Raw genomic sequence first — 57,001 nt, 5'->3', positions numbered from 1 at the left:
TAAAAGGGGTTTGGGTGTGCAGACAAATAAAAAAAGACCTGTCAGACAGGTCTTTAAAATTAGAGAATCGCATTTAACACGAAGTATATAAGAGCTCCTAGAGTTCCTGAAATCGGTAATGTGATGACCCAGGTGACAAGCATACGTTTTGCCGTACCCCAGTTTACCCCTTTGACTCTGTGTGCAGAACCTACACCTAGAATAGAAGATGAGATAACGTGAGTGGTACTAACAGGTAAGTGAATAAACGTCGCACCGAAGATAATAGCTGCACCGGTTAAGTCAGCAGATACTCCGTTTACTGGACGAATTTTCATAATTTTACCGCCGACTGTTTTGATAATCTTCCAGCCGCCAATAGAAGTCCCTAGTCCCATTGCAAGCGCACAAGAGAATTGTACCCAGAAAGGAATGTCGTCTGTTGTATGCAAATTACCTGCAATTAAAGCCATCGTAATAATACCCATTGCTTTTTGCGCATCGTTTGTTCCATGGGTATACGATTGCAGTGCAGCCGTTAAAATTTGAACACGTCGGAATTGTTTATTTGTTTTTGCGAGATTGTTGTTTCTAAATATAATTTTGATAATGGTATACACGATATATCCCAATACGAAAGCTAGGATAGGTGAAAGCAAAAGTGCTTGAATGATTTTAATGAATCCCGAATAGTTTAAAGCGCCAAAACCGGCAGAGGCAATAACAGCTCCTGCAATTGATCCGATTAGTGCATGTGAAGAACTACTCGGAATCCCGTAATACCAAGTAAGCAAGTTCCATGTGATGGCGGCAATTAAAGCAGCCAAGATCACAACAGAGCCGTTTTGAAGTGTAAATGGATCTGCGATATCTTTTGTAATGGATTTTGCCACACCTGTAAATGTCATTGCTCCTAAGAAGTTCATGAACGCTGCCATGATAATCGCATGTCTAGGCTTTAATGCCTTCGTTGAAACTGAAGTCGCAATGGCATTTGCTGTATCGTGGAACCCGTTAATGAAATCAAAAGCAAGTGCACAAATGACAATAAGTATGGTAAGGATGAGTAATGTGTCCATGTTTAACTAACCCCGTTACGCATTCTTCATAATGATTGTTTCTAGATTGTTGGCAACACTTTGACAGGAATCAGCGATTTCTTCAAGTGTTTCGTAAATTTCTTTGTATTGAATCACTTTAATTGGATCTGTTTCTTTTCCAAACAAGTTCTTTAATGATTTACGATGAAGATTGTCACAATTATGTTCAATCTCTTTGATCTTGATTGCGTGCGGATGAATATCTTTCAAGCGATTTTCAGCTAGTAAATCAATTGTGATTAAAATTTCTTTCGCACACTCTCTGATGTAGTGGCTGAATTTGTCGATATGTTCGTCAGAGCTTGTGATTGAGTAAATTTCTAATGTTGCTGAAAAATGCTCAATTCCATCTAAAACATCATCGAGGCTATTCGTCAATTGAAGAATGTCTTCACGTTCAATCGGTGTAATAAAGGCTTTGTTCAGCTCTTTAATCATGGTATGAACATGATTATCACCTTTTGTCTCATATTCCTTCAATGTGTCAGAAAATTCTTTCAGAGTGGTTTGATTTGTTACTTTATAGCTAACAAAATACTCAGCAGTTTCATCTAAATTTTTAGCAATCTCCGTTAACAAGACGGAAAACTTGTCTTTTTTCCTTTTTAACATGTAAAAACCCTCCATTGTATAAATGAGACAATGCACACATCAAATAATTATATATTCTTTTGTCGAAAAAAAACAGGTGTAGTCGAAAATTTCTTCACTTTTTCTATTTGATCTTATTCTGACCTAAAGATGTGATCTCAACACACCTTTTTCGAAAAGGGGAAAAGCAGCAAAAAAAGCGGGCCATTTTTGGCACCGCTTATAGGCTAAGAAGCCGAATGAATCAGCTTAAACCTTTCACAAACAAGAAGCATATCCTCTTTGTAATCTAATCCGTATGATTGGAGTGCTTCTGTGAAAAATTCTTTATGTTCTCTATACCAATAGTCATAAGATAAATCGCCTTCACCTTCTGCTTGTGCAAATGATTCGGGGACTTCATTCATAGGCATGACATCTACTTGTGTGATTTCAATGATGGCTTTTGGCTCTTCCTGGCTGTCCAAAATGACCGCATATTGTCCAGGTTGTGGAAGCGGCTCCTGTTCCTTTTCATAAAACAGGTGTCCAGAACAAGTGGCTGTTTTTTTTCCTTGCTTTACAAGATCAAGCAAATGATCAGGATCTGAGCCGAATGCCCACGCCGAAACAAACGCGTCAGCAGGTGCTTTTTCTGATTTCTCTTTCCAATAGTCTTCCCAAAATAATCTGCTTTTATTGTTCACCGTTTTTCCCCCTCTTTGTTGTATTGATTATACCTTGAAGCCGAATCATTGGAAATACTGTGTCTTTATTCCTAATGATTGGATATGCCATATGTTTTGAAAAACAATGTTCAATTTGGGAAATGTAGGATGATAGGATGAAAATTTTTGAAATTTTAGAATAATCTATTGTATTCTGGTCAAGAAGTCGGTAAGGTCAAAGTAAGAATATGGAAGGGGTGTTGTTCATGAAACGCATTTCTCTAACTGTTTTGTCCATATGTCTGTTTGTTTTCTCGTTTTTTCTGCCAGTCAGCCATGTCAATGCGAACGAATCACATGGGAGTAAAGTAGCTGTTGGGAAAGATGGCATGGTGGCTACTGCTCACCCGCTGGCATCAGAAGTAGGTGCTGATGTATTGAAGAAAGGTGGAAACGCAGTGGATGCTGCTGTTGCCATCCAGTACGCACTGAATGTGACAGAGCCAATGATGTCTGGAATTGGCGGCGGTGGTTTTATGATGGTTTATGATGGAAAGACAAAAGAAACATCTATCATCAATAGTAGAGAAAGAGCACCACAAGGCGCAACACCTGACATGTTTTTAACAGATGAGGGAAAAGTCATCCCATTTGCTGAGCGGTCCACACACGGAAATGCGGTTGGTGTTCCAGGGACAGTAAAAGGCCTCGAGGTAGCATTAGATAAGTGGGGGACCCGTTCGATGAAGGAATTGATTGAGCCTTCCATTCAGCTTGCAGAGGATGGATTTGAAATCGATTCTGTTCTGGCACAAGCCATTGAAGATCATCAAGGAAAGCTGAAAAAAACGGCTGCAGCGCCAATCTTTCTTCCAGATGATCAGCCGCTCAAAGAAGGCGATCTGCTTGTACAGCCAGGTCTTGCAAAAACATTTAAGCTCATTGCGAAAAAAGGAAGCAAAGCATTTTATGAAGGAAAAGTAGCAAAGGCACTTGCAAATACAGTCCAAGATTTTGGCGGAACGATGACAACTGATGACATTGGTCATTATGAGGTCAAGACTGACAAGCCTATCTGGGGAGACTATAAAGGATACCAGCTTGCAAGTATGCCTCCACCAAGCTCGGGCGGAGTGTTCATGCTGCAAATACTCAAAATACTAGATCACTTCAATCTATCTCAATATGACCCCAAATCATTTGAAAAATATCAGCTGCTTGCTGAAACAATGCATCTCTCCTATGCTGACCGTGCTGCATATGCAGGCGACCCCGAATTCGTAGATGTTCCACTACAAGGACTACTAGACGATGATTACATTTCAAAAAGAGCCTCACTCATTCAATTAGATCAAATGAACAAAAACCCGAAAGAAGGAGATCCATGGGCGTATGAGGATGAAAAAAATCCATCCCCAATTGTCCCGCAGCCAGAAGATAAAACCATTGGCGAGACCACTCATTTTACAGTTGCTGATCAGTGGGGAAATGTCGTGTCATTCACAACAACCATTGAACAGTTATTTGGTACAGGAATTCTTGTTCCGGAATACGGCTTTTTCTTAAATAATGAATTAACAGATTTTGACGCAAGACCAGGTGGAGCAAATGAAGTCCAGCCAAATAAACGTCCATTATCCAGTATGACCCCAACCATCATATTCAAAGATAACGAGCCGGTCATGACTGTGGGCTCACCTGGAGGAACGACCATTATTGCTTCTGTTTCACAAACCATTCTGAATTTGCTTGAATACGACATGGAGCTTCAAGATGCGGTGGAAGAGCCGCGGATTTATACAAACAGTACAACTTCTTACCGTTACGAAGTAGGTGTTCCCCTTGATGTGAGAACGAAGCTAAATGATATGGGTCACCGTTTTGGCAGCTCACCTATTGATATAGGAAATGTGCAAGCTTTACTCATTGATCGAAAAGCAGGGACATTTACTGGAGTAGCTGACTCCTCAAGAAATGGAACCGCTGTTGGTGTCAATTTAAAGCTATCTGCCGATTAAGACCATTTCCCGGGAAAAGAAGCGCCCCTTCAAGATGGCGTTTCTTTTTTTGTTTAAATGAAAAAAACAGAGTTGACACCTGTGAATAGTTTGAATAATATATAGACTAACATCAATCATACATAGCTGATCGGACAACCGAAGGCTCTTGGCAATTTGAAGTACAGGACTGTGATGTATTTCAGATGGCTAAGGGTCTTTTTTGCGTATGAAACGGCAAGGTTGGTGTCACTATTATTTGATAACGGGGAGCGGGATAACATGAAAAAGTGGAAATGGGTCTGGGTCGTGACCATCATATTCGTCTTGGCTGTGACGAGTACTGCATGCTCAAACGCAAACGAAGCTTCAAAGCAAAAGGGAAAGGTTGAGCTGTTAAATGTTTCGTATGATCCTACACGTGAATTGTATCAGGAATACAATCAAGCCTTTCAGACGTATTGGAAAGACAAAACTGGTGAGGATGTCACGATCAAGCAGTCTCACGGTGGATCAGGAAAGCAGGGAAGATCGATTATTGATGGACTCGAGGCAGATGTGGCAACACTGGCTTTAGGGTATGACATTGATGCGATTGCAGATCGCGGACTGCTTTCGAAAGATTGGCAAAAAGAATTTCCAAATCAGTCAACACCATATACATCGACCATTGTGTTTCTTGTGAAGAAAGGGAATCCCAAAAATATTAAAGATTGGGATGACTTGATCCGGCCAGGTGTTTCCATCATTACGCCGAATCCGAAAACGTCCGGCGGTGCGAGATGGAATTACTTAGCTGCATGGGCCTATGCAGATAAAACATTTCACGGGAATGAAGAAAAAACAAAGGATTTTGTCAAAAAGCTATATGAACATGTCGAAGTCCTTGATTCAGGTGCACGCGGAGCAACAACGACCTTTGTTGAACGCGGTCTTGGGGATGTGTTAATTGCATGGGAAAATGAAGCCTATTTAACGCAGCACGAACTAGGCAAAGACAAATTTGAGATTGTCACCCCATCGATTAGTATTCTAGCGGAGCCGCCAGTTGCGGTCGTTGATCAAAATGTGAAACGTAAAGGAACAGAGAAAGTGGCGAAGGCTTATTTAGATTATTTATATTCTAAAAAAGGGCAGGAAATTGCCGCGAAAAACTATTATCGCCCTAGAAATCAAGAAGTTTTAAATAAATATAAAGACCAGTTTAAAAAGATTGATATGGTGACGATTGATCAAGCGTTTGGCGGGTGGAGAAAGGCGCAGAAAAGATTTTTTGATGATGGCGGCTTATTTGATCAAATATACAGCGGACAAAAATAGGGGGCGATGTGATGAAGAAAGCACATGCAGCCGCCAATAAAAGAAAACGTATATTGCCTGGATTTGGACTGAGCCTTGGGGTGACGCTCGTTTATGTGAGTGCGATTGTCGTCATTCCTTTATCCATGGTATTTATTTGGACGGCTTCATTAGGAGCAGAGGGGATTTGGAAAGTTTTTACCGATGCAAGAGTATTGAAGTCGCTTCAGCTGACCGTGACGACTTCCTTTACAGCTGCTCTCATCAATGCAGGGTTTGGTGTACTGATTGCCTGGGTTCTCGCCAGGTACACATTCCCTGGAAAGAAAATCTTAGATGCCCTCATTGATTTGCCTTTTGCTCTCCCAACAGCTGTTGCGGGTATTGCCCTGACCACCCTTTATTCTCCTAATGGATGGATTGGTCAATTTCTGCATATCAAGGTGGCGTACACGCCGATTGGGATTATTTTGGCACTGATTTTTATTGGCATTCCATTCGTTATCCGAACCGTTCAGCCTGTCATAGAAGGGCTGCAGCAGGAAGTAGAAGAGGCTGCGGCGATTCTTGGTGCGACAAGGAGACAGACCTTTTTTCACGTACTGCTGCCTGCCTTGTTTCCTGCGGTGATGACTGGATTTTCACTTGCGTTTGCAAGAGCACTAGGTGAATATGGCTCTGTTGTGTTTATTGCTGGAAATATTCCGTTTAAAACAGAAATTACACCGCTGATGATCATGTCCAAACTTGAACAGTATGATTATCATGGTGCCGCAGCAATTGCATGCTTGATGCTGCTTCTTTCGTTTTTCATCCTCTTATTGATTCACGGCATTCAGTGGTATGTTGAGCGGAAAAAACAAGTATACGTGAGGTGAAACCATTGGAGAGAGAGCTTAGTCAACAGCACCATGTTCAGTATAAAAGTCCTGTAACCGAATCTAAAGCGGTGAAAATCCTATTCATTACGGTAGTGTATGCTTTTTTGATTTTATTTTTACTCATACCGCTGATCGCCGTTTTTTCAAAGGCATTTGAGAAAGGGTGGAGTTCATACCTTCTGGCCATCTCACATCCGGATACACTAGCGGCGATCAAATTGACCGTTTTCATTGTCGTCGTCACCTTACCGCTTCAAATGATCTTTGGGGTTAGTGCTGCATGGCTTATCACAAAATTTAACTTCCGCGGAAAACGTTTGTTAACGACTGTGATTGATCTTCCGTTTGCCGTTTCGCCTGTGATTGCTGGACTTGTATTTGTGCTTTTATTTGGTTCAAACGGGCTTTTAGGGCCTTGGCTTATGGCGAATGGATGGAAAGTCATTTATTCTGTACCAGGCATGATCCTAGCCACCATATTCGTTACATTTCCGTTTATTGCTAGAGAGTTAATCCCGTTTATGCAGCATGAAGGCATTCATGAGGAAGAAGCATCGCTCACACTTGGTGCAAACGGATGGAAGACTTTTTTCTTTGTGACACTGCCAAATATCAAATGGGCTCTTTTTTACGGTGTCATTTTAGCCGGGGCAAGAGCGATTGGTGAATTTGGTGCCGTGTCGGTTGTATCAGGTCATATTCGAGGGATGACCAATACGATGCCGCTTCATATCGAAATTTTATACAATGAGTATCAATTTCAAGCCGCTTTTGCTGTGGCGTCTCTCATGGCGTTTGTGGCAGTCATTACTTTAATCATTAAGCAAATCATTCAGCAGAGGGATCACCGGCTTGGCAAGCGGTCAACATAAATGGAGGGATCGGCCTTGGGGATTATAGCAAAACAAATTTCAAAACAATTTGGTCAGACAAAGGTTTTGCAAAACGTGGATTTATCGATAAGAAATGGTGAATTGATTTCTTTATTAGGACCATCTGGTTCTGGGAAAACGACGTTATTAAGAATCATTGCAGGTCTTGATTACGCCAATTACGGGCAGATTTTATTCGGAGATCAGGATTACACACACATTCCAGTACGAAAACGGCAGATCGGTTTTGTGTTTCAGCAATATGCGCTTTTTCGAAATATGACTGTTTTTGATAATGTGGCATACGGGCTGAAAATGAAACCTAGAGGAGAAAGACTGCCTAAAAAAGACATCAAAGAGCGGGTACACGAGCTTTTAGAGGTTGTTCAGCTTACGCAGTATGAGCAGCGGTATCCAGATCAGCTGTCAGGCGGTCAAAAGCAGCGTGTAGCATTGGCGCGCGCACTTGCCGTTCAGCCAAAGGCACTCCTCTTAGATGAACCATTTGGTGCACTTGATACAAAGGTGAGGAAAGAATTAAGGCATTGGCTGAAAAAAGTTCATCGTGACTTTCAAATGACCACCATTTTTGTGACACATGATCAAGAAGAAGCATTCGATATTGCTGATCGTGTCGTAGTGATGAATGAAGGAAGAATCGAAAAAATTGGCACAAAGGAAGAAATGGCAGTACAGACTGACAATCTATTTGTATCTGAATTTTTAGATATAGGAAGCCACATTTAACAAGAAGTATAGAAGGTTAGAAGGAAAAGACGCGGTGATCACTGCGTCTTTTTTTATAAAAATTTCCCTAGGAACATTGACTTATAATTTCGAATATTATAATATCTTTACAAAGGTAACAGTATTGAACATTTTTCAGAACACATAATTGTAAGCGCTTTATAAAAGGTTCTATTCTAAAATGTTCTTTCTTTTTGTTACATGTGTTCATATTTATACCAAATGAAAGGGGTGGTTGTTTGAACAGCTTGTTTGAGTTAGATGAACAACTGATTAAGCTACAGTTCGAAGCATCTTCGAGAGAGGAGGTGACCACATATTTAGCAGGGCGGTTAGAAGCTGGAGGGTACATTAAATCGAGCTTTTTACCAGCAGTGCTTGAAAGAGAAAAAACATATCCTACAGGTCTCCCGCTTGCAACTTTTGGGGTAGCGATTCCGCATACAGATCCTGAGCATGTGAACAAACCGGCGATTAGTGTGGCTACTTTAAAGGAACCTGTCGTGTTTCATAAGATGGGGAGCCCCGATGAAACAGTGCAAGCCCAAATTGTGTTTGTCCTAGCAATCTCTGAGCCTAGCAAACAGCTTGTGATGCTGGAGAAGCTGATGACACTTTTTAGAAAAGAAGAAGTGATGACAAAGCTCTCACACATGACATCTTATGAAGAAGCGGTTGACGTGCTTCAGCAAGAACTAAACCAATAGCTATTCACGAAAATATGTAAGCGCTTTATCTGAAAAATTCAGGAGGTGGATGTATGATCAAGCAAGCCGTCGATTTTATATTAGACCTTGGACCAACTATTATGCTCCCGATTATTATGACGCTTTTCGGTATGATTTTAAGGCAGGGCTTTAAGAAATCCTTCAGGGCCGGTATTACGATCGGAATTGGATTTGTCGGTGTCAATCTTGTCATTAATTTGCTCGTGAGCGGTCTTGGGCCAGCAGCGAAAGCCATGGTTAATTCCCTTGGGCTAAAGCTCGATATTTTGGATGTTGGATGGCCGATTGGAGCTGCCATATCCTTTGGTACACCCGTTGCCCCGCTCATGATTCCTCTTGTGCTTTTATTAAATGTCATCTTATTGTCCGTGAACTTTACGAAAACGCTGAATGTGGATATTTGGAACTTCTGGCATTTGATTTTCGCAGCCTCTGTTACTTACTACGCTTATCATAATATGTTCTTGGCTCTTGCTGTTGGCTTGATCGTTTCTGCGATCACGCTTAAATTGGCCGATTGGACAGCGCCGACAATCGAACACCATTTTGGATTAAAAGGGGTATCGATGGCTCATGCTGAAACGGTCAACTTTGCACCGCTGATGTATGCGTCCAACCGCATCATTGATAAGATCCCTGGTTTAAACAAAATTCATGCTGATCCAGAAACATTGAAGAAACGCTTTGGCATCTTTGGCGAACCGCTTGTGATGGGTCTCATACTTGGTATCATTATTGGTCTTCTTGGCGGCTATGATGCAAAAGGCGTGATGACGCTCGGTATTCAAATGGCGGCAGTTCTTGTCTTAATGCCAAGAATGGTTGCGTTATTAATGGAGGGACTCATTCCAATCTCTGAGGGCGCTCGTTCTTATATTCAAAAGCGTTTCCCAGGAAAAAATGTCTATATTGGTTTAGATACAGCGATTGTTATTGGTCATCCAGCGAATATGGCGGTAGCCCTTTTAATGGTGCCGATTACGATTTTACTCGCTGTTGTTCTGCCTTACAATGGCATGCTCCCGTTTGCTGACTTATCGGTTCTGCCATTTACAGTTGTCTGGGCAGTAGCTGCCGCTCGTGGAAACATTATTCGCGGTCTTATTAACAGTATTTTTACATTAATGATTGTCTTCTTTATCGCAACGAACCTTGCACCGCTTGCGACAACAATGGGGAAAGCAGTCGGCTTTGATTTCCCAGAAGGGGCAAACATGATTTCAGGTATTGATCTTGGTTCTCACGTCATTCCTTGGATCATGGTGAGACTTCTTGATCCGAGCAACCCTTACTTTATTGCAGCGATTATCTGTGCTCTGGCTTATGCGCTTCTATGGTACTGGGTGCGAAATGATATTAAAAAGCAATATGCGAAAGAAATGGGCTTAGATCAGAAAGACCAATAAATGAGCTGGAGGGATTCTAATGGCGAAGAAAATATTAGTATCATGCGGAACGGCAGTTGCAACATCAACGGTTGTGGCTAAAAAGGTAGAAGAGACGTTAAAGGAAAAAGGATATGATGTCGTCGTGGAACAGTGTAAGGCATCTGAAGTCCCGCAAAAAGCGGAAGGCGCCGATTTAATTGTGACGACAACGCCTGTAAGTGATACAAAAGGGACACCTGTGATTCAAACATTATCCTTTTTAACTGGATTTGGTATTGAAGATGATATCGAGAAAATCATCGATCATATCAAGTAGAAGACTATTGCAAGGAGGAGCTTTCGAGCTCCTTCTAGTGATCTGAAAGGAGGAAGTCTCATGCAGCATCATGCTTATAGCCGAACGTCTGCAGTGTTGTCTATTTTTCTTCCGGCTGTGCTCATCTGTCTGTTTTTTCTCTGGTCTCTTTATACGCTATGGTCAGCAGGACCTGAGCCGTTAGCTGTGTTAGGCGTTTATACACTGCCGATTCTCATGCTGTCTAGTATCACAGGACTGAACCAGCCGACAAACGTCATCATTAGTGAAGATCAACTGAAGATAGGGGCTTTTGGCAGATGGCACACGTATGCAGTTTCTGATATTAAAGGAAAGCTATTTTTAAAGCCTTATCCTCATATCGGGAAAGTCTATGTCAGGGTGGGGCCGGCTCGTATATTCGGAGGGCGCTACTGGATATCAAGTGAGATGAGTGAGTACAAGCAGCTTGTTCAAACGTTACGGGATTTTGCGAAGGGTGATGAAAAGGAGGATGCTGCTACATGAAATCAGCTGTCTTTTATTCTTCAGAGGACATTCGGTATGAGGAGCGGAACCGGCCAGTCATCGGTGATGATGATGTTCTGTTAAAGCTGCGAGCCTGCGGCTTATGCGGAACGGATATTTACAAAGCAACGCATGAGACAGTACCTCCTGGGACAGTGCTGGGGCATGAAATCGCTGGTGATATTGTCGAGACTGGCAAGCGCGTGACAAATGTCCAAACGGGAGACAGGGTTTATGTGGCGCACCATGTGCCTTGTTTCACCTGTGACTTTTGTCAAAAGGGATTTTATACGATGTGTCCGCAGTTTACAGCCACAAATGTAGAGCCAGGCGGGTTTTCAGAATATATCCGTGTACCTGCTTTGCATGTCAAGCACACGATGGGCAAGCTCCCAAAAGACGTATCGTATGAGCAAGGGGCGATGGTAGAACCGGTTGCCTGCTGCCTGCACGGGTTTGAACGAGCCCCTGTTCATCCAGGTGATTCCGTCTTGATCCTTGGAGCGGGGCAAATTGGCTGTATTCAATTGCAGCTTGCCAAATATTACTTAGCTGGAAAAGTGATGATAACAGATGTGAATGAGAATAGGCTGCTGCAAGCGAGAAGTTTAGGTGCAGATGCCGCTTTTCATCCAGCCGCTGAGCCAGTGGAAAACCGGGTGATGAAAGAAACAAATGGAAAGGGAGCAGATCTCGTCATTATTTCTGTTGGGAGCAGTGCGCTTTTAAAAGAGGCGTTTCAAGCTGTAGCGCGAGGCGGGACGATTTTGGTGTTTGCCCATTTTCCAAAGGGCGATGTGGCTGTTCCTGCTGAACGATTTTTCAATGATGAAGTGAAGGTAGTAGGAGCCTATTCCTCTCATCCATATCACTATCGTGAAGCCCTTGAGCTTCTGAAAGCAAAAGTGGTCAACACTGAAAAGATGGTGACGCATCGTTATCCGTTAAGCCAGCTGCTTCAGGCGATAGAATGTGCGAGGCATCCTGAGGGTGAGAGCGTTAAAATCATGATGTATCCAGATGAATGAATGTATGAGATTGAAAGAGAAAGAGAAGTTCTTTGGAAAAGGGCTTTGCCTTTCTCTTTTTTTCTGACAAAAGATGAAAACGCTTAAAAATGAGAGAGAAATGCTTGACTTCGATGACACTTAAACGTATGATGATTACAAATGTAACATGTAAGAACAAATGTAAAGGGGAGAGAAGAAATGCAAAAACAAATCACTTTGCCTGAACAAATTAGTCATGAGAAATTAGCAGATTTATATAAACAAATGTGGTTAGTGAGATATTTTGATGAAAAGGTCGATCAATTCTTTGCAAAAGGACTTATCCATGGCACCACTCATTTATGTGTTGGACAGGAAGCATCAGCTGTTGGATCGATTGCTGTATTAAAAGATAAAGATAAGATCGTCAGCACACACAGGGGACACGGGCACTGTATTGCAAAAGGGGCCGAGGTCAATAAAATGATGGCTGAATTGTTTGGACGTGAAACCGGCTATTGTAAAGGAAAAGGCGGCTCCATGCATATCGCGGACTTAGAAAAAGGAAATCTTGGGGCAAATGGAATCGTTGGCGGCGGTATCCCGCTGGCAACAGGTGCAGCGCTCACATCTAAAATGAAGCAGGAAGGCTTTGTTGTTCTTTGTTTCTTCGGAGATGGCGCCACAAATGAAGGCAGCTTCCATGAAGCTTTAAACCTTGCATCCATTTGGGATTTACCGGTTGTGTTTATTTGTGAAAACAACCAGTACGGCATGTCTGGCCCTGTGAAAGAAATGATCAATATTGAAGACATTTCAACAAGAGCAGAAAGCTACGGAATGCCAGGAAAAACGGTTGATGGGAATGACATGGTCGAAATTATGAACACAGTAGATGAAGCAGTCAGCCGTGCGAGAGCGGGAGATGGCCCATCACTTATTGAAATGAAAACGTACCGCTGGAAGGGTCACTCTAAGAGTGATGCGAAAAAATACCGTACACGTGAAGAAGAGACAGAGTGGAGACAAAAAGACGGAATCAAACGCTTTAAGTCTCTCTTGATTGAACTGAATGTTTTGACAGAAGAGCAGGCAGCAAGCTTACAGGAAGAAGCAAAGCAGGAAATTGAAGCGTCTGTAGAATTCGCCAAAAACAGTAAAGAACCGTCAATTGACACACTATTAGAGGATGTATACGCCTAATTAGGAGGGGAATCACGTGACAAAAACAACAGTGAGAGAGATTTCATATTTAGAAGCCGTTCGAGAGGCTATGAGTCAGGAAATGAGAGAAAACCAGGATGTCTTCATTTTAGGTGAAGATATCGGCGTATATGGAGGTGCTTTTGGGGTCACGCGCGGCATGATTGAAGAATTCGGTCCAGAGCGCGTTCGCAATACACCTATCTCAGAGGCTGCCATCGCAGGTGGGGCAGTCGGAGCGGCTTTAACTGGTATGCGTCCGATTTTAGAACTTCAATTCTCTGACTTTATAACAATCGCAATGGATCAGCTTGTGAACCAAGCAGCCAAAACACGATACATGTTTGGCGGAAAAGGAAAGGTGCCGCTTGTCGTGAGAACACCAGCAGGATCAGGAACGGGTGCAGCGGCGCAGCACTCACAAAGCTTAGAAGCGTGGATGGCCCATATTCCAGGACTCAAGGTGGTTCAGCCTTCAACAGCCTATGATGCAAAAGGACTTTTAAAAGCCGCGATGGATGATGACAACCCTGTCATTTTCTACGAGCACAAGCTTCTATATAAAACAATTGGTGAAGTGCCTGAAGAGCAATATTCCATTCCTCTAGGAAAAGCAGATGTGAAAAGAAACGGGAAAGACGTCACGATTGTAGCAACAGCGATTATGGTACACAAAGCGTTAGAAGCGGCGAAGGAACTAGAAGCAGAGGGAATCGATGTTGAAATCATTGACCCAAGAACACTTGTCCCATTAGATGAAGAAACGATTATCGAATCTGTGAAGAAAACAGGTAAATGTATCGTCGTTCATGAAGCCGTAAAACGAGGCGGCTATGGCGGAGAGATTGCAAGTATGATAGCGGAAAGTGAAGCCTTTGACTACTTAGATACTCCAATTAAACGACTTGGCGGTCTTGCGGTCCCAATACCATACAACCCGACGCTGGAAAAAGCGGTCATTCCACAAGTGCCAGATATTATTGAAGCAGCAAAAGAGCTTGTGCGCTCTTAAGTAAAGGGGAGAAGATCATGCCAAAAGAGATATTTATGCCGAAGCTGAGCAGTACGATGGAAGTCGGCACCTTGCTTCAATGGTTTAAAGAAGAAGGAGATTCGGTTGAAATCGGCGAGCCTCTTTTTGAAATTATGACAGACAAGATCAATATTGAGGTGGAAGCCTATGATGATGGTATTTTTCTAAAGAAATATTATGAAGCCGATGATCAAATTCCAGTCAATGCTGTCATTGGATACATCGGAGAAGCAAATGAACAGGTGCCAAGTGAACCGCCAGCACAATCAGATGAAGATTCATCAGGCAGCAGCGAATCGTCTTCATCAGACGCGGGTTCATCCAGTTCTAGTGAAAGTGAAGCCCCAAAAACACCTAATGAAAAAGTACGTGCCACACCTGCTGCGAGAAAAACGGCAAAGGATCATCATGTAGCGATTCATGAGGTATCTGGCACAGGACCTAAAGGCAGAGTTCAAAAACGGGACGTCGAGGCGGCCGTCCACTCTAGTGAGAAAGATCAGCGCGTGTCACCGCTTGCAGAAAAAGTGGCTGCTCGTGAAGGAATCGATTTAGCGAATGTTGCTGGATCTGGTGCACACGGAAAAATTATGAAGAGTGATGTAACGGCAGCAGCTGCACAAACAGCAGAAACTTCTCCAGTGAAAACACAAAAACTAGCTGGCATGAGAAAAGTGATTGCTGATCGTATGTCACAAAGTGCCTTTACAGCACCGCACGTGACATTAACAAGTGAAATCGATATGACAAAAGCGAAAGAAGTACGCAAACAGCTATTGCCAGCGATTGAAAAAGAGACAGGCAACAGACTGTCGTTCACAGAAATTATCATTCATGCGGTCAGCAACGTACTCACGCGCCACCCGCATATTAATATGACGTTTGAACAAAATGAGCTCCATTTCCATGATGATGTGCACATTGGTCTCGCTGTCGCTGTAAAAGATGGCTTAATGGTTCCAGTCATTTCTCATGCGAACCAAAAAGGGTTAAAACAGCTGACAAAAGAGGCGAAAGAAATCGGCCGAAACGCACGTGACCAAAAACTGCTGCCAGACCAGCTGAAAGGGTCCACTTTTACGATTAGTAACTTAGGTATGTATGCCATTGATACCTTTACCCCGATTATTAATCAGCCGGAAGTGGCGATCTTAGGGGTTGGGCGCATTCAAGAAAAACCTGTTGTGGTAGATGGAGAAATTCAGGTGCGGCCGATGATGGGTGTTAGTTTATCGTTTGATCACCGAGTGGTAGATGGCGCACCAGCGGCTGCCTTTTTAACAGACCTTAAAAAAGTGCTTGAACAACCATTTGAATTGCTAATGTAGGAGATGAATCGGATGACAAAAACGTATGATCTGACAGTCATTGGCGGAGGGCCTGGCGGGTATACTGCCGCCCTTCAAGCGGCTGAGCGCGGACAGAAGGTTGCTTTGATTGAAGAGGATTTTCTAGGCGGTACTTGTTTAAATCGGGGCTGTATTCCTTCCAAGACACTGCTTAAACATGCAGAAGTCATTGAATCAATTGAGAAGGCGAAAAGCTGGGGAATTGAAACAGGTGATTTGGTCCTTTCCTTCGATAAAATGAGAAAGCGCAAAGATGACGTCATTGAAAAGCTTAGAGGCGGAATTGCTTTTCTATTAAAGCAAGGAAAGATTGATGTATATAACGGCAGAGGTACAGCTGTTACAAAGCACCGGATTGAGATTGAAAAACAAGATGGTTCAGAATCGATTGAAACGAAAGAGCTCATCATTGCCACTGGATCTTCACCTGCCATTCCGCCAATACCGGGGCTTAAAGACATTCAATTTGACACAAGTGATACGATCTTTGACATCCCTGATATTCCTGCTTCTGTCGTCATCATTGGCGGCGGTGTCATTGGACTTGAGCTGGCTTGTATCTTCCAGAGTCTTCAATCAAAAGTCACGATTATTGAAGCGGCTCCGTCCATTATTCCGCAAGAGGATGAGGAAGCATCTAAGCTGCTAGAAAAAGAATTAAAGAAAAAAGGTATCCATATCGCGAAGAAAACCACTGTGACAGAGGTGACAGAAAGCGAAGGAGTCAAAGCGGTTCATGCAGCAGACGATAAAGGGGAGACGCATATCTTTACGGCTGAAAGACTGCTTGTTTGTGTAGGAAGAAGACCTAGTGTATCTGCTGTCAGCAAGCTTGACCTTCAGCTGGATGGTCCTTTTATCAAGGTGAATGACAAGATGCAGACAAGTGTGGAAGGTGTCTATGCAGTGGGGGATGTCGCTGGCGGTTATCAGCTGGCTCACGCAGCGATGGCAGAAGCCGCTGTTGCGGTCAGTAATATTTGCGGTGTGTCTGAAAAAATGAATGCTGATGTCATGCCTAGATGTATTTATACATTACCAGAGGTAGCAAGTGTCGGTCTGACTGAGAAAGAGGCAAAAGCCAAAGGACTTAACGTGCGTGCAGAACGATTTGATTTAGCGGCAAGCGGTAAAGCACTAGCGGCAGGTGATCAAACAGGCTTCATTAAATTGGTATACGATACAGCCTATGGTGAAGTGATTGGCGCGACGATGGTTGGCCCGCACGTCACAGAGATGATTTCAGAAGCTTCCTCCTTTATGTATTTAGAAGGAACAGCAGAAGAGATGGCGAAAATGATTCATCCGCATCCGACCATCTCAGAAGGTTTTTATGAAGCCGCTCTTGATATCGTGAGTAAGCTGAGAAAATAATCAAGGGATAGGGAGGAGATGCATGTGCACGTCCAGCTTCATCAGAAAGCGGCACTTGTGACAGGTAGCACAGATGGATTTGGAGAAGCCATCTGCCTGGCTTTAGCCCGGGCAGGTGCACATGTTTTTTTACACACGTTTCATGATGAATCAAAGGCTAAAACCATTCGTGAAGACATTCAAAAAATGGGCGGTCAAGCGAGTATCATTCAGAACCCGCTGGAAACACCGCGTGATGCCACACGGATGCTGAGGCAAGTGATTGATACATGCGGTAAACTGGATATTTTGGTCAATCAAGCAGAGCAAGGAGCGGGAGCAGAGCTTGATGACGTGAGCCCTGATGAGTGGGTGGATGAAGTGGAATCGGCTGTGAATACCGTCTTTCTTTCCAGTCAGGCTGCCGTATGGCATATGGTTGATCAGAGGCAAGGCTGCATCATTAATATATCGTCATCAGGCAGTATCACAGGAGATGGCGGGATCTCGCATGCTACATCGAATTCTATGCTGAATGCGATGACAAAAGGGTTAGCGAGAGAATTTAAAGACAAAGGCATCCGGGTGCTTGCGCTGCTGCCGCCTCCTCTCCATTTGGTTCCTGATACAGAGCAAATTAAGGAGACTGTGGCCCATATGACGGTGTTCCTCAGTACATCCTATGGTGCATTTACAGATGGCGCGGCGATTATGCTTGATGGGGGTGAGAGCGCTGGCTAATGTTCAAAAACCAGTTCTCATCGTTGGCGGAGCCCAAGGGATCGGAAAAGAAATTGCTGAGCGTTTTTTAAAAGAAGGGCACCAAGTCGCCGTGTCAGATATAGACGAAAAGGGACTTTCGCTCTTAAAGACACAGTATCCTCAGCTGCTGACATTTCAAGCTGACGTTTCATCGTGGGAAAGTGTTCAGCAAATGATATCAGCAGCTGAAAGGGAGCTGGGCGGTATTGCTCACCTTGTGTATTCAGCAGGAATGACCAAATCACTGCCTTTTTTAGAAGTTGATTTTTCACTTTGGAAAAAGACACTGGCTGTGAACTTATATGGTCTTTACTATTGCATCAAAGCGTTGGCACCCTATATGTGTGAGCGGCAGGAAGGCAGTGTTGTCATTATTGGATCGGGATCTGCAATAACAGGCTCAGGAGGCGGCATTCAATATTATGCATCAAAAGCAGGTGCATTTGGATTGATGCGTTCGCTCGTAAAGGAACTAGGCTCGCATCATATACGGATCAACGTGATTGCCCCCCGCGTAATTGAATCTCAAATGCTTGATACGCTCTATCCTACTGTAGAGGAGAAACGGCAGCTGCAATCACTCATTCCCATCGGAAGATTAGGAAAACCTGAGGATATCGCAGGACTCACTTTATTTCTCACACGTGGCGAGGGGAGCTATTTGCACGGACAAATTATCCTGTTAGACGGAGGGAGAACGTATCAGCCGAAATATACTGAGGGAAAAAGAGCGGAGAGTTAATCGCTCTTTTTGTCATTTTCATAACAATTGTTCCAATTGGAAACGAATGTTTGGTATACTGGTAATCATAGTATATTAAAAGGATGATGTCACATGCTGAATTGGGAAGAAAGACGACAGCTCGTCAAAGTTGCTCATCTTTATTATACAGACGGGTGGACGCAGCAGGAAATTGCAAAAAAGCTCAATGTCTCAAGACCAGTCATTTCAAAGCTCTTACAAAAAGCAAAAGATGTGGGAATCGTTGAAGTGTACATTAAAGACGAAAGCATTCATACGGTGGAGCTTGAAAAGCAGCTAGAAACAACCTTTCAATTAACAGATGCGGTCGTTGTCCCAAGTGTCGGGACAATGTCTGAGATGGTGAAGCGGGCAGTCGGTCAAGCAGGCGCCTATTATTTGTCTAAAAACATGAAAAATGCGGAGAAAATCGGTATTTCATGGGGAACGACGCTTGCTGAGCTTGTAAAAGAATATCCGTTTGAACGAAGAAACGATGTGAAGGTCATTCCTTTAGAGGGCGGAATGGGCAGGCAGGCGGTCGACATTCATGCCAATCAGCTGGCATATGAGCTGGCAAAGAAAATGAACGGCACGTGTTCCTATTTATATGCTCCTGCGATTTTAGAAACAGAAGAATTAAAAGAACGGCTTATGGCGATGCAGGACATAGAAGCCGTGCTTGAAGAAGGCAGAAATGTGGATATTGCCCTCATCGGTATTGGCAACCCGCATAAAGGGTCAACTTTAAAAACAGTCGGTTATTTAAAAGAAGAGGACTTATCTGGTTTAAGGCAATCAGGGGCAGTCGGTGATATTGGTTTTCGTTTCTTTGATGGAGAAGGAAAACCTGTCCAAGATGAACTGAATCAAAAAGTCATTGGCTTATCGCTGGAACAATTAAAGAGCGTCAAAACGGTCATCGCTGTTGTAGAAGGAACCCATAAAGCTGAAAGTATTTTAGGGGCTTTAAATGGCGGCTTCATCCAAGTATTGGTGACAGACGAACTAACGGCGGCAGCCATTTTAAAGGAAGCATCCGTCCAATAAAAGGCTGGCAGCGTTCGAATGGTATAACAAGAGCAACATCAAACGAGAAAGGAGCTGTGTATCTTGAAGAAAACCGAAATGGAAGCAAACCTACATTGTACTCGGTGCCAAGAAGAGACCCTCCACAGCATCGTTTATGTGAATGATCAGATGAAAAGCGTTGAGTGTACAGAGTGTCATCAAAAGATCAGTGTGAAAGTCGACATCATGAAGGAATTTTACAAGGAAGTATACGAGAAAATAGCGACAAAGCCAAAGCGGATTACGCAGGAATATAAGTCGAACCTGAATGGATTTATCTCAAGACTCCCAATCCGCGTGCTTAGTAAGCCATATCGGCTCATGAGATATTTAAACGAATCATACAAAGTGATCAAACAATATAAAAAATGAAGCAGAGCACTGTTTAGCGCTCTGCATCCGCGTGTAGGCAAACCCTCGCATTCTTTGTCAGTCCTCCGTTCCTGTGCTCACGAATGTTACATTCGCTCCGCTCCGGTACTCGTCTTTCCTAGACTGCAAAGGTTTTCTATCACGCTGAGAAGAAGGAAAAAAGCAGAGCACTGTTTAGCGCTCTGCTTTTTTTTGTGTTTTTTTCATATAATAATAAATAGGCAGTCCAGCCATGCCGATCAGCATGGAGATCAGGCAGCTTTTCCAATCGGTGATCATGGTGCTGATTAAGACGAATAATGAACCGATAATCGCAATGATCGGTGTCAGCGGGTAAAGTGGTACACTGTAAGCACGCTTCATTCCGCTGTTTTGTTTTCTCAGTTTAAAGACGGCGAAAAAGGCCATGACATAAAAGATGTAGATCATGAAAATCGATACTTCAGACAGCTTTTCGGGATTACTGACGATCATAAACACAATGGCGATCAAAATTTGCACAAATACAGCGATCCAAGGTGTTTTAAACGTTGGGTGAATCCGCGAAATCGCGTTGGCGAAAGGAATCTGCTTTCGTTCTGCCATCGCAAAAATCACACGTGGGAATGAAAGAACCTTGCCGTTCAAACAGCCAAAGATACTAATGATGATCCCAATACTAATGATTTTCCCGCCAATTGGCCCAAAGAGCATGGTAGCAGCAGTGCTTGTCGCATTTTCACCTAACTGGACGATTTGATCAGCTGGCAGCACGTGCAAAAGTGCGACATTAATAAAGAGATAACAAGCCGTCACGATTAAAATTCCGCCTGCCATTGCACGAGGAAGCAGTTTCTCAGGGTTCTTCATTTCACCCCCAAGCGCAGCTAGTAAAATCCAGCCATCATAGGCAAACAACGTAGCCAAAATCGCTGCACCGAAGTTCATTTGAGCGATACTATCGTTAACAGCCATAAAAATATTTTCGTTACCTTTCCATAGGCCAAACACAATAATAGCGGCAATTGGGACAAGCTTTCCGATAGTGGTCAGCCCCTGAACAAATCCGCCGTATTTTGTTCCCATGATGTTGATGATACATAAAAATAAAACAGTGATAATGCCGATCGTTGTAGACCACAAAGTCGAAAGAGAAAATAAATTGGCTAATAATGAACCAAAATATAGACCAAGTGCACCAATGATGGCTGGTCCGTAAATAATAATCTGCACCCAGCCGCATAAGTAGCCCCAAAATTCACCATACACTTCTTCAAGATAGGCGTACAAACCGCCGGTTCTCGGGATTTGTGTACCAATTTCAGCGACAGTTAGTCCGCCTGCAAGGGTTAAGATTCCACCTAACAGCCAAGCGAATAAGGCGATGTCTGAGCTTCCTGAATAGGAAAGGACGTTGCCTGGCTTCATAAAGACGCCTGACCCGATAATGGTCCCGATGACAAGAGATAGGGCGAAAAATAAGCCGATGTCTTGTTTTAACGCTGGTTGTTCTTTGTTCATTACTCACGACCTCCTGCATCACTTTCGTACGTTACTGTGACATGTATTTTGTTCATTGTAATACGATTTTAGGAAAACAAGAATTAAAAAAATTTTCTGATTTTCGTATTTGTATTTAAAAGTGTTCTTTTATTGGAGATATTAGGGTAAAAGGCGTGTTAAAAGCGAACAATAAAAGTTTATTTTCGATTTAATGTTAATTTAATGGCCGAAAACCGAACATCCAGTAAACGTGTGATCAAATGGTTGACTTTTCTTGAAAAATGAACTATTTTATTCATAAGGATATTATCTCGAATTCGAGATAATTTAAAATAGGAGTGAAAATAATGAAAATAAATGGGATTCACCACGTATCTGCGTTAACAGCCAATGCTCAGAAAAATGTTGATTTCTACCGCCAAATCCTTGGCTTAAAACTTGTAAAGAAAACAGTCAATCAGGATGACCCGTCTATGTACCACTTGTTTTATGGAGATGAGGTCGCTTCACCAGGAACGGAGCTAACATTCTTTGAAATTCCAATGCTTGCCCGCCGTTTGGAAGGGACAAATGCGATCACAAGCACAGGCCTTCTCGTTTCTTCTGAAGAGGCACTCACGTTTTGGGAAAAGCGGTTTGAAGATAAAGGCGTGCAGCAAGAAACAGCTTCCTTGAGAGGCGGAAGACCTGCTTTGCGTTTTAAAGACCCAGAAGGGCAGCAGCTATTTTTAACAGTAGAACCGAACGCACAAGAAGAAGGCTCACCGCCAGTGCATGACGATATTCCGGCAGAGTATGCGATTAGAGGTTTAGGTCCAGTTGAATTAACTGTTGCAGAAGCTGATAAGACGATCCGTGTTTTAACAGACATCCTTGGATTCACTGAAAGAGCACGTGAACAATCAAATGATGGTAAGATCGTGACCATTTTTGAGTCAGGAAATGGCGGTGCTGGAACAGAAATTCATGTGATCGAAAAAACAGAAGGGCCTTCTGAACGTTCCGGCAGAGGCAGTGTGCATCACGTCGCATTTCGCGTGAAGGATGCAGAGGAGCTTGAAAAATGGTATGAAAAAATATCAAAAGCAGGCTTCACAAACTCTGGTGTTGTAGAACGTTTTTACTTTAAAGCTCTTTACTTTAGAGAGCCAAATGGTATTTTATTTGAAATTTCAACAGATGGTCCTGGGTTTACAGTCGATGAAGGGGTGGATGTACTTGGCGATCAATTAGCCCTTCCGCCATTCCTAGAGCATAAACGAGCAGAAATTGAACAAAGATTAACGCCAATTCAGTCGTCATAAAAAAAGCAGCTCATCAATTGAGCTGCTTTTTCATTAGGAACTGACCTGCTTAGATTCAGATTGTGTTAATGTGACCTGCTTTGTTTCTTGTTTTCCGTTTCGAATGAGGGTGATGCTCACGGTATCTCCTACTTTTGCATTCGTGTATAGCTCATGACGTAATTCGCTGCCAGTTTTGATTTGTTTCCCATTGATGCCGGTAATGACATCCTCTGACTTTAAGCCAGCTTTGGCGGCAGGTGAACCTGCGGCAATATCTTTGACGTACACGCCTTGATCGAGCTGACTGCTTTTGAGTCCGAGTGTTTCTTTCTGATACACATTTGGAACTTGTTCGAGATCCAGCATGCTGATGCCGATATATGGACGTTCAATTTTTCCTTTTGCGAGAAGCTGATCAGCGATTGGTTTGACATCATTGATTGGCAGTGCGAACCCAATGCCTTCTACACCTGTTTCAGAGATTTTCATACTCGTGATTCCCACAACCTTTCCGTCTGTCGTCAGAAGCGGGCCGCCGCTGTTACCTGGGTTAATGGCTGCATCTGTTTGAATGACATTAATGCTGCTTTCGCCTGCTGATGTGTTCATTGAGACTGTTCGGTCGACACCGCTGACAATTCCTTGTGTCACTGTTCTTGAAAGATCTTCACCAAGCGGGTTTCCGATCGCAATGACAGTTTCCCCAGCACGCAGTGAGGAGGAATTGCCTAATGCCGCAACCTTTGTCACATGACTGCTGCTAATTTCCACAACGGCTAAGTCAGTGAGCGGATCAGCTCCGACCAGTTTTCCTTCAATGGCTTTGCCATCATGTAAGGATACGGTTAATTTATTTGCCCCTTCAATGACGTGATTGTTTGTTAAGACATAGGCTTTATTGCCTGATTTTTTGAAAATCACTCCTGAGCCTGTACCGGTTTTTTCCTCTTGACTGCTTTTGTTTTGCTGCGATTCATCGAAAGGCGTATTGAAATCGCCAAAGCTCGTGTCTGTTTGCGTTTGGTAGTTTGTAATGCCGACAATAGCTGGTGATACATTTTCGACCATGCTGGAGATGCTATTTGATGAATTTGATGTTTGGACGGCTGTTGTTTTTGACGAATTCGTGTGATTTGTCGATACTGCTTCTGTTTTCGCTGCCGAATCATTTGCAGTGCTGTCTGATGAATGCTGAGCATATGGCGTAAGAACGTAAATGCTTAACGCTAATATACCGCCCACAACACCGCTGACAAATGGCTTAAACCAGCCGTTTGGCTTTTTCTGTTTTTGAGGTTGTTCAATTTTTTGTCGTTCATGAGAAGGGTGTTTGTCATCTTTGTGCTGTGTCATTTAAATCACTCTCTTTCATTGATTTTTTCATGTATGTGTTCTAGGTGTTTTACCGTATGTGGTGGAGACTGACTTTATCGTAAGAAAAAAGTGTGGGATAAAAATGAAAACATTGTGGGAAATTGTTAAAATAAGTAGTGAATCTAAGCAAAATAGAGGAGATTAAACTGTGGAGACAATCGGAATTATTGGATATGGAAGTATGGCTGATATGATGGTGCAAAAGTGGCTGGAAAATGGGGTGCTGCATGCTCATCAAATTATAATTCATACAAGAAGTGAAACGGAGCGCCTGCTTCAGCTCAAAGAAAAGCACCAAGATATCAACATTTGTTCATTAGACGACCTTTGTGCGTCATGTGATATATTGTTTGTCTGCGTGCCGCCGCTTGCAGTACTTGATGTTCTGGATCAGCTGCCTTCTCAAGCGAGAGCGGTACATATTGTGTCAGTAGCAGCAGCTGTGACATTAGAAAAGTTACAAGCACATACAACACAGCCAGTGTCTAGATACATCCCAACACTCACGTCAGCTGTTGGAACGGGCGTATCACTTGTTGCGCATGGTGCAGCCGCAGGACGTGAGGAAACGGAGCGTTTGCACCGTCTGCTTTCAGCTTTTAGCATCGTCAGGGAAGTAGAGGAAGACCGGTTTGATGCGGCGAGTAATTTGACAAGCTCATCTCCTGGTTTTATCGCTGCTCTTTTTGAAGAAATGGCGAAAGCGGCTGTGAGAAATAGTCATCTTTCCTTAGAGGAAGCGAATGAATTTTTAACGTATGCCCTTTTAGGTACCGGCCAGATCCTTGTAGAACGAGGCCTAACCTTTGCTGAAACTGTCGACAGAGTGGCGACAAAAGGGGGAATTACAGGAGAAGGTGCAGAGGTCATTCAACAGCAGGCACCTCAGATGTTTGATGATTTATTTACACAAACCATGAAGAAATATGAACAGCTGAAATCGCAGATCAATGAAGCGGATAAACACCACTAAAGACATAGTTAGTGGTGTTATATTTGTTAAAAAAATCCTTTCTGAGAAAGTCTTTTGACCTGTATTATCTAAGTCTAAATTCCTTATTTTCAGACATTGTATTGAAAAATCAATCAAGTTCTCATATAATTTTTTAGAAAATTTAGAAAAATATACACAAATTTTATGTTTAATTAAAGGGGGATGGGAATGAAGCTCTATCTATCTGTCGATATGGAGGGAATTACTGGTCTAGCTGATCATACATTTGTTGATTCACGCCAGCACAACTATGAGCGGGGCAGACGCATTATGACGGGTGAAGTGAATGCTTGTGTAGAGGCGCTTCTTCAGCATGGTGCAACCGACATTTTGGTCAATGACAGTCATTCTAAAATGAATAATCTTTTGATCGAAGAACTGCATGAAGAGGCAGTTCTCATATCAGGTGACGTAAAGCCTTATTCAATGGTGCAAGGATTGGATCAAACCTATGATGCCGCTGTTTTTTTAGGCTATCATGCAAGGGCATCAATGAAAGGTGTGATGTCCCACAGTATGATTTTTGGGGTCAGACATTTTTACATAAATGATCAGCCAATTGGGGAAATGGGCTTTAATGCGTATGTTGCAGGCTACTATGGTGTTCCAGTGATTCTTGTTTGCGGGGATGATCAAGCAGCACGTGAGGCAGAAAAGCTGATGCCTGGTGTGAAAACAGTGGCAGTGAAAGAGACCATCTCAAGATCTGCTGTGAAATGCTTACCTCCTGCCAAAGTCAATAAACAAATCTCGCAGCAAGTGGAAGCCGCGATGAAACAGATTGATCAAATGAAGCCGCTGACGCCTCCTGATCAGCCGCTGCTTAAGATTGAGTTTGCCAATTATGGACAAGCTGAATGGGCGAATTTAATGCCGGGTACTGCCATCATAGAAGGAACAACGACGGTGACGTACCAAGCAGACAATATATTAGAAGCCTATCAAGCGATGCTTGTCATGACAGAGCTTGCCGCACGTACAACATTTTGTTAAGCGAGGGGGAGACAGCAGATGGCCAGCTTTTTGCTCAAGCGTTTTATTGCGATGATCGCTACAATCTTAACGATTACGACTTTAACGTTTATTTTAATGAAGGTCATCCCAGGATCACCTTTCAATGAAGAACGAAATACAAACGAAACCGTCCAGCGAAACCTCGAAAGCTACTATCACTTAGACGAACCACTCTATGTTCAATATGTCATCTATTTAAAATCCATTGTTACCTTTGATTTTGGTCCTTCCATTAAAAAGCCTTCTGAAAGTGTCAATGATCTATTGGCGAGAGGCTTCCCAGTCTCATTAGAACTTGGTCTTATCTCAATATTGATTGCTGTTATCTCTGGCATTCTGCTAGGGGTCATGGCTGCCCTCCGGCATAATGGTTTGATTGATTACATCGCCATGACCATTGCTGTTTTCGGTATATCCATTCCAAACTTTATCTTTGCTACCCTATTAATTCAGCAGCTTGCTGTCAATTTGAAGCTCTTTCCTACAGCGATGTGGACAAGTCCAATGCATATGGTGCTGCCTACAATCGCTCTTGCTGTCGGCCCAATGGCGATTATCGCCAGGTTAACGAGATCGAGCATGATTGAAGTGCTGTCGCAAGATTATATCCGTACGGCCAAAGCAAAAGGACTTTCTCCCTTTAAAATTGTATTTAAGCATGCGCTTCGGAATGCACTTTTACCCGTTGTGACCATTCTTGGAACACTTGTCGCAAGTATTTTAACAGGAAGTTTTGTCATTGAAAAAATATTTGCCATTCCTGGAATGGGAAAATACTTTGTCGAGAGTATTAACAACCGTGATTATCCTGTCATCATGGGAACCACTGTTTTTTACAGCATTATTTTAATCACACTTCTCTTCATTGTCGATGTGGCGTATCGTCTCCTTGACCCAAGGATTCAGCTGCATCAGAAAGGAGGAAAGGCATGAGTATACACCTTCAGCATGATCCACCGAACAGACATCCTGAAGTGCCGGACGAATGGTTTTCTCCTCGAGAGCAAAAGAAAACGGAAGCCCATGCCATTAAAAGACCCTCTCTTTCATATTGGGCAGATACATGGAGGCGGCTGAAGCAAAATAAGCTTGCGATGTTTAGCCTATCGGTCCTGATTTTTCTTTTTGTCATGGCAGTCTTAGGCCCATTGCTTGCGCCAAATAGTGTGACAGAGCAGCGTCTTTCGATGCAAAATCTGCCTCCCTCGGCTGCTCACTGGTTCGGAACAGATGAGCTTGGACGAGATGTGTTCACACGCACTTGGTACGGAGCACGCATTTCGTTATTTGTGGGCGTCATGGCAGCCCTGATTGATTTTGCCATCGGCGTGATTTATGGAGGCATAGCTGGCTATAAGGGCGGCAAATACGACCATGTCATGATGCGGATTGTCGAGGTGCTCTACGGACTTCCTTATTTACTCGTCGTCATTTTATTGATGGTGCTCATGGGGCCAGGGCTTGTCACCATTATTGTAGCGCTCACTGTCACCGGATGGATTGGAATGGCAAGAATTGTGAGAGGTCAGGTTCTTCAGCTGAAAAGCCAGGAATATGTCCTTGCCTCAAAGACCTTTGGTGCCAAAAGCCTGCGGATCATTCGCCGTAACCTGCTGCCGAATACGATGGGGCCCATTATCGTTCAGATGACCCTGACTGTACCGACCGCGATATTTGCTGAAGCGTTCCTAAGCTTTCTTGGTTTAGGTATTCAAGCACCGTTTGCAAGCTGGGGCGTGATGGCCAATGATGCATTGCCGACTGTGCTGTCAGACAATGGACATTGGTGGCGTTTATTTTTCCCGGCATTTTTCATTTCACTCACGATGTTTTGCTTTAACAATTTAGGTGATGGCTTGCAAGATGCGCTTGATCCAAAGATGAAGAGGTGAAGCGCTTTGAAAAAAGTTCTACAAATTATCGATCTGCACGTCAGCTTTCGGACATACGGCGGTTCAGTTCAAGCAGTACGTGGAGTGAATGTCGATGTATATGAAAAAGAAACCCTAGCCATTGTGGGAGAATCAGGATGCGGAAAAAGTGTGACATCACAAAGCATCATGAGGCTTCTGCCTGCATACAGCGCGCATGTTGATCAGGGAGAAATCTGGTTCCAAGACCGCAACTTGCTGTCATTATCTGAAAAAGAAATGCGCGCCATACGAGGTGTCGATATTTCGATGATCTTCCAAGATCCGATGACGGCTTTGAACCCTACCTTGACAATAGGGGATCAGCTGATGGAGGCGGCGAAGGAGCATCAAAAGCTGACGAAAAAAGAAGTGCAAGAAGCCGCCATACAGATGCTTGATTTGGTCGGTATTCCGCAGCCGAAGGAGAGATTAAAGCAATACCCGCACCAATTCAGCGGGGGAATGAGGCAGCGGCTCATGATTGCCATGGCACTGATTTGTGAGCCAAAGGTGCTAATCGCAGATGAACCGACGACTGCGCTGGATGTGACCATACAGGCACAAATTTTAGAGCTGTTTAAAGAGATTCAGAGGAAAACAGGGGTTACCATTATCTTAATCACACACGACTTAGGGGTCGTAGCCCAAGTTGCCGACAGGGTAGCGGTCATGTACGGAGGGAAAATGGTTGAAACCGGAACAAGGCAAGATATTTTTTACAGTCCGCAGCATCCTTATACAAAAGGGCTCCTGCAATCCGTTCCAAGACTTGATATGAAAGATGAACTTATTCCGATTGAAGGAAGCCCGCCTGATTTATTTGCACCGCCAAAGGGCTGTCCGTATACCGATCGCTGCCCGGCTGCCATGAAAGTGTGTGATCATATCATGCCGCACGAAACGCAGCGGACACCTACTCATACAGTGCATTGCTGGCTCCAGGATGAGCGAGCGAACCAAGCGATGTTATCTTCAACACAAAGGGGGAGTTTTTGATGAGGAAAAAAGGGTGGATCATCAGTATTTGTTTGTTTATCATCATGCTGCTCGCTGGATGTACAGCCAATGAGCAAGCAGGTAAAGGATCATCAAGCAACAAGGATGAAAAGAAAGTATTAACCTTAAATAACGAAAACGAGCCGACGTCATTTGACCCGCCGATTGGTTTTAATAATGTATCGTGGCAAGGATTGAATAACTTAATGGAGGGATTAACGAGGCTGAATGAAAAGCACGAACCATCTCCTGCAATGGCGGAAAAATGGGAGATTTCAGATGACGGCAAAACGTACACATTTCATTTAAGAGACGGCATCAAGTGGTCGAATGGTGACCCAGTGAAAGCGAGTGACTTTGAATATGCGTGGAAGCGCCTGCTCGATCCGAAAACAGGCTCTTCTGCATCGTTCTTAGCTTACATGATTGAAGGCGGAGAGGCATTTAACAGCGGAAAGGGAAAGAAAGAGGACGTAAAAGTCAGTGCTGAAAATGACAAAACGCTAAAGGTCACACTGGCATACCCGCAGAAATCGTTCTTAAATATGACCGCAAACCCTGCCTTTTTCCCTGTCAATGAGAAGGTAGCTGAGAAGGACCCTGACTGGGCAAAGGATGCCAAAACCTTTGTTGGGAATGGACCGTTTCAGCTGACAGAATGGAAGCATGATGAGAGCTTCACTATGGAAAAAAGTGAGACGTATTGGGACAAAAAAACAGTCAAGCTGGATCAGGTAAAGTGGCTGATGATCAGTGATCGAAACACTGATTATCAAATGTATCAATCGGGAGATTTAGATACTGCCTTCGTCCCAGCAGAACAAAGTGAAAATTTGCTGAAAAATAAAGATGTGCAAATTGAAGATCAGGCCGGACTGTTCTTTTATCGTCTGAATGTGAACATGGAACCTTTTCAAAATAAGAACATTCGCAAAGCCTTTCAAATGGCGATCAACCCGCAAGATATCGTGGATTATGTAACGAAGAATAAAGAGAAGCCAGCTCGCGCCTTCGTTTCGCCAGGGATTCTAGATTCAAAGGGTGAGGATTTCAGAGAAGCTGGCGGTGATCTTGTCAAACAAGATACGAGTGAAGCTGCGAAGCTATTAGAAAAAGGGCTGAAAGAAGAGAACTATTCAAAGCTGCCGCCCGTCACATTGACATATAGTACAAAGCCTGAGAATAAGAAAAAAGCTGAAGCCATCCAGCAGCAATTAAAAGAAGCGCTGGGTGTGGACGTGAAGCTTGCAAACATGGAAGCCAATGTATTTGCAGAAGATCAAAAGGCACTGAAATTCCAATTCTCGCAAAGTTCATTTTTAGCAGACTATGCAGATCCGATCAATTTCCTAGAGAGCTTTCAAACAGGAAATGCGATGAACCGGACTGGATGGTCAAATGACACCTATGATCAGCTGATTAAAAAGGCGAGCCAGGAAGCAGATGAACAAAAAAGAAACAGCATCCTTCATGATGCAGAGGCACTTCTCATTGAAGAAGCACCGATCATTCCAATTCATTTTTATAACCAAGTTCATTTGCAAAAAGAGGGTGTGAAGGGAATTGTCCGCCACCCTGTTGGGTATATCGATTTGAAATGGGCGCAAGTAGGAGAGTAATTAAAGGAAATGAGGAACACGGACGCTTTGAACCAAAGCGTCTGTTCCTTTATTCGTTCATTTTATGGAGAAGATGCCCATAGATTGAAAGAAACAAAGAGAAAGAGGGGATTGGCATGAACCAGCTGCCAGCAGCACTTCAAACAGGGGATACGGTGGGGATTATTGCACCAGCAAGCCCGCCTGATGAATTGAAATTAGCAAAAGGGATTGCCTTTTTAGAAAGCCTCGGGCTGAAGGTGAAAAAAGGAAAGTATCTCGATTGCCGGTACGGGTATTTAGCAGGTCGTGATCATGAAAGAGTGGAAGATCTTCATGGAATGTTTCAAGATCCAGAAGTCAAAGCGGTTATTTGTGCCTGCGGAGGGTACGGAACTGGAAGGCTTGCGGAAGCCATTGATTATGACCTCATTCGCCGGAATCCAAAAATCTTTTGGGGTTATAGTGACATTACATTTTTACATACGGCCATCCAGCAGCAGACCGGTCTTGTGACCTTTCATGGTCCAATGCTTTCCTCTGATGTGGGACTTGAAGAGGTCCATCCGTATACGAAGGATACCTTTTTGCAGCTGTTCACGCCGAAGGCCTTTACGTATACGCATCACTTGTCACCTCTTCATACCTTTTACCCCGGTACCGCTTCAGGTGACATCGTAGGAGGGAATCTTGCTCTCATCGTGACAACACTTGGTACACCTTTTGAAATTGATACGAAGGGGAAGCTGTTGTTCATTGAAGATATTGACGAAGAGCCCTATAAAATCGATCGCATGATGCAGCACCTCACCTCTGCTGGAAAATTGGATGATGCGGCAGGATTCATCATTGGAGATTTTCATCAATGTGAACCAAAAAAGAAAGACCAGTCCTTAACCTTGGAACAGCTGTGGGAGAACTATATTGTACCGCAAAAGAAACCTGCACTTGGCGGCTTTCGGATCGGTCATTCATCACCCAACTTTGCCATTCCAATGGGCGTGCAGGCTGCATTAGATGCGGAAGGGAAAAAACTGCACATTTCCCCAGGGGTCGCAGCGAAAGAGGCGATCAAATGAAAATTGTGGATGTTCGTACATGCAGAACGAGTGTACCGCTAAAAAAGCCTTTCAAAACCGCTTTAAGAACGGTGTATGACGCAGCATCTCTGATCGTCATCATCACATATGATCAAGGTGACGTCAGCTACGGAGAGGCAGTTCCCACATCGGTGATTACAGGAGAAACGCTGGAAAGCATCGACTATGCCATCTGTGAAGTCATCAGACCCATTTTGCTCGGGGCTTCCTTGACAGAATATGAACAAATCTTTTCTGCTATGAACCGCGTGCTCGCATGCAACACAAGCGCAAAGGCTGCGATCGATATGGCCATGTATGATGGATTAGCAAAGCAGGCAGGACTTCCGCTTTATCAATACCTTGGTGGATATCGTCATCAGCTCGAAACCGACTATACGGTCAGTGTAAACCGGCCGCTTGAGATGGCAGAAGATGCGAAGCAATACGCAGCTGAAGGCTTTCAGACGTTAAAGATCAAAGTGGGAAAAGATGACATACACACGGATATTCAGCGGATCAAGCGGATTCGAGAAAAAGTCGGGCCGGATATTCAGATCAGGCTCGACGCAAACCAGGGCTGGACGTGGAAGGAAGCGATCATAGCCATTCGAAAAATGGAAGCGCTGAATATTGAACTAGTAGAACAGCCAGTGCCAAAAGAAGATATTGAAGGTTTGCGCCGTGTGACGGAAGCAACTGAAACATTGATTATGGCAGACGAAAGCATTTTCAGTTTCCATGATGCGATCAAGGTGCTTGAAACGAGAAGCTGCGATCTGATCAATTTAAAATTAATGAAATCAGGCGGCATAAAAGAAGCACTAAAAATCAATGCCCTGGCCGAAGCCTACGGTGTTCAGTGCATGGTTGGCAGTATGATTGAGTCAAAGCTTGGCATTACAGCAGCCGCACATTTCGCCGCGAGCCAGCCGAATATCACCCGCTGCGATTTTGATGCCCCGCTTATGCTGAAAGAGGACATGATAGACGGAGGAATCGTGTACAAAGGAAAAGATATATTTTTACCGCTGCATCATGGGTTAGGCATTCAAGGGGTGAAAGGAGTCTCGTGATGATATATGAATCAAAGGTTCCAGTCGCTAACGTATGGACAGCGCCGCATTCGCCGAGAGAAATCGATCGAAAGGTACTGCAGGACTCCATCAATATCAAAGAATGGATTGACCAGCAAACATACGAAGAAAAATTGGCTTTATGTGAAGAAAACTTGATTCAATCTCAAGTACTGCTCGGCGAACGAGTGATTGGATTAGAAAAGACAGATGGCTGGATGAAAGTCGTCATTCCGCAGCAGGCCAGCCGGAAACATCCAGAAGGTTATCCAGGCTATATACCTGCTGAGCAATTAATCCAAGTAACAGAGGGAAATGCGTCAGCTGTATCTCTTATCGTTTGTCAGAAAAAAGCCACGCTATATCAAAACGGGAAAGCAGATATGGAGATTAGTTTTTTAACAGAGCTGGCAGCAGTTAAAGAAACAGATGATCAATTTTATGTTGTCACCCCGGTAGGAATAAGAGAAATCAACAAAGCGGATGTACGCCCAGTATCGCAAGCTTTCTCTATGAGCGGCAAAGATGTCGTAGACACAGGAAAACAATTTATGGGCCTTTCTTATTTATGGGGAGGCATGAGCAGCTTTGGCTATGATTGTTCAGGCTTTGCTTACAGCATGTACAAAGCGTGCGGATATCTTTTGCCGAGAGACGCAAGTGACCAAGCAGTTCAAGGAACGCCGGTTACATCAAGTCATTTAGAAGAAGGCGACTTGATGTTTTTTGCAAATGAAAACGGAAAGGGAGCGGTCCGCCATGTAGGGATTTACGCTGGGGACGGGATGATGCTTCATTCGCCTAAAACCGGCAGACAAATTGAGCTTCTCTCCCTTTCTGGCACTTCATATGAAAAAGAATGGGCAGGTGCAAGGCGGTATTTACCAAGCGAGAGGAGAAGCGATCATGACAGTTGAACCACTTTTACAAGTAAACAACCTTAAAAAACATTTTCATCTTTCGAAAGGGAGAACCTTAAAAGCGCTGGATGGTGTCTCTTTTCACTTGAAACAAGGTGAAACCTTTGGTCTCGTTGGTGAGTCTGGCTGCGGCAAATCCACACTTGGAAAAGTGCTCATGCGTCTTTATGAACCAACAGATGGTGAAGCCTTATATGAAGGGAAAAGTCTTCACCACCTTTCTAAAAAAGAATCATTTGATTTCAACCGGCAAATACAAATGGTCTTTCAAGATCCGTATTCCTCCTTAAATCCGAGACTGTCAGTAAAAGATATTATGCTGGAGCCAATGGAGATTCATCAGCTTTATGGCAGTCAAAAGAAAAGGATTGCCCGCGTGCAAGAACTGCTCGAAGCGGTAGGATTAAGCTATGATTTTGCCACCCGCTATCCGCACGAATTTAGCGGGGGACAGAGGCAGAGAATCGGCATTGCAAGAGCACTTGCCTTAGCGCCAAAGTTTATTGTCGCAGATGAGCCGATTTCTGCACTAGACGTCTCCGTTCAAGCGCAGGTCGTGAATCTGCTGAAGAAACTGCAAAAAGAGGAAGGATTAACATTTCTCTTTATTGCACATGACTTGTCGATGGTGAAATATATTAGTGACCGGATCGGTGTCATGTATTTAGGTCATCTCGTCGAATTGACGACGAGTGATGCACTATATCAAACACCGCTTCACCCATATACACAAGCCTTGCTGTCTGCAATCCCTATTCCAGATCCTGACGTAGAGGACAAGCGCAAAAGGTTTATTTTAAAAGGAGAAATTCCAAGTCCAGTGAACCCGCCAAGCGGCTGTGTATTTCGAACAAGATGTCCTGCCGCGATGGATGTGTGTGCTGAAAAAAAGCCGGCATTACAAGCGGTGGAAGAAGGACATGAAGTCGCCTGTCATTTATATAATAGAAAATAGGACAAGCTAGACAAAAGCCAGCAAGTAGACAAGCTGTTCTACATGCTGGCTTTTTTAATAGATGAACGCCGAATAGGCAATGTGCAGCATCTGAAAGAGCCGCCGGATTTAATAATTTCAGAAAAGTCCACTTCAATAACAGTGTATCCGTGAGCGGTTAACGCAGCATTTGTTTCTTGGTTGCTGGGCAAGCTGATCACTTTTTTCTGCCCAATGGATAAAACATTTGGTCCAAGTGTGAATTGCTCTTGTTCACTGATTTCAATCAAATCATAATACGTTTTGAGCAGCTGGAGATCCTTTTGCTTGAACGCTTCAGGATAAATGATTATCTCGTTATGAGACAGAATATTCATCACACAATCAAGATGCAAAATGTGAGGAGGAAGGTGAATCGGAATGATGTCATGATCCGGCAGTTCCTTTTTGAGCTGGTAGATAGCGGCTGGACTGGTTCTTTTGCTCGTGCCAACAAACACACGGTTCTGATCCACAAGCACATCGCCGCCTTCAATCGTTCCGTCTGTCAAAGTGACAGCTGACCATCCTTTTGCCTGTGCCCATTCTTTTAGGTATTGTTCTTCCCCTTGCCGAACCGGAGCGGCCATACTTGAAACAAACAGTGTATGTCCAATCGTAAACCCAATATCCCGAGTGAAGACTTGCTCAGGGAAGCGGTCATTCGCAGGGAGCAGGATGGGCCGTACTTGATGATCTTTAAGCGTTTGGATCAATTGCTTATGCTGAGCGACTGCTTTCATTTGAGAAATATTTTCTTTCGCAAAATGTTTCTGGGTTTCATTAATAATTTGTTTGATTTCCATATAAATAGGACTGCATAAAAGAACTTCCTGTAAATCGTCATATTCACTCATGCATTGCGGCATTTTGTATACTTGTTCTGCTCTCATAGAATCCATCAAATGGCCTCCTTGTTCGTTCATAGTTCTATTATTCCTTCTTCTAGTCATGGTTGAAACATTTCCGAAAGAAAATCTCTCACATAAGACTAAAGCAAAAAGTTTAGACAAACCTAAAAGAATAGTGTTTAATAAAAGTCGTTCCGCATTCACGAAAACAGCAAGAAGGAGCTATGATGATGAGTGAAGAAAATTTCAAATACTGCAAGGAATCGAAAGTTGTTAAAACCAGCAGGGTGTTCCCTCTCGATACGAATAACCACGAAACGTTATTTGGCGGGAAATTAATGAGTTATATAGATGACATTGCCTCCATCTCGGCAGCAAGACACAGCCGCAGTGAAACGGTCACAGCTTCAATGGATTCTGTTGACTTTTTAGAGCCGATTGGACAAAAGGAGTCAGTATGCTTGGAATCCTATGTCACATGGGTTGGCACGTCTTCTATGGAAGTGTTCGTCAAAGTCATTAAAGAAAACTTGATGTCTGGAGAGCGCAGACTCGCAGCGACTTCATTTCTGACATTTGTCTCATTAGATGAAAACGGAAAGCCTAAACGAGTCCCGCAGGTGATGCCAGAAACAGAGGAAGAGATCATGCTTCATCAAACAGCGAAGCAGCGGGCAGAGGAAAGAAAAAGCCGCCGAAAGCATAGTAAGGCGCTTGCTGACGCACTCGGGACAGATAAACCTTGGGCGTAAAAATCACCCTTTAAGCGGTGATTTTTTTCTATGTCAGTATCTTGCATGGCAAGATAGTGTATGGTAAGATGAAGCTATCTTGTGATGCAAGGTACTGGAATCGGAGGAACAATCATGACAACATCCACACAAATGCTAAAAGGAATTTTAGAAGGCTGCCTGCTGTCGATTATTTCTGAGGGCGAAATTTATGGGTATGAAATGACGAAGAAGCTCGCGCATTATGGGTTTGATCAAATAAGTGAAGGCAGTATCTATCCGATTTTGCTGCGTATGCAAAAGGAACAGCTGGTGACCACCGTCACAAAAGCGTCAGCAAGCGGACCGAAAAGGAAATACTATTCGCTCACACAAGCGGGTGAACAAGCACTCACAGAGTTTATTGCCCGCTGGGATGAGCTTTCAAAAAATGTAAACCGCTTATTACAAAAAGGGAAGTGAGATTATGGTATCAAAAGAAACAAGACACATTCTACTAGAGCTGAAACTCTATCTCATATCAAAGGGAAAAAATCAGGATGAAATCGATGAGCTAATGGACGAACTGACAACACATGCAGTTGAAGCTGAAAAGGATGGGAAAACAGGTGAGGATGTGTTCGGCGGAGATCCGCGGAGCTATGCTGATGAACTGGCACAAGAGCTGTCAGGAAACCATAAAGACTGGGTGCCATTCGTCAGTGCTTTCTTAATTGGATCGCTTTTTTACATGATTTTAGCAGATGCAATCAGCCAAAACTTATCCTATTCTTGGTTTGCTTTGATTGGATATCCGCTCGTTTTAGCCGTCAATGTCATCATGACAATTGTGATGTTTAGAGCATCTGCCTTTCAGACAGGAGGTCGTGCATTTTTTTACTTTTGGATGTTAGGAATCTTTCAGCTGACAGCGATGGTCACAATCAAACTATTGGATCAAAAACTTGGCACACCACTGCTTGTGCTTTCCTCTGGCCATAGGTGGGGCGTCATTTTTCTCATGCTACTATGTATCGTTGTGTTCAATGCAATCTTAAAGGCGAATGTCGTTTCATTGATTCCGATTATCTTTTTCGGACCGCAGCTCATATTCGAATGGATTGGCTGGACGTCACCAAGTATGCTTCTGCTGCAAAGTCTACTATCTCTTGTGATTTTAATAGGGTTTATGCTTATTGTCCTGCGCCGGGAAAATACGAATGTAAACTGAGCACATCTCATACGATGTGCTTTTCTTTTTCTAAAAAAATGTAGAAATGGAATTGTATTTTTCATTACAATGGGGAGAGGACAAAAATGAAAAGGGGTTCTGTTTTTGGATATCGTATGGGGATATGTACTCGTTTTTGTATTGGCTGCTTTGCCTTTTTTTGAAGTGATTGGTGTCGTTCCATTCGCAATCTTAAGTGGGCTGCATCCTGTGACAACGGCTGTGATTGGATTCATCGGCAACTTTTTGACAGTCTTGCTTCTCATTGTGTTCGTGGACCGGTTTAAAGCATGGTGGTTTAAGAGAAAAGAAGAGAAAGGTGATGAAAAGAAAGAGAAAAAGCAGCTGCGGGCGAGAAAAATTTGGGAAAGATACGGTCTGCCTGGATTAGCGCTCATTGGTCCTTTTATCATCGGCAGTCATTTAGCGGCCTTGATGTGCATGAGCTTTGGAACGAAAAGAAAGCAAGTCGCGGTGTGGATGACCGTCAGTTTAATGATGTGGACAGCGCTGGCTGCTAGTTTAACCGGTGCGGGCTTCCATTACTTTGCCCCAGATTCAAATGGGTTGTTCGGAGATATTTTTAGCAAGTAAAAAAGGGAGGGTCATCAATGACACATCAAATAAGGACAGTGCTTGAAACAGAGCGCCTTAAACTGAGAACGATGAATGAACATGATGCGTCATTTTTATATGAGGAGCTATTCCAAGATGAGGAAGTGATGAAGTATTATCCTTCTTTGAAGGATGAACAGCAGACAAAAGAGTGGATTGCATGGAATCAAAAAAATGACGGCATGTACCACACCTCTCTATGGATCATTGAAAATAAAGAAACAAATGAACGACTTGGACAAAGCGGAATTGTTCTGCAAAACATCGAAGGACAAACGGAGCTTGAGATCGGCTATATGCTAAAGAAAGCGGCGTGGGGGAATGGCTATGCTGCTGAAGCCGCAAAAGGCTGCCTTACCTATGGATTTGAAGAAATGAAGGTCAGACGGATGGTCAGCTTAATTCGTCCTGAGAATGAAGCGTCAGTGAAGGTCGCTTTAAAAATGGGCATGAAAAAAGAAAAAACCATTTCAAAATGGGACCAAATCATTGATGTATACAGCATCACACGTAATGGAGAAAACGGCTCGCTTACCGAATAAGCAGAGCCGTTTTTTCTTTTATTCACGCTGTTCTAACTGAAGCAAATATTTCTTCCGTTCAATCCCCCCGCCGTAGCCGCCAAGCTCACCACTTGTTTGAATCACGCGGTGGCAGGGAATGATAATCGCCAATTGATTGGCACCATTTGCATTACCAACGGCACGAACCAAATGCGGATCGCCAAGTTTCGTGGCTAGATCTCGATAGGATCTCGTTTCTCCTGCTGGAATACGTGAGAGCTGGTCCCACACCTTCATTTGAAAAGGAGTGCCATGTAAAGAAAGTGGTACAGTAAACTGAGTCAGCTTTTTTTCGAAATACAAGGCCAATTCCTTTGCTAATTGCTGATGGACGTTTGTTTCACCAACTAAAATGCGGGCATGATGCTTTTTTCTTAATGTTTCAATTTCTTTTTCGAGGCCCCGCCTGTCCATAAACTCCAGTAAATACACATGTGTGGCATCTGTTACGCTCATCATCCGCCCGATCGGGGTGGAAATAAAATTAGCATAGAGAATGTGAATCTGTGCTTTTTTAGGTGGATTTCCCATGATTTTCGTAAATGCATCATTGAAGGCGCTTGAAGATTCATAGCCGAAGGTGACCTGCTGATCGATCACTTTTTTTCCGTTTAAAATTTCTTTAAAGGCAAGTCCCATTCGGCGTGATCTTGCATATTGAACAAAGGTCATGCCGTAAATGTCTTTAAATTTTCTTCGAGCTGTGGCAGAGTGAATTCCTAATTGGCGAAAGTCCTCTTCCTTCCAGCGTTTCTCAGGATTTTTTTCTACTGCTGAAACGAGTGTTTTGACTTCTTCAGGAATGCTGTTAGGGTATGTTAACGGTGTGCAGCGTTTGCATGGGCGATACCCAGCGAGCAGGGCTTCCTCCGCTGTAAAGACGAACTCACAGTTTTCATATTTTGGCTTTCTAGCCGTACATGTGGCATGACAAAAGATACCGGTTGTCTTAATACAGGCAAAAAATGTGCCGTCATATTGCGGATTCTTGTCAACAAGTGCTTGATAAAATTCATGTTTTTGTTCATCGGTCATCATCATATGAATCCACCTCTTGATTTTCTATAAAATGTTTTTAGCATTGTTTGGAGTAGAACGGATGATCTGTACATGCATCATCCTAAAGTTGAACGTTCATCACATCAATCTCATTTCATTATATCAGCGGTGTGATTGTTGCCGCACCTGTGCTTTAAGGAATACGGAATAGATCCTTCTCCCTCGTATAACAAGCAAGCATCATAAACATGTCAATCCTCCATTTTTCACTTCCTGTTTTAGTTCATATACTTTAGCTGCTTCTGTTTCATTTCTTCATAAAATGCTTCGATTTCTTGTTCGTAAAGAATGGTCTCCATGTCCTTGGATTTCCGCTTAATCGTCAATGTAATAAAAAATAAATAAATGGTCATATAAACTCGTTTCCCTTCAGTTCGCAGCCCGCAGATCTTCTTTATCAGATGACCTGTTTCTAACCCTTAGTATACGGAGGTCCCATAAAAGTTCTTTCGAAAAATGAACAAGTATATTTGCGTGTGGCAAGCAAAGCGGTAGACCGGTATTTCGGGGTGTGATACAATTTTGACACAGAATCTGCTCTAAGCCAGATCTGCTTAACATGAATTGGTTTTCTAGGGTTCCGTGCGGGTGGCGCAGTCTGGACCGAGAGAAAACACATAGGGTCTAGACAATTGACCGTATGGACACGGAGGGACAAAAGCCCGGGAGATTTGATCAAACGATCGATTTCCGGGCTTTTTTTGTTGGTTGGAATCGTTCAGAAAGGAAGGGATTAGATGAAATGGGGAAATGTCTTTATTGCGGCGATCTTTGAAGTCGGCTGGGTGATGGGGTTGAAATATGCTGACTCTTTATTGGAGTGGGCCGCAACCATCGTTTGTATTGTCGTCAGCTTTTATTTACTCCTGAAAGCCACGACTGTACTGCCAGTTGGCACTCTTTATGCCGTTTTCACCGGACTTGGGACGGCAGGTACTGTCATAGTAGGTATGATACTGGGAGAGCCAGTACAGCTAGTGAAATTACTTCTAATCATGGTGCTTTTAAGCGGTGTATTAGGGCTCAAACTAACCACAGGTGAAAAGAAAGGAGAGACTGAATCATGAGCTGGCTTTTACTCATTGTCGCAGGAATTTTAGAAATGCTTTGTGTCACCATGATGAATCAATTCCAGAAAGATCGACATATTCAATGGATATTATTCATTGCAGCTGGATTTTCGCTGTCCTTTCTCATGCTCTCTCTTGCGATGAATACAATTCCGATGGGAACGGCATACGCCATTTGGACTGGCATTGGAGCTGCTGGAGGAGCCATTGTCGGCATGCTGTTTTACGGTGAGTCGAAGGACGCAAAACGTATTTTCTTTATCGCACTGATTTTATCTGCGGCGGTCGGGTTAAAGATTATTGAATAAGAAAAGGGCTGGCATCTGTCTGCCAGCCTTTTTTATTACATCGAATGATGATTGGAATCGTTTTCATTTTTGCGGTAAAGCTGACTCACTAGCAGAAAACAGACACCAAATGTGAGCAAAGGAATGAGTCTCTCACCGGCCATAAAAAGATAAATACCTGTGATCAGACATACGATGCCGAGCCAAAAGCTCACTTTACCAAACAAAGTCATGCTTTTCATCTCCATCACTCCTTTTGTGATAAAAGGTCTACTCATATTATATCATGCTAGGTGCTAAATTGAATGAATATTCAATAAAAAATGGGCTCTTCATTGCTTTTTCTCTTTCCAGTCCAGTATAATATTTCATTAGAATGAAAACGTAAATGAGGTCATGATACATGAGAACATTGATTACAGAGAAACTTGAATTACACAGAAAAAAGCATGAGCAAAAAGGCAGATTGCTTGTCAGCTGCCCAGATCAGCCTGGTATTGTATCAGCTGTTTCTTCCTTTTTATTTGAGCACGGAGCGAACATTATTGAATCCAGCCAATACACAACCGATCATGAAAGCGGCCGGTTCTTTTTAAGAATTGAATTTGATTGGAAAGACATCTCGGCGAATATGGATCAATTGAGAAACAGCTTTGAGCCAATCGCAGCATCATTTCAAATGACGTGGAGCATGTCACGTGCAAGTGAACTTAAAAAGCTGGCAATCTTTGTGTCAAAAGAACTTCATTGTCTGCATGAGCTTCTATGGGAATGGCAAAGCGGAAATTTAATGGCTGAAATCGCAGTTGTGATCAGCAATCATGAAACGGCAAAAGATACAGTAGAAGCACTTGGGATCCCATTCCATTTTGTAAAGGCGAACAAAGACATTCGCAAAGAAGCTGAAAAAGAGCAGCTCGCCCTATTAGAAGAGTACGACATTGATGCCGTTGTGCTTGCTAGATACATGCAAATTTTAACGCCTGGATTTATTGAAGAGCATCCGAACAAAATCATTAATATTCATCACTCCTTCCTGCCGGCGTTTATTGGTGCAAACCCATACAAGCGGGCATATGAGCGGGGAGTCAAATTAATTGGTGCGACTTCTCATTATGTCACCAATGATTTAGACGAAGGACCGATCATTGAACAGGATATTGAGCGTGTAGATCACCGGGATGATGCGGAAGCACTAAAAAATATTGGCCGGACAATTGAGCGCAGTGTGCTTGCACGTGCTGTCAAATGGCACCTGGAAGATCGCGTTATTGTTCATGAGAATAAAACGATTGTCTTTAATTGATCGCTTGACTTTTCTTTAGCAATTGGTGATAATATAAAAAAATTAACGAGCGTTGAAAAGGAATAGTAAGCAGGAACTGGTGCGTAAAGAGAGCAAATGATGTGCTGAAACATTTGCCGCAGACAGCTGCTGAACCTGCCCTTTGAGCCTTAGAGGAAAAATCTAAGCGCGTGCCTGGCGTTACAGGAGTTGAGTGGAATAAGCAGATCGCATGCTTATTCAATGAAGGTGGTACCACGGAAAATCCCTTTTCGTCCTTTACATAAGGAGAAAAAGGGATTTTTTTGTGCCTAAAGGTATAGCGGAGGGAATCAAGGATGAAAAAGCAAAGGATCGTCATAAAAATTGGCAGCAGTTCATTAACCGAGCAAAAAGGAGCCATTGATGAACAAAAGATGCAGGATCATGTAAGAGCGATAGCAAAGCTTAAAGAAGCAGGGCATGAAATCATTTTAATTTCGTCAGGAGCCGTTGCAGCAGGATTTGGCAGCTTAGGCTATCCATCAAGACCTGTGACCTTAAAGGGGAAACAGGCAGCTGCCGCCGTTGGACAGGGCTTGTTAATGCAGAAATATACAGAGCTTTTTTCACAGTTTCACATGACACCTGCTCAAATGCTTTTAACACGTAATGACTTTTCAGATCGAACAAGATATCGAAATGCTTACGCAACGATGATGGAGCTGCTGGAAAGAAAGATTTTGCCGATCATAAACGAAAATGATTCAGTCTCGATCGAGGAGCTTACCTTTGGGGATAATGACATGCTGTCGGCTCTTGTTAGTGGATTAATCCATGCAGACCAATTGATCATATTAACAGACATCAATGGAATTTATGATGCAAATCCAAATGAGCATCCTGAGGCGAAGCGGTTTGATATATTAACCCACATTTCAGAAGAATTGTTTTCATATGCGAAGAGCACTGGTTCAAAGGTTGGAACAGGCGGAATGAAATCGAAGCTGTCTGCTGCACAAACGGCACTATCACTTGGCGTGAAAGTCTTCATTGGCACAGGTACTGGGGAAGACAAGCTGCTTCGCATTCTTGCGGGGCAAGGTGACGGAACGTATATCGGTGAACAGGACTTATCAGCTGTGAACAATCGTCGACAATGGATTCAATTCCACTCACCAGTCTCTGGAAAAATCATGATTGATGCAGGAGCAGAAGCGGCGATTTTGCATAATGGCAGAAGCCTTCTTCCGGCAGGAGTCATTGATGTCGCTGGTGACTTTTCTAAAGGAGAGGTCGTAGAAGTCGTCGGTCCAAACGGATTAGTTGGTAAGGGGCAAACCTTGTACGCATCCGATGAGCTTCTCGGAATTAAAGGGATGCGAAGTGACGAGCTTTCAAAAGAGAAGCCTGAGGTCATACACCGGGATCACTGGGTACAGCATGTACAAAACTGAGGAGGGAATACGATGAATGAAGTTCTTGAAAAAGCAAAAAAAGCAAGTGCAGCCAAAGATCAGCTGCTCCTAAAAACGACAGAACAAAAAAATGCTGCCCTGCACGCCATTGCCAGTGCACTAAAAGCATCTTCAGCTTATTTAATGGAGGAGAACCAAAAGGATGTTCAGGCTGCTGAGGAAAAGCAGTATACGCCATCTGTCATTGACCGGATTACACTCACGAAAGAGAGAATTGAAGCCATTGCAGACGCGACCCTTCAACTCATTCAGCTAAAAGACCCAATTGGTGAAACGTTAGAAACCATTCAAAAAGAAAACGGTCTGTTCATCGAAAAGGTTCGTGTACCGCTTGGAACGGTTGGAATGATTTATGAAGCAAGACCAAACGTGACAGTCGATGCTGCGACCCTTTGCTTGAAAACTGGGAATGCTGTTATTCTGCGCGGAAGCTCATCTGCTATTCATAGTAATAAAGCGATTGTAAAGGTGATTCATGAAGCGCTTCATACGACAGATATTCCAGTAGACAGTGTGCAATTGATTGAAGATACAAGCCGTGAAACGGCGAAAACGCTGTTCACCTTAAATGAATATCTGGATGTCCTCATTCCGCGCGGCGGGAAGAATTTAATTGATCTTGTAGTGAGAGAGTCAACTGTGCCAGTGCTTGAGACAGGCGCAGGAAATTGTCATATCTACATTGATGAAACAGCGAAAAACGAAATGGCTGAGCGGATTGTGCTGAATGCCAAAACCCAAAGACCATCTGTTTGTAATGCGATCGAGAGCATTGTCATTCATGAAACTTGGGCAAAAACATATGGCGCTTCGTTATTTGAAGCCCTTCAATCAAATGGGGTACAGATACGCGGGGATGAAGCCGTTTGCGCGCTTGCTCCTAGTACTGCATTAGCGACAGCAGAGGACTATGCAACGGAGTTTTTAGCACCGATTGTCAGTATTAAAATTGTAGAAAATATTGAAGAAGCGATTCAGCATATTCAAACATATAGCTCCAAGCACTCTGAAGCGATCATTACGGAAAATGATGAGCATGCAGCCCTTTTCTTAACAGCTGTCGATGCAGCCGCTGTCTATCATAATGCCTCTACTCGTTTTACAGATGGTTTTGAATTTGGCTATGGAGCGGAAATAGGTATTAGTACACAAAAACTTCATGCAAGAGGGCCAATGGGGCTGCCAGCTTTAACGTCTGAAAAATTTGTCATTCGTGGTCAAGGACAAATAAGAGAATAACGAATTCAAAAGAGAGTCTTGTGACAACAGGCTCTCTTTTTCCTTTCATTTTTGTATTTCTTCGGTCAAGTATGATAAAATATGGTAATGTTTTATATTTTGAGAAGATTGGAGAAGGCAACGTATGGCGAAAATCATTCCCTCTTCGGATATTGGAGTGAAAATCAACAAGTGGTATGAATTAATCCGCAGATTTGATTCCGAACAAGCAGAACAGTTAAAGCAGGAAATTCGCACCTCTCTTGATTCAATGGAAGAAGATCAGAATTTGCTTCTCTATTTTTCTTTAATGGAATTTAGGCATGAGGTCATGCTAGATTATTTAAAGCCATTAAAGGAAGGAAAGCTTCGCGCCAACTTTTCCGAGCTTTCGAAAGAAATAGATGAGCATCAAACGCATGTCACAGGCATGCTTGAATACTACTATCATTTTTTCAGAGGCATGTATGAATTCGGACGTAGGGAGTACATTGCTGCCATATCGTCTTATCAAAAGGCAGAGCACAAGCTATCTTTTGTATCAGATGATATTGAACGTGCGGAATTTCATTTTAAAATGTCAGAAATATATTACCACATGAAACAAACACATATTTCGATGCACCACGCTAAACTAGCGCTGGATGTTTATGTTCAGCATGAACTGTATGCGCTTCGCACCATTCAGTGTGAATTTATTGTGGCCGGTAACTATGATGATATGAGAAGGCATGAAAAAGCATTACCACATCTCGAAAGAGCACTTGCGAGATCAAGAGAGTTTCAGAATGTGCGTTTTATTGCCTCCTCTTTGTTTAATATGGGCAACAGTTATTACCGAATGGGAGACTTGGGCCGCGCACTCGAATTAATGAAAGAATCCATCTCGTTATTTGATCAAAATCAATCCGATCATCTTCGTCGTTCTATAGACCCTCTTTATACAGCCGCTCAGATATTATACAAACAAGGAAAACACGAAGAAGCATTACACTACAGAGAAGAATGTATGAAGCGAGCAGAAGCTCTTCAAGATGACATTCATATTCAGAAAACCATATTTCTAGAAGCATTGTATTTAAGACAAGATGCTGAGCATATCAAACGGATTTTTCATTTTTTAGAATCTTCCTATGCCTATCCAGATATAGAGGAGCTGGCATTAGATACCGCGAAGTATTATAATGAAATGGAGGATTATGAAAAATCTTCCATGTTCTATAGAGAAGCGGAACATGCTCGAATCTATATTCAGAGAGGGGATTGTTTATATGAATTTTAAAAAATGGGCAGTCGTCTGTACAAGCATCACCATCATGGCATTGTGGCTGGCAGGAGCAAATGCCGACCCCGATAACAGAAACCACACGCTAGAACAACCAAATCTGCAGCATGATATCATCTAAAAGCCCTTGTTAAAGGGCTTTTTTTACTGCCTAAACACAATTCTACGGGACATGCTCATAAAAAGGAAACGAAGAGGAAAACTTAAAAAAGAGGATTTATTGATTGACTCCGCAATTTAAATTGTGTACAATTCAATTGTAGAAAATATTATTGGAGAGAAAGAGGGTTATATTCATGTCAGACGTTTTATTTACAGCAACGGTATCAGCTGTCGGAGGAAGAGAAGGAAAGGTTGTTTCAACAGATGGTGTACTTGAGCATGATGTAGCAATGCCTGGAACACCAAGAGCAAAAAAACTTGAAAAAGCAACAAATCCAGAGCAATTATTCGCAGCAGGCTACTCTGCATGTTTTGATTCAGCCCTTCAAATGGTAGCTAGACAAGAACGTATTCGTTTTGAAAGTGAAGTTACAGCACATGTCAGCTTATTAAAAGACAGTTCAGATGGCGGCTTCAAACTAGGCGTTCAATTAGAAGTAAAAGGAACTGGAATTGAGCAGTCAGCATTAGAAGAACTTGTTCATAAAGCACACGGCGTTTGCCCATATTCAAAAGCAACTCAAGGAAACATCGAAGTAGAATTAGTAGCTGTCGCAAAATAATAAACATCATAAAAGGCTGAGGGAATGTTCCCTCAGCCTTTTGGTTGTGTTAAATTTTGCAAAAGTTCATGTAAAGAGGCGCGAAGTGTTTTTAGCTCTTCTTCCGATCTGCCTGTCCCAGACAGCATGTGAGACGGAATCACAGTGGCCTTCTCTTTTAGCTGTTCTCCGTATTCCGTTAAACGAATTTGCACAGACCGCTCATCCTCTTTCGAACGTTCGCGGATAATGAGTCCGTTTTGTTCCATCCGTTTCAGCATGGGTGTGAGTGTACCAGAGTCTAAATAGAGAAGCTCTCCCATCGTTTTCACATTTAATGTTCCATGCTCCCACAATAAAAGCAGTGCCAAATATTGCGGATACGTAATGTTTAATTCCTCTAATAACGGTTTATACTGCTTCGTCATCTCTCGTGAACTTGCATATAACAAGAAACAAAGCTGATTTTCCAGCTTCATATGTTCAAATTCATTTGTCATGTCAGTCACCAACTATTTTTTGTCATACTTATCATTGTATAAGATTTTCTTCCTTTTTAAAATAAATACAGACGAAAAATGAAAAATTCTTCAATGTGCGATAAATGTTTGAGAAAGGAATAGAACGTGAAAAGGATGAATAGATGAAGGAGGAGATGAAGATGAAACCATTATTCACAGCAAAAGTAAAGGCCCAGCATGGAAGAGCTGGACATGTTCGTTCAGATGATGGTGTGCTCGATCATAACATTGTCATGCCTAACGCAAAGAAAGATGGAGAGACTGGTACAAACCCAGAGCAATTATTTGCAGCAGGCTATGCAGCTTGTTTCGGAGGAGCACTTGAGCAGGTAGCGAAGAAGCAAGGGATAGAAATAGAATCGGAAGTAGAAGGACATGTCAGTCTTTTAAAAGATGAAAGCGACGGCGGCTTTAAGCTTGGTGTAAAGCTAATTGTGTCTGCGAAAGGTCATGATCATGAGAAAGTGAAAGAGCTTGTCCATGCTGCACATGAATTCTGTCCATATTCAAAAGCAACAAGAGGGAACATTGAAGTAGAGCTTGAAGTGGCGGAGTAATAGTAGAAGACAAAGGGCTAAAATAAAGATCATTTTAGCCCTTTGTCAACAATCAGCAACACCTGCTTACGAGCAGGTGTCTTTTTTAATATTCTTTCTTTTTATCGTATGCTTCCCATGCTTCAAATGGCGCAAGGGTTTTTTGAGGTGTCAGCTTGTAAAATGGTATATTTCTTGATTCGTACTCTTTGTTGATTTCTTCATAAATAAACGAGTCATCAAAACCAGAATCCGCTGCATCCTGATGGCCAGCAGCAAAATACACAGCTTTTGGTCTAGCCCAGTAAATAGCGCCAAGGCACATCGGACAAGGCTCGCAGCTTGTATATAGAGTGCAATCTTCTAATTGATATGTATGTAGAGTTTGGCACGCTTTGCGAATGGCTGTGACTTCTGCATGTGCGGTTGGATCGTTACTAGTTGTCACATTGTTGCTGCCCTCTGCAATAATCTGACCATCCTTGACAATAACTGCTCCAAAAGGGCCGCCAGTACCACTATTGACTCCTTCTACTGCAAGATCAATTGCGCGTTGTAAAAAATCTTCGTGATTCATTGTCTTCCTCCCTTTGTTCGACTGACTTCTCTAGTATAAACGAATCATGCTAGAAATGAAATCATCATAGTAGAAGATCGAACAGGCCAATTTGCACATAAAAAACCCCTGCCGCGTTCAGCAGGGGAGAGACATTCAATTAAGCGTGCTGCGCCAGCTTTTTACGAGCGACTTCAGCAGCTGTGACCATGTTTTTCAAAGCAGCAATGGTTTCAGGCTCTTGTCTAGTTTTTAGACCACAATCCGGATTCACCCAGAAGCGATCTGTCGGACAAACGTTAAGCGCATCATCAATGATTTCGCTCATTTCTTCAACAGATGGAACGCGCGGGCTATGGATGTCATAAACGCCTAGTCCAAGTCCTTTCAAATACGGGTGCTTTTCTAAGTAATCGAGGAATCCGCCATGACTGCGTGAATGTTCAATTGTAATCACGTCAGCATCCAAGTCTTCGATTGTATCGACAATATCCTCGAAGTTACTGTAGCACATATGTGTATGAATTTGTGTTTCATTTTGAACGGATGATGTGGATAAACGGAATGACTCTGCTGCCCAGTTTAAATATTCTGCCCAATCACTTTCTTTGAGCGGAAGTCCTTCTCTTAGCGCAGGCTCATCCACTTGGATGACTTGAATACCAGCTGCTTCTAATGCTTCTACCTCTTTACGCAAAGCGAAAGCGATTTGGAATGCAATGTCTTTGCGAGAGATATCCGTTCTTGGGAAAGACCAGTTTAAGATGGTAACAGGTCCTGTCAGCATTCCCTTGACTTTTTTCTCTGTTAAACTTTGTGCGTAAACCGTCTCTTTCACTGTCATTGGTTCTGTAAACTCCACATCTCCATAAATGATTGGCGGCTTCACGCAGCGTGATCCATAGGATTGCACCCAAGCAAATTTTGTAAAGGCAAATCCGGCTAGCTTTTCACCGAAGTATTCAACCATGTCCGTACGTTCAAATTCTCCATGTACGAGCACATCCAGGCCAATTTCTTCTTGAATATCAATCCATCGTTTTGTTTCTTTCTTAATAAATTCATCATACTCTGCATCTGTCCACTCATTTTTGCGCCACTTTTGACGAGCACTGCGCACTTCGGCAGACTGCGGGAAGCTGCCAATCGTTGTTGTTGGAAGAAGCGGCAGCTCAAGAGATTCGTTTTGGATACGCAGGCGTTCTTCAAAGGCTACTGGGCGTTTAAAATCCTTTGATGAAAGATTGTTGCGTTCCGCTGTTAGATCCGCATTTGTTCCTTTTGCAAACTCTTTTAAGGTAAGAAGTGCTTGTGCTGCTTCGTTAATGTCAGCATCAATGGCAGCTGCTCCTTTTGTTAAACCTTCTTTTAGCAGTGTCAATTCAGCCAGTTTTTCAGTGGCATAAGACAGTCCGTTTAATAGTTTTTCTTCAAGCTGTTCGCTTGGGTGTTTGGCAACTGGCACATGAAGTAAGCTGCTTGATGGCTGCAGCCACACTTCTTTCGGCTGAACGTCAGCAATGACTTCAGAAATAAAGGATAATCTTTCGCCGAGATCTGATCTCCAAATATTTCTTCCATCAATGACGCCTGCTGCTAAAATTTTATCTTTCGGGAAGCCGTGCTTTTTCACTTGATCAAGGTTGCGCCCTTGATCATGGACAAAATCAAGACCGATTGCTTCAACAGGATAGGTGACAAGCTCTTCATATGCATCTACTGAATCAAAGTATGTTTGAAGAAGAATGTTCAAGCCAGGTACGGCTTCTTTGATCGTTTCATAGATTTCTTTTACGGATTTTACGTCTTCACTTGAAGCTGTGACAAGTGCAGGTTCATCAATTTGAACCCATTTGACGCCGGCTTCTTCAAGTTCTTTTAAAAGCTGAGTATAAAGCGGCACTAGACGCTGCTGGATTTCTTTCACTTCATTTGCTTCATAACCTTTAGAAAGTGAGACAAATGTATAAAGACCAAGTACAACCGGTTTTGTTTCAACACCAAACGCCTTTTTCACCTTTTCGTAAGCTTCAAGCGGTTTGTTGTGTGTGAGTTTAAATTCTGTGCTTTTTTCGTATTCTGGAACGATGTAGTGATAGTTTGTATTAAACCATTTTGTCATTTCACTTGAGACGGCATCTTTTGTTCCCCTTGCCATCGCGAAGTATGTATCTAGCGGGTCTTTTAAGCTGCGGAAGCGCTCTGGAATCCAATTGAACATAACAGCGGTATCTAGCACGTGATCATAGAAGGTAAAGTCTCCAGAAGGTACAATATCAATTTGTTGATCGATTTGTGTTTTAATGGCAGTTAAAAATTGTTCATCCAGTGTGCTTAAGAGGGTTTCGCGGTCTGTTTGACCTTTCCAGTAAGACTCAAGTGCTTTTTTCCATTCTCTGTTTAAACCAATTCGCGGAAAGCCTAGATTACTTGTTTTAACAATTGTCAATTCCAATTCCTCCTCTAAATATAAAAAGACATTTACGCTCATGATCAGATTGATGAGGTAAATGTCTGGTTTAAAAGACAAAATGTGTGTGCGAAATAAGGCGTGAGTATTACTAACGCTTTTCCGACATCTCCTATCAACCGTAGGGGGTTTGATGTGATAGAGCGGCTGGTATCCTGGCTGGTGAATCTGCAAGCTTTTCATCCTTCCCATCCTGATGACAGTGGATTCATGAGAAAAGCTCTCCTCACTCACAGTGGCGGGACCGCGCCGGATTTTCACCGGTCTTCCCAATTAAAATTCGACGTGTGATCGAATTACCGACTCTCAAACTATGAATTTATTGTGTTCGATTATATAACGTTCACTTCATTTCGTCAAAGTAAATTTTGAATAATTTTAATTAAAAAAATCCTGAGAAAATTCTATCTTTTCTCAGGACCTCTATTTAATCTATAGAGATAAAAGATCTGCTTCCAATGTTTTTTCTAAAAGGACATCAGGCGCAGTTAAATATAAAAATCCATTCCCTACAAGGGCTTTCGACTGCTTTAATGGTAAGGTTCTTCTGACAAGCTGAGCATAGACCTCAGGCTCTGTCAGTTTGCGCTGGAACGCTTCTTCTTCAGCATTTTTGATAATGGCTAGTGCACCGCTTACGTGAGGGGCAGCCATTGAAGTCCCTGTGAGTTTGCCATATTTATGGTTAGGGAGGGTGGATAAAATGTCTTCTCCTGGAGCAACGAGGTCGATTTCTTTATTGGCATTAGAAAATTCAGAGGATTCTCTTGCAAGGGAAACAGACCCGACGGCAATGACTTCATTATATGCTGCTGGGTAGGAGAACTCTTCCGTACGCTCGTCTCCGTCCCCTTCATTTCCTGCTGCGCACACAACAAGCACACCGCTTTTAACCGCATTTTGAATGGCTTCCTGCAGGGCAGGCTCATTGCTTGGACCACCGAGAGACATGGAGATAATATCAACTTTCTGCTCTGCGGCATAGTTGATGCCATCAATGATCCACTCATATTTTCCGCTGCCATTTTCACCGCCGAGAACTTTTACAATGAGCAGCTTGGCTTCAGGGGCAACCCCTAAAATTCCGCCATTTTGATCAGTTGCGGCAATCGTTCCTGCTACATGGGTACCATGCCCATTGTAGTCTTTTACATTTTCAGCATCTCCATCGTCATCATCGGTAAAGTTCTTCCCTCCGATAATCTGATCTTTTAAGTCGGGATGCTCTGTGTCACAGCCTGTATCAAGGACAGCAATGGTTATGCCTTTTCCTTTGAAGCCACTTGACCAAAGTTCGGGTGCTTTAATCTCCTGAATACTTTCCGGCGTCTCTTTCGCTTCCATCACATTGGCTTTTACTTCATACGGAATTAAGCGAATTTCACCTTTCATAAGAAAGCCCTCCTTATTTCGTTTTCAAAGTAGATTCAGGCTGCGTAATGTTATTGTATAAAAGAAACTTTTGATCGGAAAGGGTCAATTGTAATAATTTTTCAAATAATCAATCTATTATCAAAAGTGCAGTTCTCCTCACTTATTGACGAAAGAGCTCACCTTTTGAAGAAAACTCTTGATATCATATGAAAAAGAAGGAAATGCTGCATAGTGAGGTTGCACCAATTCAGATGAAAATGGGTGAATAGAACTAAAAGAGGCAGACTAAATAAATAATCAATAGATGGAAGAATGAAAGCAATAGATACACCATGAGAGCAGATTATTGCTTTTCAATGATAATTTTATAAAGAATAAGAAATGTAAAAAGTATTTGACATTTAGGGGACTGGTGCTATGATTATAAATGTAAAGAGTATTTGACATTTTATTTGGAAGGGGACGAAAGATTGGATTACGTAAAGGTTGTCTATTCAGTTATATTATTATTGATCGGATTGTTTATATTTATCGCTTCGATGATTCAAAAGGGGGATGAACGAAAGAGATTTATTTATTCGAAAGCTCAATCTTATGCGTTTATTGTGGTTTTCGGTATGCTTCTATTAGAAGTCGCACAAACTATTTTTCTAACGATTCAAGGGAACTCAAATCAGGGCATTGGGATTTCACCTATCGCGTTCCTGTCTGTAGTTTCAATAACATATGTATTCACATTCCTCATTTACAGAAAAAAATATGGTGATTAAATGCAGAATCACATTAGAGAACTAAGAAAATCTAATAAATTGTCTCAAGAAGAATTAGCTAAACTTTGTAAGGTGTCGAGACAAACCATTAATGCGATCGAAAATGATAAATATGACCCCACTTTGCAATTAGCGTTTGACATAGCCTTTGTTTTAGGAACTTCAGTAGATCAGCTCTTTGTCAGCAGACCTATAAAGAAGTAATCAACAGGCCTCATAATGAGGTCTTTTTTGATTGGTTAGCAGTTTTATTTTCCTTTCAATTGATGATGTACGATTACTGTGTTAAAAAACATCAATAATTATGAAAACATCTTCATTAAATATATTTCTTCTTTCATGAAAAAATAGATGTGAAGGTTGTGACTGTTCCAAATGAGAAAGGCAACATATAATAATGGAAAGACAAGCTTGCCTTTTAGATAGGAGAGATAGAGATGAACAAAGGGAAGATACTCGTAGTCGAAGATGAAAAGAAAATAGCAAGGGTGCTTTCACTTGAACTTGAATATGAAGGATATGAGGTGACAGTCAAAGAGACAGGAATGGACGGACTTCAGGCTCTTGAAGAAGACAGCTTCGATTTGGTGCTGCTTGACGTCATGCTTCCAGAGTTAAGCGGGCTTGAAGTGCTGAGAAGGGTTCGAAAAACAAATACAGCAACACCTATTATTTTGATTACAGCAAGGGGAAGTGTTCCTGATAAGGTAAGCGGGCTCGATCTTGGGGCGAATGATTATATAACAAAACCTTTTGACATAGAAGAATTATTAGCGCGAATTCGCGCGCAGCTAAGATTGAATATACATGCACAAGAAGAAAAGGAGACAGAGCTGAGCATAGCAGATTTAACGGTCAACGAGAAAACAAGAGAAATACAAAGGGCTGGGCAAATGCTTGAACTCACGCCGAGAGAATATGATCTGCTCGTTCACCTGCTGAACCATCAGCAGCAAGTGCTCACAAGAGATCAGCTTTTAACAGCGGTTTGGGGTTTTGATTATTTCGGTGATACAAATGTGGTAGATGTCTATATCCGTTATTTAAGGAAAAAAATCGATTACCCATTCGAAAAACAGCTGATTCACACAGTGAGAGGTGTGGGTTATGTGATGAAAGGATAAAGAATGAGATTAAAAAATAAGATTCAGCTTTATACGTCGTTGTCTTTGTTTTTAATGGTGCTCTTGTTTCATACAGCCATTTATTTTATTTTTTCGATGACCTTGACGCAAAAAGATATGTCCCGCTTGTCTGAGGTGGCTGAAAATATTGCCATTGCTTTAAAAAAATCAGAAGAGGAGGGTCTTCCATCCTCGGAGCTGCTGAAGGCGTACCTGCCTCAAAATGGCATGATCCGTGTCGTGACAGAAACGGGAGAGTCAAAACTGACTGTCACAAAGGAATCAACGTTTAGTTCACTGCCTTTTACATACGAATCTGGCCAGACGGCAGAAATCAAAGAATACAATAAGCATATGATTGCGTTTGCTGCTATTCCGGTTATCTGGACAAATGGTGAGATTATGTCGCTTCAAGTATATGAAGAAATCGAAAATACGGAAGAGAACTTAGCGTTATTAAAAATGATTTTAATCGCTACTGGCGTTTTATTTATTGTGCTTTCCTATTTTGCAGGCCACGTTTTAACAAAGCAAATTGTCCGGCCGATTAGCAGAATGACGAATACCATGAAGGCAAGTATGAAAGAGAAGGCGTTTAAACGAATTGAATTAACAGGCGATTCAAAGGATGAACTATATCAAATGGGACAAACCTTTAATGAAATGTCCGAGATTCTCGAGAAGCATTATGAAAAAGAACAGCAATTTTTGCATGATGCCTCTCATGAATTGAAGACACCGATTACCGTCATTATGAGCTACAGCAATTTACTAAAACGCTGGGGGCAAACTCGTCCAGAGGTTGTAGAAGAATCTTCCCAAGCGATTCATGATGAAGCGAAAAAAATGAAAAGACTGACAGATCAATTACTGACATTGGCGAAAAACGGTCAGCCGTTATACTTGGATATGAAGCCGGTTGATCTTGGTCATTTGTGCAAGCAGCTATGTCATACACTTGAAGTGGCCACCAATCGAACGATTCAATCCCATGTGCAGACAGATCAGCCGCTGATCGCAGAAGGAGACGAAGAGAAAATCAAACAGCTTTTGACCATCTTAATTGATAATGCGGTCAAATATAGTAGAGAGCCAGTTGATGTGACTTGCGGATGGGCAGGAGACAAGCCATTTATTTCAGTGATTGATCAAGGAATTGGCATAAAAGAAGAGGATCTGCCGAAAATCTTTGACCGCTTTTTCCGTGTGGATGAAGCGAGAAACAGTGAGACGGGCGGAACCGGACTCGGTCTTTCAATTGCGAAGCAAATTGCAGAAGAACATGGGGCCGAGCTGAAGGTAGACAGCCGTATCGGCGAAGGGACAGCCATGACCATTCTTTTTCAGAAATAAATGGGTCTTTTCTCATCAATTTCTCATTTCCTCCTTATAAAATAGGAAATAGGAAGGAGGCGCTGCATGTCTAGAAAAACGAAAATGGTGCTTGCGCTCGCAGGATGTTTTGTGATTCTTGCGGCCTTTGCAATGCTCATGATCCAAACCATTGATCAAAAAATATTAAGTGAAGCAGAAATGAAAAAACTGATCTCAAAAGACTACAATGGAAACATTACACATATTGATTTAATCAATCATAAACAGGACTATACATTGACGCTGGAAAATGCAAATGGCATCTATCAAATCATTGCATCTTCTGCAAGCGGCCAAATGAAAGAAATTAGACAGTTAAAAAGCTATCAGAAGCCGAATGAAAAAAATGCTGAGCTCCAGGCAGAAGAGGCGGCTGTTAAAAAGGTGAGCGGAACCGTCATTCAAAAGAAAGAGACGTCAGATCGTTTTATTTTTACCATCCAATCAAAAAAAGAATTATATCAAGTCGATGTCGATAAACAATCATTTAAGGTGCTTGAAGCAGAAAAGAAAAAACCAACCTCTAAAGAAAAGAAGCTCACGAAAATCACCGTCGAGGAAGCCATCCAAATTGCCGTCAAAGAAGTTGGCGGAACAGTGGATGATGCTGATCTTGAAACATTCAGCGGCATGCTCGTATTTGAGGTGGAGCTGGATTTGCCTGACGGCAGAGAGGCAGAGGTGCTTGTGAACGCCTATACAGGAGACATTGAAGGCATTACGTACGAAAATTAATCTTTTTCTCATGATATTCTCATGTATCTTTCCTTTCTTTATCATCTTGTTTTTTTAAGATATAGAAGAAATCAAACAGAGGAGGAAATGAACATGATGAAAAAAGTACTAGTAGCTACAGCATTAACGGGAACTCTTGTCGCAGGTGGTTTCACACTTCAAGCGCAAAATACAAATCAAACAGCAAACGCCGAGCAAGTGGTGCAAAAGAAATCGTCATTTGTTTCAAAGAAACAAGCTGAAAAAGCAGCCTTAAAAGTGGTGAAAGGCTATGTGGATGATGTGGATCTTGAGCGTAAAAAAGGAAAATGGGTGTATGAGGTCGAGATTAAAAAAGGCGGCTTTGAATATAAAGTATATGTCGATGCAAAAACTGGAAAAGCGCTGAATGATCCAGTCAAAGAAAAGAAACAGAATGTGAAGATCACGAAAAAACAGGCTGAAAAAATTGCTCTTGCAAAAGTAAAAGGCACAGTCACTGATTCTGATCTAGATAAAGAAAATGGTGTGTACATTTACGAGATTGAAATCACAACACCAGGCGGCGAGGAAGTTGATTTTGAGATTTCCGCTAA

Annotated in this window: 62 protein-coding genes, 2 riboswitches and 1 other annotated feature (1 of these 65 cut by a window edge); of the genes, 49 read left to right on the top strand and 13 right to left on the bottom strand. The window is 42.6% G+C overall.

Going from position 1 to position 57,001, the window contains the following annotated elements:
* Positions 1-59: 59 nt before the first annotated feature.
* The 3 genes from JVX94_RS08410 to JVX94_RS08400 all read right to left on the bottom strand — a co-directional run bounded on the left by JVX94_RS08410 (position 60) and on the right by JVX94_RS08400 (position 2,356).
* Positions 60-1,058, bottom strand: a complete 999-nt coding sequence (locus JVX94_RS08410; RefSeq protein WP_017359158.1) for an inorganic phosphate transporter — start codon at positions 1,056-1,058, stop codon at positions 60-62.
* Positions 1,059-1,073: 15 nt separating this feature from the next.
* Positions 1,074-1,691: a DUF47 domain-containing protein gene (locus JVX94_RS08405; protein WP_024426775.1), complete on the bottom strand. Its 618-nt coding sequence runs from the start codon at positions 1,689-1,691 to the stop codon at positions 1,074-1,076.
* Between the two features lie 206 nt (positions 1,692-1,897).
* A complete protein-coding gene (locus JVX94_RS08400) occupies positions 1,898-2,356 on the bottom strand; it encodes an ASCH domain-containing protein (protein ID WP_144485049.1) in 459 nt (152 codons plus the stop codon).
* Between the two features lie 227 nt (positions 2,357-2,583).
* Between JVX94_RS08400 and ggt the strand changes: the two genes are divergently transcribed.
* From ggt to JVX94_RS08310, 18 genes are all read left to right on the top strand, one after another.
* The gene (gene ggt / locus JVX94_RS08395) at positions 2,584-4,335 is read left to right on the top strand and encodes a gamma-glutamyltransferase (protein ID WP_205185229.1); all 1,752 of its coding nucleotides are present in this window, start codon (positions 2,584-2,586) and stop codon (positions 4,333-4,335) included.
* Between the two features lie 261 nt (positions 4,336-4,596).
* On the top strand, positions 4,597-5,634 hold the full coding sequence (locus JVX94_RS08390; RefSeq protein ID WP_103132235.1) for a sulfate ABC transporter substrate-binding protein: 1,038 nt from the start codon (positions 4,597-4,599) through the stop codon (positions 5,632-5,634).
* Between the two features lie 11 nt (positions 5,635-5,645).
* Positions 5,646-6,491 carry a sulfate ABC transporter permease subunit CysT gene (cysT, locus tag JVX94_RS08385; RefSeq protein ID WP_111291258.1) on the top strand — a complete coding sequence of 282 codons (846 nt, stop codon included), beginning with the start codon at positions 5,646-5,648 and terminating at the stop codon, positions 6,489-6,491.
* 5 nt (positions 6,492-6,496) lie between these two features.
* Entirely contained in the window at positions 6,497-7,366 is an 870-nt protein-coding gene (gene cysW / locus JVX94_RS08380) for a sulfate ABC transporter permease subunit CysW (RefSeq protein WP_144485053.1), read from the top strand.
* Positions 7,367-7,381: 15 nt separating this feature from the next.
* Positions 7,382-8,113, top strand: coding sequence for a sulfate/molybdate ABC transporter ATP-binding protein (locus JVX94_RS08375; RefSeq protein ID WP_205185227.1), 732 nt, complete (start codon positions 7,382-7,384; stop codon positions 8,111-8,113).
* Between the two features lie 239 nt (positions 8,114-8,352).
* Positions 8,353-8,820, top strand: coding sequence for a PTS sugar transporter subunit IIA (locus JVX94_RS08370; RefSeq protein ID WP_205185224.1), 468 nt, complete (start codon positions 8,353-8,355; stop codon positions 8,818-8,820).
* A 53-nt stretch (positions 8,821-8,873) separates the two neighbouring features.
* The gene (locus tag JVX94_RS08365) at positions 8,874-10,247 is read left to right on the top strand and encodes a PTS galactitol transporter subunit IIC (protein ID WP_095408274.1); all 1,374 of its coding nucleotides are present in this window, start codon (positions 8,874-8,876) and stop codon (positions 10,245-10,247) included.
* A gap of 19 nt (positions 10,248-10,266) precedes the next feature.
* A complete protein-coding gene (locus tag JVX94_RS08360) occupies positions 10,267-10,545 on the top strand; it encodes a PTS sugar transporter subunit IIB (RefSeq protein ID WP_003212259.1) in 279 nt (92 codons plus the stop codon).
* Between the two features lie 60 nt (positions 10,546-10,605).
* Entirely contained in the window at positions 10,606-11,052 is a 447-nt protein-coding gene (locus tag JVX94_RS08355) for a hypothetical protein (RefSeq protein WP_205185222.1), read from the top strand.
* Positions 11,049-12,080 (top strand): alcohol dehydrogenase catalytic domain-containing protein, encoded by a 1,032-nt coding sequence (locus JVX94_RS08350; RefSeq protein ID WP_205185219.1) that lies wholly within the window; start codon positions 11,049-11,051, stop codon positions 12,078-12,080. The genes JVX94_RS08355 and JVX94_RS08350 overlap by 4 nt, the downstream gene beginning before the upstream one ends.
* A 180-nt stretch (positions 12,081-12,260) precedes the next feature.
* The gene (gene pdhA / locus JVX94_RS08345) at positions 12,261-13,244 is read left to right on the top strand and encodes a pyruvate dehydrogenase (acetyl-transferring) E1 component subunit alpha (protein WP_144485057.1); all 984 of its coding nucleotides are present in this window, start codon (positions 12,261-12,263) and stop codon (positions 13,242-13,244) included.
* Positions 13,245-13,275: 31 nt separating this feature from the next.
* Positions 13,276-14,256 (top strand): alpha-ketoacid dehydrogenase subunit beta, encoded by a 981-nt coding sequence (locus JVX94_RS08340; RefSeq protein ID WP_205185529.1) that lies wholly within the window; start codon positions 13,276-13,278, stop codon positions 14,254-14,256.
* A gap of 17 nt (positions 14,257-14,273) precedes the next feature.
* Positions 14,274-15,605, top strand: a complete 1,332-nt coding sequence (locus JVX94_RS08335) for a dihydrolipoamide acetyltransferase family protein (protein WP_205185216.1) — start codon at positions 14,274-14,276, stop codon at positions 15,603-15,605.
* A 12-nt stretch (positions 15,606-15,617) separates the two neighbouring features.
* Complete coding sequence (gene lpdA, locus JVX94_RS08330; RefSeq protein ID WP_205185213.1) at positions 15,618-17,000, top strand: dihydrolipoyl dehydrogenase; 1,383 nt, start codon at positions 15,618-15,620, stop codon at positions 16,998-17,000.
* An 18-nt stretch (positions 17,001-17,018) separates the two neighbouring features.
* The gene (locus JVX94_RS08325) at positions 17,019-17,720 is read left to right on the top strand and encodes an SDR family NAD(P)-dependent oxidoreductase (RefSeq protein ID WP_238409481.1); all 702 of its coding nucleotides are present in this window, start codon (positions 17,019-17,021) and stop codon (positions 17,718-17,720) included.
* Positions 17,698-18,483, top strand: a complete 786-nt coding sequence (locus JVX94_RS08320) for an SDR family NAD(P)-dependent oxidoreductase (RefSeq protein WP_144485432.1) — start codon at positions 17,698-17,700, stop codon at positions 18,481-18,483. The genes JVX94_RS08325 and JVX94_RS08320 overlap by 23 nt, the downstream gene beginning before the upstream one ends.
* A gap of 93 nt (positions 18,484-18,576) precedes the next feature.
* The gene (locus tag JVX94_RS08315) at positions 18,577-19,533 is read left to right on the top strand and encodes a sugar-binding transcriptional regulator (RefSeq protein ID WP_024424944.1); all 957 of its coding nucleotides are present in this window, start codon (positions 18,577-18,579) and stop codon (positions 19,531-19,533) included.
* A gap of 63 nt (positions 19,534-19,596) precedes the next feature.
* Positions 19,597-19,926: a bh protein gene (locus JVX94_RS08310; protein WP_095408281.1), complete on the top strand. Its 330-nt coding sequence runs from the start codon at positions 19,597-19,599 to the stop codon at positions 19,924-19,926.
* Positions 19,927-20,100: 174 nt separating this feature from the next.
* On the opposite strand, the gene JVX94_RS08305 is transcribed toward JVX94_RS08310, so the two are convergent.
* Complete coding sequence (locus JVX94_RS08305; protein ID WP_144470260.1) at positions 20,101-21,426, bottom strand: APC family permease; 1,326 nt, start codon at positions 21,424-21,426, stop codon at positions 20,101-20,103.
* Between the two features lie 329 nt (positions 21,427-21,755).
* Here JVX94_RS08305 and JVX94_RS08300 point away from each other — a divergent pair, with 329 nt between their 5' ends.
* Entirely contained in the window at positions 21,756-22,712 is a 957-nt protein-coding gene (locus JVX94_RS08300; RefSeq protein ID WP_144470262.1) for a ring-cleaving dioxygenase, read from the top strand.
* A gap of 33 nt (positions 22,713-22,745) precedes the next feature.
* Here the strand turns inward: JVX94_RS08300 and JVX94_RS08295 are convergent, their stop codons facing one another.
* Positions 22,746-24,047, bottom strand: coding sequence for a S1C family serine protease (locus JVX94_RS08295; RefSeq protein WP_205185211.1), 1,302 nt, complete (start codon positions 24,045-24,047; stop codon positions 22,746-22,748).
* Positions 24,048-24,216: 169 nt separating this feature from the next.
* Here JVX94_RS08295 and proG point away from each other — a divergent pair, with 169 nt between their 5' ends.
* The 10 genes from proG to JVX94_RS08245 all read left to right on the top strand — a co-directional run bounded on the left by proG (position 24,217) and on the right by JVX94_RS08245 (position 34,613).
* A complete protein-coding gene (gene proG / locus JVX94_RS08290; RefSeq protein ID WP_205185209.1) occupies positions 24,217-25,041 on the top strand; it encodes a pyrroline-5-carboxylate reductase ProG in 825 nt (274 codons plus the stop codon).
* A gap of 189 nt (positions 25,042-25,230) precedes the next feature.
* Entirely contained in the window at positions 25,231-26,055 is an 825-nt protein-coding gene (locus tag JVX94_RS08285) for a M55 family metallopeptidase (protein ID WP_144470268.1), read from the top strand.
* A gap of 18 nt (positions 26,056-26,073) precedes the next feature.
* Positions 26,074-27,009, top strand: coding sequence for an ABC transporter permease (locus tag JVX94_RS08280; RefSeq protein ID WP_041116384.1), 936 nt, complete (start codon positions 26,074-26,076; stop codon positions 27,007-27,009).
* The gene (locus tag JVX94_RS08275; protein WP_034281490.1) at positions 27,006-27,968 is read left to right on the top strand and encodes an ABC transporter permease; all 963 of its coding nucleotides are present in this window, start codon (positions 27,006-27,008) and stop codon (positions 27,966-27,968) included. The genes JVX94_RS08280 and JVX94_RS08275 overlap by 4 nt, the downstream gene beginning before the upstream one ends.
* Before the next feature lie 6 nt (positions 27,969-27,974).
* Positions 27,975-28,985 (top strand): ABC transporter ATP-binding protein, encoded by a 1,011-nt coding sequence (locus tag JVX94_RS08270; RefSeq protein WP_205185207.1) that lies wholly within the window; start codon positions 27,975-27,977, stop codon positions 28,983-28,985.
* Complete coding sequence (locus tag JVX94_RS08265) at positions 28,985-30,604, top strand: peptide ABC transporter substrate-binding protein (RefSeq protein WP_203129708.1); 1,620 nt, start codon at positions 28,985-28,987, stop codon at positions 30,602-30,604. Before JVX94_RS08270 ends, JVX94_RS08265 begins: the two co-directional genes overlap by 1 nt.
* Positions 30,605-30,720: 116 nt before the next feature.
* Positions 30,721-31,662 carry a S66 peptidase family protein gene (locus tag JVX94_RS08260; RefSeq protein ID WP_205185205.1) on the top strand — a complete coding sequence of 314 codons (942 nt, stop codon included), beginning with the start codon at positions 30,721-30,723 and terminating at the stop codon, positions 31,660-31,662.
* Complete coding sequence (locus tag JVX94_RS08255; RefSeq protein WP_095408290.1) at positions 31,659-32,738, top strand: mandelate racemase/muconate lactonizing enzyme family protein; 1,080 nt, start codon at positions 31,659-31,661, stop codon at positions 32,736-32,738. The genes JVX94_RS08260 and JVX94_RS08255 overlap by 4 nt, the downstream gene beginning before the upstream one ends.
* Positions 32,738-33,655, top strand: coding sequence for a C40 family peptidase (locus JVX94_RS08250; RefSeq protein ID WP_205185203.1), 918 nt, complete (start codon positions 32,738-32,740; stop codon positions 33,653-33,655). Before JVX94_RS08255 ends, JVX94_RS08250 begins: the two co-directional genes overlap by 1 nt.
* Positions 33,645-34,613, top strand: coding sequence for an ABC transporter ATP-binding protein (locus JVX94_RS08245; RefSeq protein ID WP_095408292.1), 969 nt, complete (start codon positions 33,645-33,647; stop codon positions 34,611-34,613). The genes JVX94_RS08250 and JVX94_RS08245 overlap by 11 nt, the downstream gene beginning before the upstream one ends.
* Positions 34,614-34,651: 38 nt before the next feature.
* On the opposite strand, the gene JVX94_RS08240 is transcribed toward JVX94_RS08245, so the two are convergent.
* Complete coding sequence (locus tag JVX94_RS08240) at positions 34,652-35,533, bottom strand: dimethylarginine dimethylaminohydrolase family protein (protein WP_095408293.1); 882 nt, start codon at positions 35,531-35,533, stop codon at positions 34,652-34,654.
* A 179-nt stretch (positions 35,534-35,712) separates the two neighbouring features.
* Between JVX94_RS08240 and JVX94_RS08235 the strand changes: the two genes are divergently transcribed.
* The 5 genes from JVX94_RS08235 to JVX94_RS08215 all read left to right on the top strand — a co-directional run bounded on the left by JVX94_RS08235 (position 35,713) and on the right by JVX94_RS08215 (position 38,580).
* Positions 35,713-36,234 (top strand): acyl-CoA thioesterase, encoded by a 522-nt coding sequence (locus JVX94_RS08235; RefSeq protein WP_048238873.1) that lies wholly within the window; start codon positions 35,713-35,715, stop codon positions 36,232-36,234.
* Positions 36,235-36,348: 114 nt separating this feature from the next.
* Complete coding sequence (locus tag JVX94_RS08230) at positions 36,349-36,675, top strand: PadR family transcriptional regulator (RefSeq protein WP_095408294.1); 327 nt, start codon at positions 36,349-36,351, stop codon at positions 36,673-36,675.
* 4 nt (positions 36,676-36,679) lie between these two features.
* Positions 36,680-37,423: an HAAS domain-containing protein gene (locus JVX94_RS08225; RefSeq protein ID WP_205185201.1), complete on the top strand. Its 744-nt coding sequence runs from the start codon at positions 36,680-36,682 to the stop codon at positions 37,421-37,423.
* A gap of 105 nt (positions 37,424-37,528) precedes the next feature.
* A complete protein-coding gene (locus JVX94_RS08220; protein WP_095408296.1) occupies positions 37,529-38,017 on the top strand; it encodes a small multi-drug export protein in 489 nt (162 codons plus the stop codon).
* Positions 38,018-38,034: 17 nt separating this feature from the next.
* Positions 38,035-38,580, top strand: coding sequence for a GNAT family N-acetyltransferase (locus JVX94_RS08215; protein ID WP_205185198.1), 546 nt, complete (start codon positions 38,035-38,037; stop codon positions 38,578-38,580).
* Between the two features lie 18 nt (positions 38,581-38,598).
* Here JVX94_RS08215 and JVX94_RS08210 read toward each other — a convergent pair whose 3' ends face one another.
* Together JVX94_RS08210 and JVX94_RS08205 are read right to left on the bottom strand one after the other, a co-directional pair.
* Positions 38,599-39,642: a bifunctional transcriptional activator/DNA repair enzyme AdaA gene (locus JVX94_RS08210; protein WP_205185195.1), complete on the bottom strand. Its 1,044-nt coding sequence runs from the start codon at positions 39,640-39,642 to the stop codon at positions 38,599-38,601.
* A 236-nt stretch (positions 39,643-39,878) separates the two neighbouring features.
* On the bottom strand, positions 39,879-40,013 hold the full coding sequence (locus tag JVX94_RS08205) for a YrzI family small protein (RefSeq protein ID WP_205185192.1): 135 nt from the start codon (positions 40,011-40,013) through the stop codon (positions 39,879-39,881).
* 208 nt (positions 40,014-40,221) lie between these two features.
* Positions 40,222-40,331: riboswitch (guanidine-I (ykkC/yxkD leader) on the top strand.
* 66 nt (positions 40,332-40,397) lie between these two features.
* On the opposite strand from JVX94_RS08205, the gene JVX94_RS08200 reads away from it, so the two are divergent.
* Both JVX94_RS08200 and JVX94_RS08195 read left to right on the top strand, forming a co-directional pair.
* On the top strand, positions 40,398-40,727 hold the full coding sequence (locus JVX94_RS08200; RefSeq protein ID WP_205185190.1) for a DMT family transporter: 330 nt from the start codon (positions 40,398-40,400) through the stop codon (positions 40,725-40,727).
* The gene (locus JVX94_RS08195; RefSeq protein ID WP_240193814.1) at positions 40,724-41,038 is read left to right on the top strand and encodes a DMT family transporter; all 315 of its coding nucleotides are present in this window, start codon (positions 40,724-40,726) and stop codon (positions 41,036-41,038) included. Before JVX94_RS08200 ends, JVX94_RS08195 begins: the two co-directional genes overlap by 4 nt.
* 35 nt (positions 41,039-41,073) lie before the next feature.
* Here JVX94_RS08195 and JVX94_RS08190 read toward each other — a convergent pair whose 3' ends face one another.
* Complete coding sequence (locus JVX94_RS08190; RefSeq protein ID WP_024424637.1) at positions 41,074-41,259, bottom strand: hypothetical protein; 186 nt, start codon at positions 41,257-41,259, stop codon at positions 41,074-41,076.
* 161 nt (positions 41,260-41,420) lie between these two features.
* Between JVX94_RS08190 and purU the strand changes: the two genes are divergently transcribed.
* The 6 genes from purU to JVX94_RS08160 all read left to right on the top strand — a co-directional run bounded on the left by purU (position 41,421) and on the right by JVX94_RS08160 (position 46,987).
* Positions 41,421-42,323, top strand: a complete 903-nt coding sequence (gene purU, locus JVX94_RS08185) for a formyltetrahydrofolate deformylase (RefSeq protein ID WP_095408301.1) — start codon at positions 41,421-41,423, stop codon at positions 42,321-42,323.
* Between the two features lie 43 nt (positions 42,324-42,366).
* Positions 42,367-42,585 (top strand) — a binding site (T-box leader).
* 55 nt (positions 42,586-42,640) lie between these two features.
* Positions 42,641-43,738: a glutamate 5-kinase gene (gene proB / locus JVX94_RS08180; RefSeq protein WP_095408302.1), complete on the top strand. Its 1,098-nt coding sequence runs from the start codon at positions 42,641-42,643 to the stop codon at positions 43,736-43,738.
* 12 nt (positions 43,739-43,750) lie between these two features.
* Complete coding sequence (locus JVX94_RS08175) at positions 43,751-44,998, top strand: glutamate-5-semialdehyde dehydrogenase (RefSeq protein WP_205185187.1); 1,248 nt, start codon at positions 43,751-43,753, stop codon at positions 44,996-44,998.
* Positions 44,999-45,122: 124 nt separating this feature from the next.
* Positions 45,123-46,259 carry a Rap family tetratricopeptide repeat protein gene (locus JVX94_RS08170; RefSeq protein ID WP_095408304.1) on the top strand — a complete coding sequence of 379 codons (1,137 nt, stop codon included), beginning with the start codon at positions 45,123-45,125 and terminating at the stop codon, positions 46,257-46,259.
* A complete protein-coding gene (locus JVX94_RS08165) occupies positions 46,249-46,383 on the top strand; it encodes a phosphatase (protein WP_205185185.1) in 135 nt (44 codons plus the stop codon). The genes JVX94_RS08170 and JVX94_RS08165 overlap by 11 nt, the downstream gene beginning before the upstream one ends.
* Positions 46,384-46,558: 175 nt before the next feature.
* Positions 46,559-46,987, top strand: a complete 429-nt coding sequence (locus JVX94_RS08160) for an organic hydroperoxide resistance protein (RefSeq protein ID WP_095408306.1) — start codon at positions 46,559-46,561, stop codon at positions 46,985-46,987.
* A gap of 32 nt (positions 46,988-47,019) precedes the next feature.
* Here JVX94_RS08160 and JVX94_RS08155 read toward each other — a convergent pair whose 3' ends face one another.
* Positions 47,020-47,466: a MarR family winged helix-turn-helix transcriptional regulator gene (locus JVX94_RS08155; RefSeq protein ID WP_048238662.1), complete on the bottom strand. Its 447-nt coding sequence runs from the start codon at positions 47,464-47,466 to the stop codon at positions 47,020-47,022.
* Positions 47,467-47,627: 161 nt separating this feature from the next.
* On the opposite strand from JVX94_RS08155, the gene ohrB reads away from it, so the two are divergent.
* Positions 47,628-48,044, top strand: a complete 417-nt coding sequence (gene ohrB / locus JVX94_RS08150) for an organic hydroperoxide resistance protein OhrB (protein WP_095408307.1) — start codon at positions 47,628-47,630, stop codon at positions 48,042-48,044.
* An 85-nt stretch (positions 48,045-48,129) separates the two neighbouring features.
* On the opposite strand, the gene guaD is transcribed toward ohrB, so the two are convergent.
* The 3 genes from guaD to JVX94_RS08135 all read right to left on the bottom strand — a co-directional run bounded on the left by guaD (position 48,130) and on the right by JVX94_RS08135 (position 52,441).
* A complete protein-coding gene (gene guaD / locus JVX94_RS08145; RefSeq protein ID WP_095408308.1) occupies positions 48,130-48,600 on the bottom strand; it encodes a guanine deaminase in 471 nt (156 codons plus the stop codon).
* Between the two features lie 139 nt (positions 48,601-48,739).
* Entirely contained in the window at positions 48,740-51,028 is a 2,289-nt protein-coding gene (gene metE, locus JVX94_RS08140; protein WP_203129715.1) for a 5-methyltetrahydropteroyltriglutamate--homocysteine S-methyltransferase, read from the bottom strand.
* Positions 51,029-51,177: 149 nt separating this feature from the next.
* Positions 51,178-51,369: riboswitch (cobalamin riboswitch) on the bottom strand.
* A gap of 112 nt (positions 51,370-51,481) precedes the next feature.
* The gene (locus JVX94_RS08135) at positions 51,482-52,441 is read right to left on the bottom strand and encodes a S8 family peptidase (protein ID WP_048238669.1); all 960 of its coding nucleotides are present in this window, start codon (positions 52,439-52,441) and stop codon (positions 51,482-51,484) included.
* Positions 52,442-52,893: 452 nt separating this feature from the next.
* Between JVX94_RS08135 and JVX94_RS08130 the strand changes: the two genes are divergently transcribed.
* The 6 genes from JVX94_RS08130 to JVX94_RS08105 form a co-directional block, all read left to right on the top strand.
* Entirely contained in the window at positions 52,894-53,193 is a 300-nt protein-coding gene (locus JVX94_RS08130) for a hypothetical protein (protein ID WP_095408311.1), read from the top strand.
* Positions 53,194-53,397 carry a helix-turn-helix transcriptional regulator gene (locus JVX94_RS08125; RefSeq protein ID WP_039178022.1) on the top strand — a complete coding sequence of 68 codons (204 nt, stop codon included), beginning with the start codon at positions 53,194-53,196 and terminating at the stop codon, positions 53,395-53,397.
* Positions 53,398-53,630: 233 nt separating this feature from the next.
* Positions 53,631-54,317 (top strand): response regulator transcription factor, encoded by a 687-nt coding sequence (locus JVX94_RS08120; RefSeq protein ID WP_034281512.1) that lies wholly within the window; start codon positions 53,631-53,633, stop codon positions 54,315-54,317.
* Positions 54,318-54,320: 3 nt separating this feature from the next.
* Positions 54,321-55,670, top strand: a complete 1,350-nt coding sequence (locus JVX94_RS08115) for an ATP-binding protein (protein ID WP_205185182.1) — start codon at positions 54,321-54,323, stop codon at positions 55,668-55,670.
* 66 nt (positions 55,671-55,736) lie between these two features.
* A complete protein-coding gene (locus JVX94_RS08110) occupies positions 55,737-56,426 on the top strand; it encodes a PepSY domain-containing protein (protein WP_205185179.1) in 690 nt (229 codons plus the stop codon).
* Positions 56,427-56,519: 93 nt separating this feature from the next.
* Positions 56,520-57,001 carry the 5' portion of a PepSY domain-containing protein gene (locus JVX94_RS08105; RefSeq protein ID WP_048238680.1) on the top strand. 37 nt of this gene lie beyond the right edge of the window, so 482 of the gene's 519 nt are visible here — the first part of the coding sequence; it begins with the start codon at positions 56,520-56,522; its stop codon lies off the right edge, out of view.

It is taken from the genome of Bacillus sp. PDNC022 (assembly GCF_016919285.1).
GTDB classification, from domain to species: Bacteria; Bacillota; Bacilli; order Bacillales; family Bacillaceae; genus Bacillus; species Bacillus safensis.
The sequence above is the reverse complement of the archived record's forward strand: the minus strand, read 5'-3'. Positions and strand labels throughout refer to the sequence as shown.

Excerpts from the sequence above, each read along its gene's own strand:
- JVX94_RS08205 (WP_205185192.1), bottom strand. The coding sequence starts at position 40,013 with ATGACCATTTATTTATTTTTTATTACATTGACGATTAAGCGGAAATCC.
- JVX94_RS08335 (WP_205185216.1), top strand. The coding sequence starts at position 14,274 with ATGCCAAAAGAGATATTTATGCCGAAGCTGAGCAGTACGATGGAAGTC.
- JVX94_RS08295 (WP_205185211.1), bottom strand. The coding sequence starts at position 24,047 with ATGACACAGCACAAAGATGACAAACACCCTTCTCATGAACGACAAAAA.
- JVX94_RS08320 (WP_144485432.1), top strand. The coding sequence starts at position 17,698 with ATGGGGGTGAGAGCGCTGGCTAATGTTCAAAAACCAGTTCTCATCGTT.
- JVX94_RS08245 (WP_095408292.1), top strand. The coding sequence starts at position 33,645 with ATGACAGTTGAACCACTTTTACAAGTAAACAACCTTAAAAAACATTTT.
- JVX94_RS08155 (WP_048238662.1), bottom strand. The coding sequence starts at position 47,466 with ATGACAAATGAATTTGAACATATGAAGCTGGAAAATCAGCTTTGTTTC.
- pdhA (WP_144485057.1), top strand. The coding sequence starts at position 12,261 with ATGCAAAAACAAATCACTTTGCCTGAACAAATTAGTCATGAGAAATTA.
- JVX94_RS08225 (WP_205185201.1), top strand. The coding sequence starts at position 36,680 with ATGGTATCAAAAGAAACAAGACACATTCTACTAGAGCTGAAACTCTAT.
- JVX94_RS08305 (WP_144470260.1), bottom strand. The coding sequence starts at position 21,426 with ATGAACAAAGAACAACCAGCGTTAAAACAAGACATCGGCTTATTTTTC.
- ggt (WP_205185229.1), top strand. The coding sequence starts at position 2,584 with ATGAAACGCATTTCTCTAACTGTTTTGTCCATATGTCTGTTTGTTTTC.
- JVX94_RS08110 (WP_205185179.1), top strand. The coding sequence starts at position 55,737 with ATGTCTAGAAAAACGAAAATGGTGCTTGCGCTCGCAGGATGTTTTGTG.
- JVX94_RS08195 (WP_240193814.1), top strand. The coding sequence starts at position 40,724 with ATGAGCTGGCTTTTACTCATTGTCGCAGGAATTTTAGAAATGCTTTGT.
- JVX94_RS08250 (WP_205185203.1), top strand. The coding sequence starts at position 32,738 with ATGATATATGAATCAAAGGTTCCAGTCGCTAACGTATGGACAGCGCCG.
- JVX94_RS08285 (WP_144470268.1), top strand. The coding sequence starts at position 25,231 with ATGAAGCTCTATCTATCTGTCGATATGGAGGGAATTACTGGTCTAGCT.
- JVX94_RS08275 (WP_034281490.1), top strand. The coding sequence starts at position 27,006 with ATGAGTATACACCTTCAGCATGATCCACCGAACAGACATCCTGAAGTG.
- JVX94_RS08405 (WP_024426775.1), bottom strand. The coding sequence starts at position 1,691 with ATGTTAAAAAGGAAAAAAGACAAGTTTTCCGTCTTGTTAACGGAGATT.
- guaD (WP_095408308.1), bottom strand. The coding sequence starts at position 48,600 with ATGAATCACGAAGATTTTTTACAACGCGCAATTGATCTTGCAGTAGAA.
- lpdA (WP_205185213.1), top strand. The coding sequence starts at position 15,618 with ATGACAAAAACGTATGATCTGACAGTCATTGGCGGAGGGCCTGGCGGG.
- JVX94_RS08215 (WP_205185198.1), top strand. The coding sequence starts at position 38,035 with ATGACACATCAAATAAGGACAGTGCTTGAAACAGAGCGCCTTAAACTG.
- JVX94_RS08260 (WP_205185205.1), top strand. The coding sequence starts at position 30,721 with ATGAACCAGCTGCCAGCAGCACTTCAAACAGGGGATACGGTGGGGATT.
- JVX94_RS08325 (WP_238409481.1), top strand. The coding sequence starts at position 17,019 with ATGCATGTGCACGTCCAGCTTCATCAGAAAGCGGCACTTGTGACAGGT.
- ohrB (WP_095408307.1), top strand. The coding sequence starts at position 47,628 with ATGAAACCATTATTCACAGCAAAAGTAAAGGCCCAGCATGGAAGAGCT.
- JVX94_RS08365 (WP_095408274.1), top strand. The coding sequence starts at position 8,874 with ATGATCAAGCAAGCCGTCGATTTTATATTAGACCTTGGACCAACTATT.
- JVX94_RS08175 (WP_205185187.1), top strand. The coding sequence starts at position 43,751 with ATGAATGAAGTTCTTGAAAAAGCAAAAAAAGCAAGTGCAGCCAAAGAT.
- JVX94_RS08210 (WP_205185195.1), bottom strand. The coding sequence starts at position 39,642 with ATGATGATGACCGATGAACAAAAACATGAATTTTATCAAGCACTTGTT.
- JVX94_RS08360 (WP_003212259.1), top strand. The coding sequence starts at position 10,267 with ATGGCGAAGAAAATATTAGTATCATGCGGAACGGCAGTTGCAACATCA.
- JVX94_RS08125 (WP_039178022.1), top strand. The coding sequence starts at position 53,194 with ATGCAGAATCACATTAGAGAACTAAGAAAATCTAATAAATTGTCTCAA.
- JVX94_RS08230 (WP_095408294.1), top strand. The coding sequence starts at position 36,349 with ATGACAACATCCACACAAATGCTAAAAGGAATTTTAGAAGGCTGCCTG.
- JVX94_RS08235 (WP_048238873.1), top strand. The coding sequence starts at position 35,713 with ATGAGTGAAGAAAATTTCAAATACTGCAAGGAATCGAAAGTTGTTAAA.
- JVX94_RS08390 (WP_103132235.1), top strand. The coding sequence starts at position 4,597 with ATGAAAAAGTGGAAATGGGTCTGGGTCGTGACCATCATATTCGTCTTG.
- JVX94_RS08280 (WP_041116384.1), top strand. The coding sequence starts at position 26,074 with ATGGCCAGCTTTTTGCTCAAGCGTTTTATTGCGATGATCGCTACAATC.
- JVX94_RS08135 (WP_048238669.1), bottom strand. The coding sequence starts at position 52,441 with ATGAAAGGTGAAATTCGCTTAATTCCGTATGAAGTAAAAGCCAATGTG.
- JVX94_RS08350 (WP_205185219.1), top strand. The coding sequence starts at position 11,049 with ATGAAATCAGCTGTCTTTTATTCTTCAGAGGACATTCGGTATGAGGAG.
- JVX94_RS08200 (WP_205185190.1), top strand. The coding sequence starts at position 40,398 with ATGAAATGGGGAAATGTCTTTATTGCGGCGATCTTTGAAGTCGGCTGG.
- JVX94_RS08165 (WP_205185185.1), top strand. The coding sequence starts at position 46,249 with ATGAATTTTAAAAAATGGGCAGTCGTCTGTACAAGCATCACCATCATG.
- JVX94_RS08170 (WP_095408304.1), top strand. The coding sequence starts at position 45,123 with ATGGCGAAAATCATTCCCTCTTCGGATATTGGAGTGAAAATCAACAAG.
- JVX94_RS08160 (WP_095408306.1), top strand. The coding sequence starts at position 46,559 with ATGTCAGACGTTTTATTTACAGCAACGGTATCAGCTGTCGGAGGAAGA.
- JVX94_RS08300 (WP_144470262.1), top strand. The coding sequence starts at position 21,756 with ATGAAAATAAATGGGATTCACCACGTATCTGCGTTAACAGCCAATGCT.
- JVX94_RS08120 (WP_034281512.1), top strand. The coding sequence starts at position 53,631 with ATGAACAAAGGGAAGATACTCGTAGTCGAAGATGAAAAGAAAATAGCA.
- JVX94_RS08265 (WP_203129708.1), top strand. The coding sequence starts at position 28,985 with ATGAGGAAAAAAGGGTGGATCATCAGTATTTGTTTGTTTATCATCATG.
- proB (WP_095408302.1), top strand. The coding sequence starts at position 42,641 with ATGAAAAAGCAAAGGATCGTCATAAAAATTGGCAGCAGTTCATTAACC.
- JVX94_RS08410 (WP_017359158.1), bottom strand. The coding sequence starts at position 1,058 with ATGGACACATTACTCATCCTTACCATACTTATTGTCATTTGTGCACTT.
- JVX94_RS08115 (WP_205185182.1), top strand. The coding sequence starts at position 54,321 with ATGAGATTAAAAAATAAGATTCAGCTTTATACGTCGTTGTCTTTGTTT.
- JVX94_RS08315 (WP_024424944.1), top strand. The coding sequence starts at position 18,577 with ATGCTGAATTGGGAAGAAAGACGACAGCTCGTCAAAGTTGCTCATCTT.
- JVX94_RS08355 (WP_205185222.1), top strand. The coding sequence starts at position 10,606 with ATGCAGCATCATGCTTATAGCCGAACGTCTGCAGTGTTGTCTATTTTT.
- JVX94_RS08190 (WP_024424637.1), bottom strand. The coding sequence starts at position 41,259 with ATGAAAAGCATGACTTTGTTTGGTAAAGTGAGCTTTTGGCTCGGCATC.
- JVX94_RS08240 (WP_095408293.1), bottom strand. The coding sequence starts at position 35,533 with ATGGATTCTATGAGAGCAGAACAAGTATACAAAATGCCGCAATGCATG.
- cysT (WP_111291258.1), top strand. The coding sequence starts at position 5,646 with ATGAAGAAAGCACATGCAGCCGCCAATAAAAGAAAACGTATATTGCCT.
- JVX94_RS08255 (WP_095408290.1), top strand. The coding sequence starts at position 31,659 with ATGAAAATTGTGGATGTTCGTACATGCAGAACGAGTGTACCGCTAAAA.
- purU (WP_095408301.1), top strand. The coding sequence starts at position 41,421 with ATGAGAACATTGATTACAGAGAAACTTGAATTACACAGAAAAAAGCAT.